General features: G+C 40.8%; 60 protein-coding genes (1 of these 60 running past the window's edge). 25 read left to right on the forward strand and 35 right to left on the reverse strand.

Annotation, left to right across the window (positions count from 1 at the left end):
• The first annotated feature begins 287 nt into the window (after positions 1 to 287).
• The 4 genes from CVD28_RS10935 (at position 288) to CVD28_RS10950 (ending at position 4,883) form a co-directional block, all read left to right on the forward strand.
• Positions 288 to 800: an antibiotic biosynthesis monooxygenase family protein gene (locus tag CVD28_RS10935; RefSeq protein ID WP_101592563.1), complete on the forward strand. Its 513-nt coding sequence runs from the start codon at positions 288 to 290 to the stop codon at positions 798 to 800.
• 265 nt (positions 801 to 1,065) lie between these two features.
• A complete protein-coding gene (locus CVD28_RS10940; RefSeq protein WP_101592419.1) occupies positions 1,066 to 2,460 on the forward strand; it encodes a hypothetical protein in 1,395 nt (464 codons plus the stop codon).
• A gap of 332 nt (positions 2,461 to 2,792) precedes the next feature.
• On the forward strand, positions 2,793 to 3,989 hold the full coding sequence (locus tag CVD28_RS10945; protein ID WP_101592420.1) for a M20 family metallopeptidase: 1,197 nt from the start codon (positions 2,793 to 2,795) through the stop codon (positions 3,987 to 3,989).
• Positions 3,990 to 4,085: 96 nt separating this feature from the next.
• Positions 4,086 to 4,883: a nucleotidyltransferase domain-containing protein gene (locus tag CVD28_RS10950; RefSeq protein WP_101592421.1), complete on the forward strand. Its 798-nt coding sequence runs from the start codon at positions 4,086 to 4,088 to the stop codon at positions 4,881 to 4,883.
• A 212-nt stretch (positions 4,884 to 5,095) separates the two neighbouring features.
• Here the strand turns inward: CVD28_RS10950 and CVD28_RS10955 are convergent, their stop codons facing one another.
• From CVD28_RS10955 to CVD28_RS10980, 6 genes are all read right to left on the reverse strand, one after another.
• Positions 5,096 to 5,806, reverse strand: a complete 711-nt coding sequence (locus tag CVD28_RS10955; RefSeq protein ID WP_101592422.1) for an EcsC family protein — start codon at positions 5,804 to 5,806, stop codon at positions 5,096 to 5,098.
• 431 nt (positions 5,807 to 6,237) lie between these two features.
• Positions 6,238 to 6,528 (reverse strand): hypothetical protein, encoded by a 291-nt coding sequence (locus tag CVD28_RS10960; protein ID WP_142384760.1) that lies wholly within the window; start codon positions 6,526 to 6,528, stop codon positions 6,238 to 6,240.
• Positions 6,518 to 6,685 (reverse strand): tripartite tricarboxylate transporter permease, encoded by a 168-nt coding sequence (locus CVD28_RS10965; protein ID WP_180954117.1) that lies wholly within the window; start codon positions 6,683 to 6,685, stop codon positions 6,518 to 6,520. Before CVD28_RS10965 ends, CVD28_RS10960 begins: the two co-directional genes overlap by 11 nt.
• A gap of 31 nt (positions 6,686 to 6,716) precedes the next feature.
• A complete protein-coding gene (locus CVD28_RS10970) occupies positions 6,717 to 7,391 on the reverse strand; it encodes an NAD(P)H-dependent oxidoreductase (RefSeq protein WP_101592425.1) in 675 nt (224 codons plus the stop codon).
• Positions 7,392 to 7,962: 571 nt separating this feature from the next.
• Complete coding sequence (locus CVD28_RS10975) at positions 7,963 to 9,171, reverse strand: ABC transporter permease (protein ID WP_101592426.1); 1,209 nt, start codon at positions 9,169 to 9,171, stop codon at positions 7,963 to 7,965.
• Positions 9,168 to 9,908, reverse strand: a complete 741-nt coding sequence (locus CVD28_RS10980; protein WP_101592427.1) for an ABC transporter ATP-binding protein — start codon at positions 9,906 to 9,908, stop codon at positions 9,168 to 9,170. The genes CVD28_RS10975 and CVD28_RS10980 overlap by 4 nt, the downstream gene beginning before the upstream one ends.
• A 629-nt stretch (positions 9,909 to 10,537) precedes the next feature.
• Between CVD28_RS10980 and CVD28_RS10985 the strand changes: the two genes are divergently transcribed.
• The 3 genes from CVD28_RS10985 (at position 10,538) to CVD28_RS10995 (ending at position 12,851) form a co-directional block, all read left to right on the forward strand.
• On the forward strand, positions 10,538 to 10,963 hold the full coding sequence (locus tag CVD28_RS10985) for an HIT family protein (RefSeq protein ID WP_101592428.1): 426 nt from the start codon (positions 10,538 to 10,540) through the stop codon (positions 10,961 to 10,963).
• A gap of 113 nt (positions 10,964 to 11,076) precedes the next feature.
• Positions 11,077 to 12,183: a 3-phosphoserine/phosphohydroxythreonine transaminase gene (serC, locus tag CVD28_RS10990; RefSeq protein ID WP_101592429.1), complete on the forward strand. Its 1,107-nt coding sequence runs from the start codon at positions 11,077 to 11,079 to the stop codon at positions 12,181 to 12,183.
• Positions 12,184 to 12,317: 134 nt separating this feature from the next.
• Complete coding sequence (locus CVD28_RS10995) at positions 12,318 to 12,851, forward strand: tryptophan transporter (RefSeq protein ID WP_101592430.1); 534 nt, start codon at positions 12,318 to 12,320, stop codon at positions 12,849 to 12,851.
• Between the two features lie 139 nt (positions 12,852 to 12,990).
• On the opposite strand, the gene CVD28_RS11000 is transcribed toward CVD28_RS10995, so the two are convergent.
• Positions 12,991 to 13,845: a pentapeptide repeat-containing protein gene (locus tag CVD28_RS11000; RefSeq protein ID WP_101592431.1), complete on the reverse strand. Its 855-nt coding sequence runs from the start codon at positions 13,843 to 13,845 to the stop codon at positions 12,991 to 12,993.
• Between the two features lie 707 nt (positions 13,846 to 14,552).
• Here CVD28_RS11000 and CVD28_RS11005 point away from each other — a divergent pair.
• From CVD28_RS11005 to CVD28_RS11015, 3 genes are all read left to right on the forward strand, one after another.
• Positions 14,553 to 14,951: a YtxH domain-containing protein gene (locus tag CVD28_RS11005; RefSeq protein ID WP_180954118.1), complete on the forward strand. Its 399-nt coding sequence runs from the start codon at positions 14,553 to 14,555 to the stop codon at positions 14,949 to 14,951.
• 179 nt (positions 14,952 to 15,130) lie between these two features.
• Positions 15,131 to 15,709, forward strand: a complete 579-nt coding sequence (locus CVD28_RS11010; RefSeq protein ID WP_101592433.1) for an HTH-type transcriptional regulator Hpr — start codon at positions 15,131 to 15,133, stop codon at positions 15,707 to 15,709.
• A 612-nt stretch (positions 15,710 to 16,321) separates the two neighbouring features.
• A complete protein-coding gene (locus CVD28_RS11015) occupies positions 16,322 to 16,501 on the forward strand; it encodes a hypothetical protein (protein ID WP_308315082.1) in 180 nt (59 codons plus the stop codon).
• Between the two features lie 161 nt (positions 16,502 to 16,662).
• Here the strand turns inward: CVD28_RS11015 and CVD28_RS11020 are convergent, their stop codons facing one another.
• Together CVD28_RS11020 and CVD28_RS11025 are read right to left on the reverse strand one after the other, a co-directional pair.
• On the reverse strand, positions 16,663 to 16,746 hold the full coding sequence (locus CVD28_RS11020) for a YjcZ family sporulation protein (protein ID WP_101592435.1): 84 nt from the start codon (positions 16,744 to 16,746) through the stop codon (positions 16,663 to 16,665).
• 209 nt (positions 16,747 to 16,955) lie between these two features.
• Positions 16,956 to 17,042, reverse strand: a complete 87-nt coding sequence (locus CVD28_RS11025) for a YjcZ family sporulation protein (RefSeq protein ID WP_101592436.1) — start codon at positions 17,040 to 17,042, stop codon at positions 16,956 to 16,958.
• 195 nt (positions 17,043 to 17,237) lie between these two features.
• On the opposite strand from CVD28_RS11025, the gene CVD28_RS11030 reads away from it, so the two are divergent.
• The gene (locus tag CVD28_RS11030) at positions 17,238 to 18,110 is read left to right on the forward strand and encodes a peptidylprolyl isomerase (protein ID WP_101592437.1); all 873 of its coding nucleotides are present in this window, start codon (positions 17,238 to 17,240) and stop codon (positions 18,108 to 18,110) included.
• Positions 18,111 to 18,197: 87 nt separating this feature from the next.
• On the opposite strand, the gene CVD28_RS28745 is transcribed toward CVD28_RS11030, so the two are convergent.
• The 8 genes from CVD28_RS28745 to CVD28_RS11070 form a co-directional block, all read right to left on the reverse strand.
• On the reverse strand, positions 18,198 to 18,377 hold the full coding sequence (locus tag CVD28_RS28745; RefSeq protein ID WP_308315080.1) for a sporulation YhaL family protein: 180 nt from the start codon (positions 18,375 to 18,377) through the stop codon (positions 18,198 to 18,200).
• Positions 18,378 to 18,556: 179 nt separating this feature from the next.
• Positions 18,557 to 19,501, reverse strand: a complete 945-nt coding sequence (gene yhaM, locus CVD28_RS11040) for a 3'-5' exoribonuclease YhaM (RefSeq protein WP_101592439.1) — start codon at positions 19,499 to 19,501, stop codon at positions 18,557 to 18,559.
• A gap of 72 nt (positions 19,502 to 19,573) precedes the next feature.
• On the reverse strand, positions 19,574 to 22,576 hold the full coding sequence (locus tag CVD28_RS11045; protein WP_101592440.1) for an AAA family ATPase: 3,003 nt from the start codon (positions 22,574 to 22,576) through the stop codon (positions 19,574 to 19,576).
• Between the two features lie 21 nt (positions 22,577 to 22,597).
• Entirely contained in the window at positions 22,598 to 23,812 is a 1,215-nt protein-coding gene (locus CVD28_RS11050; protein ID WP_101592441.1) for a metallophosphoesterase family protein, read from the reverse strand.
• The gene (locus CVD28_RS11055; RefSeq protein WP_101592442.1) at positions 23,809 to 24,033 is read right to left on the reverse strand and encodes a hypothetical protein; all 225 of its coding nucleotides are present in this window, start codon (positions 24,031 to 24,033) and stop codon (positions 23,809 to 23,811) included. Before CVD28_RS11055 ends, CVD28_RS11050 begins: the two co-directional genes overlap by 4 nt.
• Complete coding sequence (locus CVD28_RS11060) at positions 24,030 to 24,269, reverse strand: hypothetical protein (RefSeq protein WP_101592443.1); 240 nt, start codon at positions 24,267 to 24,269, stop codon at positions 24,030 to 24,032. Before CVD28_RS11060 ends, CVD28_RS11055 begins: the two co-directional genes overlap by 4 nt.
• A gap of 144 nt (positions 24,270 to 24,413) precedes the next feature.
• A complete protein-coding gene (locus CVD28_RS11065; RefSeq protein WP_101592444.1) occupies positions 24,414 to 25,661 on the reverse strand; it encodes an ABC transporter permease in 1,248 nt (415 codons plus the stop codon).
• A complete protein-coding gene (locus tag CVD28_RS11070; RefSeq protein ID WP_101592445.1) occupies positions 25,654 to 26,553 on the reverse strand; it encodes an ABC transporter ATP-binding protein in 900 nt (299 codons plus the stop codon). Before CVD28_RS11070 ends, CVD28_RS11065 begins: the two co-directional genes overlap by 8 nt.
• Before the next feature lie 321 nt (positions 26,554 to 26,874).
• Here CVD28_RS11070 and CVD28_RS11075 point away from each other — a divergent pair, with 321 nt between their 5' ends.
• A complete protein-coding gene (locus CVD28_RS11075) occupies positions 26,875 to 27,063 on the forward strand; it encodes a YhzD family protein (RefSeq protein ID WP_101592446.1) in 189 nt (62 codons plus the stop codon).
• A 97-nt stretch (positions 27,064 to 27,160) separates the two neighbouring features.
• Here the strand turns inward: CVD28_RS11075 and CVD28_RS11080 are convergent, their stop codons facing one another.
• Positions 27,161 to 27,937, reverse strand: a complete 777-nt coding sequence (locus CVD28_RS11080) for an enoyl-CoA hydratase (protein WP_101592564.1) — start codon at positions 27,935 to 27,937, stop codon at positions 27,161 to 27,163.
• Between the two features lie 339 nt (positions 27,938 to 28,276).
• Here CVD28_RS11080 and CVD28_RS11085 point away from each other — a divergent pair, with 339 nt between their 5' ends.
• From CVD28_RS11085 to CVD28_RS11120, 8 genes are all read left to right on the forward strand, one after another.
• Positions 28,277 to 28,873, forward strand: a complete 597-nt coding sequence (locus tag CVD28_RS11085; protein WP_101592447.1) for a biotin transporter BioY — start codon at positions 28,277 to 28,279, stop codon at positions 28,871 to 28,873.
• A gap of 20 nt (positions 28,874 to 28,893) precedes the next feature.
• Positions 28,894 to 29,895, forward strand: a complete 1,002-nt coding sequence (gene bioB, locus CVD28_RS11090) for a biotin synthase BioB (protein ID WP_101592448.1) — start codon at positions 28,894 to 28,896, stop codon at positions 29,893 to 29,895.
• A gap of 194 nt (positions 29,896 to 30,089) precedes the next feature.
• A complete protein-coding gene (locus CVD28_RS11095; RefSeq protein WP_101592449.1) occupies positions 30,090 to 30,686 on the forward strand; it encodes an AarF/UbiB family protein in 597 nt (198 codons plus the stop codon).
• Positions 30,683 to 30,883: a hypothetical protein gene (locus CVD28_RS11100; protein ID WP_101592450.1), complete on the forward strand. Its 201-nt coding sequence runs from the start codon at positions 30,683 to 30,685 to the stop codon at positions 30,881 to 30,883. Before CVD28_RS11095 ends, CVD28_RS11100 begins: the two co-directional genes overlap by 4 nt.
• 189 nt (positions 30,884 to 31,072) lie before the next feature.
• Positions 31,073 to 32,293, forward strand: coding sequence for a glycosyltransferase family 2 protein (locus tag CVD28_RS11105; RefSeq protein ID WP_101592451.1), 1,221 nt, complete (start codon positions 31,073 to 31,075; stop codon positions 32,291 to 32,293).
• A gap of 44 nt (positions 32,294 to 32,337) precedes the next feature.
• Positions 32,338 to 33,369, forward strand: coding sequence for a phosphotransferase (locus tag CVD28_RS11110; protein WP_101592452.1), 1,032 nt, complete (start codon positions 32,338 to 32,340; stop codon positions 33,367 to 33,369).
• 18 nt (positions 33,370 to 33,387) lie between these two features.
• Positions 33,388 to 34,566 (forward strand): glycosyltransferase family 2 protein, encoded by a 1,179-nt coding sequence (locus CVD28_RS11115; protein ID WP_101592453.1) that lies wholly within the window; start codon positions 33,388 to 33,390, stop codon positions 34,564 to 34,566.
• 35 nt (positions 34,567 to 34,601) lie between these two features.
• Positions 34,602 to 35,825, forward strand: coding sequence for a glycosyltransferase family 2 protein (locus CVD28_RS11120; RefSeq protein WP_101592454.1), 1,224 nt, complete (start codon positions 34,602 to 34,604; stop codon positions 35,823 to 35,825).
• Between the two features lie 33 nt (positions 35,826 to 35,858).
• Here CVD28_RS11120 and CVD28_RS11125 read toward each other — a convergent pair whose 3' ends face one another.
• The 4 genes from CVD28_RS11125 to CVD28_RS11140 all read right to left on the reverse strand — a co-directional run bounded on the left by CVD28_RS11125 (position 35,859) and on the right by CVD28_RS11140 (position 39,713).
• Complete coding sequence (locus CVD28_RS11125; protein WP_101592455.1) at positions 35,859 to 36,857, reverse strand: NADPH:quinone oxidoreductase family protein; 999 nt, start codon at positions 36,855 to 36,857, stop codon at positions 35,859 to 35,861.
• A 30-nt stretch (positions 36,858 to 36,887) separates the two neighbouring features.
• The gene (locus tag CVD28_RS11130) at positions 36,888 to 37,193 is read right to left on the reverse strand and encodes a heme biosynthesis protein HemY (protein WP_101592456.1); all 306 of its coding nucleotides are present in this window, start codon (positions 37,191 to 37,193) and stop codon (positions 36,888 to 36,890) included.
• Positions 37,194 to 37,228: 35 nt separating this feature from the next.
• Complete coding sequence (locus CVD28_RS11135; RefSeq protein WP_101592457.1) at positions 37,229 to 37,879, reverse strand: DsbA family oxidoreductase; 651 nt, start codon at positions 37,877 to 37,879, stop codon at positions 37,229 to 37,231.
• 220 nt (positions 37,880 to 38,099) lie between these two features.
• Positions 38,100 to 39,713: a long-chain fatty acid--CoA ligase gene (locus tag CVD28_RS11140; protein WP_101592458.1), complete on the reverse strand. Its 1,614-nt coding sequence runs from the start codon at positions 39,711 to 39,713 to the stop codon at positions 38,100 to 38,102.
• Positions 39,714 to 39,894: 181 nt separating this feature from the next.
• On the opposite strand from CVD28_RS11140, the gene CVD28_RS11145 reads away from it, so the two are divergent.
• Complete coding sequence (locus CVD28_RS11145; protein WP_101592459.1) at positions 39,895 to 40,758, forward strand: dimethylarginine dimethylaminohydrolase family protein; 864 nt, start codon at positions 39,895 to 39,897, stop codon at positions 40,756 to 40,758.
• A gap of 172 nt (positions 40,759 to 40,930) precedes the next feature.
• Here CVD28_RS11145 and CVD28_RS11150 read toward each other — a convergent pair whose 3' ends face one another.
• From CVD28_RS11150 to CVD28_RS11180, 7 genes are all read right to left on the reverse strand, one after another.
• Positions 40,931 to 41,731 carry an MBL fold metallo-hydrolase gene (locus CVD28_RS11150; protein WP_101592460.1) on the reverse strand — a complete coding sequence of 267 codons (801 nt, stop codon included), beginning with the start codon at positions 41,729 to 41,731 and terminating at the stop codon, positions 40,931 to 40,933.
• 66 nt (positions 41,732 to 41,797) lie between these two features.
• Positions 41,798 to 42,829: a CotS family spore coat protein gene (locus CVD28_RS11155; protein ID WP_180954119.1), complete on the reverse strand. Its 1,032-nt coding sequence runs from the start codon at positions 42,827 to 42,829 to the stop codon at positions 41,798 to 41,800.
• 226 nt (positions 42,830 to 43,055) lie between these two features.
• Positions 43,056 to 44,060 (reverse strand): ATP-grasp domain-containing protein, encoded by a 1,005-nt coding sequence (locus tag CVD28_RS11160; protein ID WP_101592462.1) that lies wholly within the window; start codon positions 44,058 to 44,060, stop codon positions 43,056 to 43,058.
• Positions 44,053 to 44,742 (reverse strand): WbqC family protein, encoded by a 690-nt coding sequence (locus CVD28_RS11165; protein WP_101592463.1) that lies wholly within the window; start codon positions 44,740 to 44,742, stop codon positions 44,053 to 44,055. The genes CVD28_RS11160 and CVD28_RS11165 overlap by 8 nt, the downstream gene beginning before the upstream one ends.
• The gene (locus CVD28_RS11170; protein WP_101592464.1) at positions 44,739 to 45,590 is read right to left on the reverse strand and encodes a UDP-3-O-acyl-N-acetylglucosamine deacetylase; all 852 of its coding nucleotides are present in this window, start codon (positions 45,588 to 45,590) and stop codon (positions 44,739 to 44,741) included. Before CVD28_RS11170 ends, CVD28_RS11165 begins: the two co-directional genes overlap by 4 nt.
• A gap of 13 nt (positions 45,591 to 45,603) precedes the next feature.
• Positions 45,604 to 46,569 (reverse strand): CgeB family protein, encoded by a 966-nt coding sequence (locus CVD28_RS11175; protein WP_101592465.1) that lies wholly within the window; start codon positions 46,567 to 46,569, stop codon positions 45,604 to 45,606.
• 16 nt (positions 46,570 to 46,585) lie between these two features.
• Complete coding sequence (locus CVD28_RS11180; RefSeq protein WP_101592466.1) at positions 46,586 to 47,554, reverse strand: GNAT family N-acetyltransferase; 969 nt, start codon at positions 47,552 to 47,554, stop codon at positions 46,586 to 46,588.
• Positions 47,555 to 47,949: 395 nt separating this feature from the next.
• On the opposite strand from CVD28_RS11180, the gene CVD28_RS11185 reads away from it, so the two are divergent.
• Together CVD28_RS11185 and CVD28_RS11190 are read left to right on the forward strand one after the other, a co-directional pair.
• Positions 47,950 to 49,053: a DegT/DnrJ/EryC1/StrS family aminotransferase gene (locus CVD28_RS11185; RefSeq protein ID WP_101592467.1), complete on the forward strand. Its 1,104-nt coding sequence runs from the start codon at positions 47,950 to 47,952 to the stop codon at positions 49,051 to 49,053.
• Positions 49,050 to 50,006, forward strand: coding sequence for a Gfo/Idh/MocA family protein (locus CVD28_RS11190; RefSeq protein WP_101592468.1), 957 nt, complete (start codon positions 49,050 to 49,052; stop codon positions 50,004 to 50,006). The genes CVD28_RS11185 and CVD28_RS11190 overlap by 4 nt, the downstream gene beginning before the upstream one ends.
• A gap of 162 nt (positions 50,007 to 50,168) precedes the next feature.
• On the opposite strand, the gene CVD28_RS11195 is transcribed toward CVD28_RS11190, so the two are convergent.
• The 6 genes from CVD28_RS11195 to CVD28_RS11220 form a co-directional block, all read right to left on the reverse strand.
• A complete protein-coding gene (locus CVD28_RS11195) occupies positions 50,169 to 51,341 on the reverse strand; it encodes a trans-sulfuration enzyme family protein (RefSeq protein ID WP_101592469.1) in 1,173 nt (390 codons plus the stop codon).
• Positions 51,342 to 51,565: 224 nt separating this feature from the next.
• Complete coding sequence (locus CVD28_RS11200) at positions 51,566 to 53,089, reverse strand: coproporphyrinogen III oxidase (RefSeq protein WP_101592470.1); 1,524 nt, start codon at positions 53,087 to 53,089, stop codon at positions 51,566 to 51,568.
• Positions 53,090 to 53,332: 243 nt separating this feature from the next.
• A complete protein-coding gene (locus CVD28_RS11205; RefSeq protein ID WP_101592471.1) occupies positions 53,333 to 53,920 on the reverse strand; it encodes a DedA family protein in 588 nt (195 codons plus the stop codon).
• Positions 53,921 to 54,647: 727 nt separating this feature from the next.
• Positions 54,648 to 54,893 (reverse strand): transcriptional regulator SplA domain-containing protein, encoded by a 246-nt coding sequence (locus tag CVD28_RS11210; protein ID WP_101592472.1) that lies wholly within the window; start codon positions 54,891 to 54,893, stop codon positions 54,648 to 54,650.
• Between the two features lie 105 nt (positions 54,894 to 54,998).
• Positions 54,999 to 55,865, reverse strand: a complete 867-nt coding sequence (locus CVD28_RS11215; protein WP_101592473.1) for a Cof-type HAD-IIB family hydrolase — start codon at positions 55,863 to 55,865, stop codon at positions 54,999 to 55,001.
• A gap of 313 nt (positions 55,866 to 56,178) precedes the next feature.
• Positions 56,179 to 56,535, reverse strand: coding sequence for a YlbF family regulator (locus CVD28_RS11220; RefSeq protein ID WP_101592474.1), 357 nt, complete (start codon positions 56,533 to 56,535; stop codon positions 56,179 to 56,181).
• Between the two features lie 153 nt (positions 56,536 to 56,688).
• Here CVD28_RS11220 and CVD28_RS11225 point away from each other — a divergent pair, with 153 nt between their 5' ends.
• Positions 56,689 to 56,904, forward strand: coding sequence for a YheE family protein (locus tag CVD28_RS11225; RefSeq protein WP_101592475.1), 216 nt, complete (start codon positions 56,689 to 56,691; stop codon positions 56,902 to 56,904).
• A gap of 460 nt (positions 56,905 to 57,364) precedes the next feature.
• On the forward strand, positions 57,365 to 57,671 hold the beginning of the coding sequence (locus CVD28_RS11230; RefSeq protein WP_101592476.1) for a PucR family transcriptional regulator. It continues 593 nt past the right edge of the window; 307 of the gene's 900 nt are visible here — the first part of the coding sequence; its start codon is at positions 57,365 to 57,367; its stop codon lies beyond the right edge, outside the window.

The raw sequence follows: 57,671 nt of genomic DNA on the forward strand, positions 1-57,671 counted from the left end.
CGACAAGCATAAGACAAGCGCTGACAGAAGGCGCTTTTTGCCTTCCGAAGTGATTGGCTTATGACCTCGAAGGGCTGGGCGCTGGAGCTGGACATTTGTATATGTTGAGAAAGTTATACTTTCTAATATCCTAAAATATAGCCTTTTTCTACTATGTATGTATAGATAACGTAGGCAATTGTCAAAAATTCGCCGTTTTTAGCGAATTGGTTTTTGATGATTAAAAGAGGGAAACATAAAAATGTGTCTAAATAATGTTGAAGAAAATAGAAAAATGGGGTGAGGGCATGTACATCTATATGACTAATGGGACCTATGAATTTATGAAAAATAGGAAGGAAAAGGCATCTGGCGAGAAAATGTACTTAATGCAGAACGCGGAAACAGCTCTACTGCTTCATGAAACAAGCGGAAAGACGATTTTTAGTTCTCCTCGTAAATTTGAAACAGTTGATTCCGCTGGCGAACTGAAACAAGGCGGCTTTATCGTCATGAATAATATACCGGTTACAGATGAAGGCAGACCGGTTTTTGAATACCGCTTTAAAAACCGGGCAGGGCTAATCGAAAAAGAGCCAGGATTTATTGCCATTCGTGTGCTCCGGCCGCTTAATTCAAATACGTATGTTATTTTGACTCAATGGGAGAACGAGCAGTACTTCAGAAACTGGCAAAACTCCAAGAGCTTTCAAAGTGCCCACGCAAACAAAGGAGCTGAAGGAGAGGCTGACTCTGCCACAAAGATTTTTTCCGGTTCCTCCTATGTCACCCAATACGTACTGGCAGAAGATGAGGATTAAAACAAACATTTTTTTATTAATGACCTTGTATCCTGACAAGGTCTTTTTTGATTTTATAAGACACTCTTCTGTTTATCCCCCTGTTCCTGGGCCGCTGCAGCCCGCGATTCCATTAAGGGCACCAACCATTCTTGGCTAAGAAATGAATTTTCGCAGGCTTCTTTCACAAACTTTTCTTATTTTCATATTGTGTAGTAGGGAATCATGCGGGCGTATGTCACGGCTTGCGCTCTTTGTTTCACCTACTAAACAAGGAGGAATGTTTATGGGCATAGAGCTTGTGGCTCTTCACTGGATATATATCCTGTTTATTGTTTTAATCATAGGTTTTATGATAGCGCGAAGAGATACCACTCTCGTCTGTATCGCAGGAATTTTTACGATAGCCCTGACCGCAACTGGAAATCTGCCAGCTTCTGTAAGCGGGATCTTCGGAAGCTTTATCTACGCCATAACGGAATTGCTGCCGACGATTGTTGTTATTTCCCTGATTGTGGCTATGAGCCGTGTGCTGACAAAAACCGGTATCAATGATGTTATGATTTCTCCTTTTTCCAAGCTGATCAGGACTCCGGGTCTTGCTTATTGGACGATCGGAATAGTAATGATGCTGATTTCCTGGTTTTTCTGGCCATCCCCTGCAGTGGCATTACTTGGGGCTGTATTGCTTCCAGTTGCTGTCCGGGTGGGACTCCCTGCTATTGGCGTAGCTATTGCGATGAACCTGTTTGGCCATGGAATCGCCCTTTCAGGTGACTTCATTATCCAGGCCGCACCCAAACTGACTGCAGACGCTGCTTCTCTTCCTGTCGGAGAAGTTATCAGTGCGAGCGTGCCGCTTGTATTCACAATGGGTCTGGTCACAACAGTAACCGCTTTCTTTCTATTAAAAAGAGATATGAAGCTGGGCCGGCTTTCATCAAAAGTGGTGGAAACCGCAAAGGACGAGAATACTCAGGTTGACCTCTCATTACTTTCAAGCGGACAAAAGAAGTTTTTCGCATTGTTTATTCCTGTAGCTTTTATTCTAGATGTCGCGGCGATGTCTATTCTAAAACTCCAGGGTGGGGATGCCACTGCACTAGTTGGCGGCACTTCTATCTTCATATTAATTCTTCTATCTCTTGCTGCTCACAACCATCATGGCCTTGAAAAAACTACTGGTTATTTAATTGATGGTTTTCAATTCGGCTTCAAAGTATTTGGGCCGGTTATACCTATTGCAGCATTCTTCTATCTTGGAGATTCCGGTTTTATAAAGATTCTTGGAGAACATCTTCCAGCGGCCTCGCAAGGTATTGTTAATGACCTGGGTATTGCGCTTGCCCATACCGTTCCTTTGTCAAAAGAAATTGCTGCGATCACTCTCACATCAATCGGTGCGATTACAGGATTGGACGGATCTGGCTTCTCAGGAATTTCGCTGGCAGGTTCCGTTGCCCACCTCTTCTCTGAAGCCATTGGATCCGGTGCTGCAACACTGACCGCTCTCGGCCAGATTGCGGCCATTTGGGTAGGAGGCGGCACCATCGTTCCATGGGCACTGATACCTGCCGCAGCAATTTGTAACGTCGACCCTTTTGAACTTGCACGAAAGAATCTGCTGCCAGTCGCAATAGGGCTTGTGGTTACCACCATTGTTGCTATGTTTTTAATGTAATAAATTTAAGCTGTATCCAGGAAGAATCAAGGGTTAAAGTAATAGCCCTCTGTATAACCTGGTGCAGCTTTTTTCTATTACCAATGCAGCTGAAGTGCTCAATTATTACTGAGGTAAAAAACAGCATCTTTAGTATTTTTCAATCCTTTGTTATGAACGATGTAACAGGATGTCCTGTCAGAAACATATTAAAATTCTTTTTTCGAAGTGATTTTTCAGTGAAGCTTTTTTACCACTTTTGTTAATCATTGTGTTTCGGTCCCTCCTTTTTCTTTTATCGTGCTATAATTGTCATAATATTCTCAATCACAAACATTAAAGGAGGCAATACCATGAATAGCAAACTTGAATCTCTTTTAGAAAATTCTTTGGAAGAAATGATATCTATCCGCCGATACTTACATAAACATCCTGAATTATCATTTCAGGAAACGCAAACGGCGGCTTATATTTCTGATTACTACCAGAATTTAGGCATTGAGCATCGGACTGGAGTAGGCGGGAATGGCGTTGTGGCAAGAGTGACAGGGGCAAAGCCGGGAAAAACAATCGCACTTCGGGCTGACTTCGATGCGCTGCCAATCCAGGATCAAAAAGAAGTTGAATACAAGTCCACCGTTCCTGGCGTTATGCATGCATGCGGCCACGATGGCCATACAGCTACATTGCTTGTCCTTGCTAAAGTAATGAATGGTATGAAAGATGAACTCGAAGGTACTTATCTATTCATCCATCAGCATGCTGAGGAGTATGCTCCAGGAGGGGCAAAGCCGATGATCGAGGATGGCTGCCTGGATGGTGTTGATGCCATATTTGGTACCCACCTATGGGCTACAGTTCCAACCGGGACAATTCAATACCGTGTCGGTCCAATCATGGCGGCAGCTGATCGTTTTGAAATTGAGATTCAGGGACAAGGCGGCCATGGGGCGCAGCCGCATACAACCAAGGATTCTATCGTAATCGCTTCCCAACTGGTATTGGCACTTCAGCAAATCGTAAGCAGACGCGTAAATCCGATTGACTCTGCTGTTGTTACTGTAGGCTCTTTTACAGCGGAAAATGCGTTCAACGTAATTGCGGATAATGCGAAACTCGTTGGGACAGTTAGAACGTTTAATGAAGAAGTCCGCGATTTCATTGAATCGGAAATTGAAAAAATAACACGGGGAATTTGTCTGGCATCCGATAGTGAGTATAAGTATACATACTTCCGCGGCTATCCGCCTGTTGTGAATCATGAGACTGAGACACTCCATTTAGCCGAAATCTCAAAAGGAATTAACGAAATTAATACTGTGGAGGAAAAGGATCCGGAGATGGGCAGCGAAGATTTTGCTTTCTATTTGCAAAACGTGAAGGGAACCTTCTTTTTTACCGGCGCAAGGGCAGAAGGTGTCGAAATCGCCTATCCGCATCATCACCCTAAATTCGATTTTGATGAACGCGCAATGTTAATAGCAGCTAAAACTCTCGGACTTGCAGCAATAACTTATCAGGTAAAAGAAGCTCAAAAAGCATTGGTATAATAAAATAATTAGGCAATACTTGTTAATAAGTTTGTCTTTCTTGTCTTAGAACGAGAACACCTGGGCGGCTATTCCTGCGAAACGAGGGCAGAGTTGATGAAAGAACATATTCTGGAAACCATCATGCAAATCGAAAAAGAGCATGAGGTAAAAATTCTTTATGCATGCGAATCCGGGAGCAGGGCCTGGGGGTTTCCATCCAGGGGCAGTGATTATGATGTTAGATTTATCTATATTCATAAAACAAATTGGTACCTATCAATCGATGAAAAAAGAAATGTAATTGAAATTCCAAACCGGGATTCGCTTTCTATCCCGGTGCACAACCTTTTAGATATCAGCGGCTGGGAATTGACAAAAACCTTAAGATTGTTTCGGAAATCCAACCCCACTTTACTGGAATGGCTTCATTCAAGCATAGTTTATTACTCGTCCTGCTCAACAGTAGAAAGGATGAAATCTTTAGCTTTAGATATTTTTTCACCCGCTCCATGCTTGCATCATTACTTGAATATGGGAAAAAAGAATTTACGGGACTTTATGCAAGGTAATGATGTAAAGATAAAAAAATATTTCTATATGCTATATCCTGTACTGGCAGCGGGTTGGGTTGAAAAATACAATTCTATGCCACCGCTTAAATTTATCAGTCTTTTAGACGATGCTCTTCCGGAAGGAAAACTTAAAGAAGAAATAAAGAGCATAATAAAGCGGAAAATCGAAGGCGAAGAGTTGGATTCAAACCCAAGGAATGAAGTTATTCTTCACTTTTTACATGCAGAAATAAGCCGGCTAGAAGCATATACAAAGAGCTTGCATAACGAAATGCCCGACCCAACCAGCCAGCTTGATGCATTATTCAGAGACAGTTTGAAAGAAGTTTGGAATGATTAAGCTCTCGTCAGCTATGACAATAATTTTTCGGCAGACCCTTGTAATAAGTCAATCGGAGTCTGTAAAATTATCAAAAAATCACCTCCTGTGCTAAAGCTTCAGGAGGTGAACCATTTTTTTATTTAAGCTGCGGACTTACTATAAAATATGCAGCCGAAGGACGAGCGTATAGACGCATGTCCTAAGATTGATAAAAATTTCTTCCTTGCCCCCTATTCTGCTAACATCCTCATCCGATAACAGTTCATAGCTGTATTACCCAGGAGCTGCACTAAATTGTAGTTGGCATATGCCCCAACAATAGCTCCAATCCCGGGAACCAGCTGGAACATTTTTACCAAATCAATATGATCCCGATATTCCTGCTGAAACACCCTCCAATCAACCTCCAAATATTGTTCTTTTTCATGATCCCAATTTTCCAAAATGCGGTATGTCTCTATCCGTTTTTCATCGCTTGAGAAAGCAAGCTGGAACACATAAAGCAGATATACACGTTCCTCATAGTCTTTTATATTAAAGCCATATAAAGCTGCAATTTCAAATAACATCTTCATTTTTATGCTTATAAGCAGCGGAAAATCAGCCAGTCCCAGCAATAGTCCCCCCGCTCCGGTACCTGCCCCTTCAATGGTTGCGGTCTTCTGGTAGGCTTCAATCTTCTTCAATACTTCCCTTTCCTTTTGCTCGAACGTTAAACCGCTAACATCCTTAGCTTTTGTAGTTAGGTTGCTTCCTGCTAATGTTGTTTTAACCATGCTTTTTATACTATCGGTGATAACCTCATGTATCTTTTCTGGTATAACGCTATTAATTTTATTTTGAGTAGTCTTTGAAAACCTTGAAAGCATCCCTGACCGTTTCATCAGCTTTTTTTTCCATGCTGCTACTTCCTGATAAGCATTTATTTCATATACTTCCATTTAACTATCCCCTTTAATTTTCCTTTCATTATTTACGTTTATATTAATAAATAAGTTTCATTATGATCGTTTAAAACTAAAAAAAGACCGGGGAAGCAGTCTGTAGAATGTGGACGCAATTAAATTAATCAATTTATCTTAACAGTACTTCCCACCAATAACTCACTGTATGTCGTATAAACACCTACATTTTTTTAAAAGCATCATAAATATTCACCTAATATATGGTAGTATTCCAATATTACACAAGAATATATCAATCTGTCTTCACTAATTAATCTAAGAAAAAGAAAAAGGACATTACAGTAAATGAATAAAACACTTCATTAAATAACAAAAGGTCACAGGATTACCTATGACCGATTAAACCTTAATTTATCAAGATTTATGAAGAGAAATTTAATAATCTGTACCCTTCAATAGTTATTAACTTACCCTGTTTTATTAATAGACGAATTATTCGCTTCTTTTTTCTTTTTAATAACGTTGGCAATCATCGGATAAACAACAGAGAGAATGGATACCGACAAAATGAGGGCCGAAATGGGTTGGGTAAAGAATGTCATATAATCATTGGTCAACATTAATTGACGTCGGAAAGATTCTTCCATCATTTTGCCTAAGACCAATCCCAAGATCATGGCCGAAGGAGAAAAATCATATTTAATCATAAAATGGCCAATCACCCCAAATAATAGCGCAATCCATAATTCATCCTCCAACAAAAGCCGCGACACTGGCAATCAGCATCGAGAAGAAAATCACATACAACAATAAAGGTTGCTCAGTCATCATCTGCGGACCAGGCTGCAACCCTTGAAGCGATAAAGAAGCCAAAATAACCGCTGTTGTTTGACTTCCCGGAATCCCCAATGTCACGGTTAATATCCTCGTCCTAAGTTTTATTTAGTTAAACCCACAGAACTATATCATCCCTGTCCTTTCTAGTTTTAGGACGGGGTTCATTTTTCCGGTAACCGAATGCTGCCATTACGGAGACAGCTAAATGCCCATCTTCAAGCAAACCTTCCTCTGTTAAAATCTTTTGGACCTTGTTAAAATGAAATCCTTCAATCGGACAAGAGTCTATTCCAATTAGAGCGGCAGCTGTCATCATATTCGCCAAGGCAAGATACGTCTGTTTACTTGCCCAGTCGAATGCCGTTCGTTCATTTTCAAGAATATTGAGATCCTCTTCCTGAAACTCCCTGTATCGGATTTTCATTTGCTCAAAAACATCTTCAGGAATCTGTTTTACGCTTAGCATCTGGTTTTTTACATATTCACTATCATATTTAGTGTCTTTAATCGTTCTTGCAAGAATAACGATGAAATGGCTTGCTGTTGGAAGCTGTCCACGTGCTCCCCATGAAACTTCCCGCAGCTTATCCCGCAATTCTTTGTTTTGAATAATTAAAAATTTCCATGGTTCATAACCGACTGAGCTAGGCGACAGCCTGGCTGCTTCTAAAATAAAATTAAAGTCATCTTCAGAGATTTTTTTATTTGGGTCAAATTCTTTTGTTGCATGCCTGAATTGAAATGCTTCAAGTATTTCCTGCTTTTTATCCTCACGACTTCCCATCATGCATTCTCCTTTTTGTCTAAGATTGATCTTAGATAAATGAATGTGAACCGATATATTTTACAGATTACAATAATGCTCAAGTGCGTCTTCACATGATGAGTTAATATTGCCTTCAACTCCTCTGCACTGAATTCAAGGGATATTATTGTCAATTTTGAATCTAACTATTACCTGGTCGATTATAAAGAAAGCAAAAGAAAAGACAATTTATATGCCTACGTTCTGTGAGATGTTCTTCAGAAAGGGGTAGACGAAGGAAAAAAGAAGTAAAAGGTTAAAACATACCCTTATGAAGCCATATAAAAGTTTTATGTCTGTTATTTTGGAGAGCCTTTAAAGACTTTTCTAAATTTATCGGCATCTTCGAATTTTTATCTCACAACTTCCGAATTTTATCGTCAACTTTTACAATATATTGATTTCTCAACACACATCGGCCATTTTTGCAGTATACTGAGCAGATTCTCTAAAAGAATAAATATAATTTCAACTCCCAATAAATAAATAACCTGCGAGGAGACGGTCTCCTGGCAGGCAATCCGCTCATTATTCAACTAGATTTTGCACCTTAAAAAGCAGTCATCTTTTTTGCAGCATACGATCTGAAAAACACCATAAACACAAATCCTGCTGCCAGTATGGCGAAAGACGTAACCCATGCCCCGGTAAATAAAATCACCGCAGCAAAGGTAACTGTTTCAATGAGCAGCATGATCATCAATAATTTCACTATCGATTGAAGCCGCTTTTCCTTTGGCAATGGATACAAATTAATCCAAATTTTCATTTCATGGTTCCGCCCTATTGCCATTAGCTGCAGCCCTGTCATATACAAAAACAATACGGCTGTGAACAGTACAGCAAATATGGATGAAAATGCCAGCATCACAAATGAACCAAGAACTGTCAGCCGGAGCAAGAGCCCAAAGTAATCGTCAGCCCGAAGCAGCGTTCGTGCATAAAGAAAGGTATAGGAAGAAGATTGCCGATACGGAATAAATGACAGCAGCCAATCAAGCCATCTGCGGCGGGAAACCTTCTCCTTAAACTTCGGAACATCGGTGAACATATTCGCGACCCTGTAAAATGACATCATGCGCTTTCCTTCTAAATCGATCAGACGCTCCCATTTAAGCCCTTTGGCTTTTGCTGCCTGGCGGTAAAAAAGCAGTAAACCAATCAGCAAGAATGAAGTTATCAAAGTCAAAATTATATTTGCCCGTGAAAGTAAAAAATACAGTAACACAATATTAATCGCAAGGCGCAAACCGCTATCGAACAATAGGGTGGAGTTCTCCTGGAATTTCAAAACATGCCAGCGGATCAGCAGATTTATATATTTAATGGCCAGCATTAGCAGGAAGATAAGCAAAAAATCCCGCAATGTTGCCCTAGTAACCTTGGAATGCATCGGGAAACCGGCAGCAAGCACCATTAACAGCAAATATCCCTGAAGCACAAGGCTCAGGATAAGAGAGCGCTTGAAATAATCGTCCAGGCGCTTTTCAAGCGGCAAAAGAAAAATCATATCTGCTTCTCTTAAAAATGTATTCACCGGGCTGCTTGTAACCATTAGTCCAAGTAAGACAGCCAGAATGAGGGCTGATGGAAAACCGCTATCAAGCGTTTTAATCCATTCGCTGTAATAATAAGCAAGGCCGCCCAATGCAAATATTAGTACAAACAAAAGATGCCCGTTAAATATGTAACGTAAATATTTCTGGATCTCCTTATTGAAGGTTTGAAACCTTTCCTTCCAAAAATTTACGCTATTCATGATTCATTCTCTTCCTTTGTCAGCTGGATATATAAATCATCAAGAGTTGCACCCGGCATCAAAAACTGCGACCTTAATTCCTCTAAATCACCTTTTGCACGGATTTCGCCATTATGCAAAATGATAAATGAATCACAATAACGTTCAGCAGTTGCAAGAATATGGGTCGACATCAGGATGCCCGCACCATTTTCCTTCATCTTGTTCATTAAATCAAGAAGCGACTGAATTCCAAGCGGATCAAGGCCGACAAAAGGCTCGTCAACGATATAAAGTGACGGCTGTACAAGAAACGCGCACATGATCATTACCTTTTGTTTCATCCCTTTAGAAAAATGGGCCGGAAACCACCCAAGCCGCTTCTCCATCCGAAACTCTTTTAACAGGACAGCCATCCGTTCCTGAAAAACGGTTTCCTCCAGGCCGTACGCCATCGCGGTAAGCTTTAAATGCTCTTCAAGGGTTAGCTCATCATACAGGATTGGCGTTTCAGGGACATACGTAAATTCTCTTCGATAATCTTCAGGCTGTTCCATAAAGGTCTTGCCATTAATGATAATGCTGCCGTTTTTTGGTTCCATTAAACCGATAATATGTTTAATGGTTGTACTTTTTCCAGCCCCATTTAACCCAATCAGGCCAACCAGCTCGTTTGGCTTTACGTCAAAGCTGATACCTTTTAGAACTGGCGTTTTCGTGTAGCCTCCGGACAAATTTTGTATTTGCAATAAGGACATATCAAGGTTCCTTCCTTTAATTCATCTTTTTTTTATATTAACAAAAATTCCACCCGCGATATAGTAATCGTTATCGGGAATTCCATCTTTAACCAGGTAAGTTTTCCTGACTATATGCTAATTATAAAAAAGAAGCAGGGAGCTTCCTACAAAGCAATTGATTTAAAATCAAATTGTGAATGGGGTGCCAGTTAAAGACCTATAACTGAAATATAAGCAGCTTCATTATTTAACGTCTCTATGCAAGGGGATGGTCATCTTGCGCTTAAAGGTTGAATTAGACATTCAAATATAAAATCCCTTTTATAAACGGGGTGTTTGTAAAAGACCAATCAGATGCTTTATACGTTGTGAAACGATATAGAAGAGGAGATGGTCGCCTTGAATGTAATTTCTCCAGAAGTGTCTCACCTGTATACACTCTAATGTGAATGAGGTGTTTGCTAAAGAGGAGAAACAGCCTGAAATAGAACGATGAAATTGAAGCCTCCCTCTTCCCTCAGCAGGATGCAACGATCGGTTGCATCCTGCTTTTTTGTTGCTGTTGCCCTGTTCCCATTATGACTAAATTTCCATGCTATGGTAATATAAAGCTAATAAATTAATTTATGGAAAGGTGCTGTTTATTAATGACAGATTGTATTTTCTGTAAGATTATTAATGGTGAAATTCCGGGTTCAAAGGTGTATGAAAATGAGCATGTGCTGGCTTTTCTCGATATCAGCCAGGTCACAAAAGGGCACACCCTTGTTATTCCAAAAATACATAAAGAAAATATTTATGAGCTTTCTCCTGAAATCGCAGGCCGTCTATTCGAAGCGGTTCCAAAAATTGCGAAGGCAATCCAAAAGGAATTCAAACCGGCTGGCCTGAATATTGTCAACAATAACGGCGAAGCTGCCGGACAAACCGTATTCCATTATCATATGCATCTATTGCCCCGCTATGGCGCAGGAGATGGATTCGGCGCCGTTTGGGAGACGCATACCAGCGACTACACACCCGAAACTTTTCAAAAAATGGCCGCTTCAATTTCCAGCCATATCGAGGAATAGTTCAAAAATAAATAAAATTTCAAAAATAACTCCCCAATATTAAAGCGTTTCTGTTAAGATAGAAACAATTATTTTTACACTTTAATGCAGTACCGTATAGGGAGGGAATTTTTTTGAAACGAGCATACAATTTTAACGCTGGCCCTGCGGCATTGCCTGAGGCAGTATTGGCTAAAGCCCATGAGGAATGGCTCAATATCAATGGATCAGGTATGTCTGTAATGGAAATAAGCCACCGAAGCAAGGATTTTGAAACAATCATTAATCGATCTAAAAGCCTGCTAATTGAATTGATGGAAATTCCTGAGGATTATGAGGTGTTATTTTTGCAGGGAGGTGCAAGCCTGCAATTTTCCATGATCCCAATGAATTTACTCAAAAAGGGAAAGACAGCAAGCTATGTGTTAACCGGTTCCTGGTCTGAGAAAGCATTAAAAGAAGCACAAAAAATCGGTAGCTGCGAGGTTTCCGCTTCCGCTAAGGAAACCAATTACTCAACAATCCCAGCCGTCGGTGAGATTAAGGCTGCTAAGGATGCCGCCTACCTGCATATTACAAGCAATAATACAATATTCGGCACCCAGTGGAAAAACTATCCTGAAGCAACAGAGATTCCTGTTATTGCTGACATGTCCAGTGACATACTTAGCAAAAAGGTTGATGTGAGCAAGTTCGGGCTAATTTACGCCGGAGCTCAAAAGAACCTGGGCCCATCAGGTGTGACAGTGGTAATCATCCGAAAAGATTTAATCCATAAGGATCCTTCCCTGCCAACCATGCTTTCTTACCAGACACATGCTGACAACAATTCCTTATATAATACACCGCCTACTATGTCTATTTATCTGTTGTCTCTTGTTCTTCAGTGGGTTAAGGACCTAGGCGGTGTAGAAGCGATTGAAAGGCTGAATGAGCAAAAAGCAGCTCTCCTGTATAAGACCATTGAAGAGAGTGACGGGTTCTACAAGGGCCACGCCCGTAAAGACAGCCGTTCCCTTATGAATGTAACCTTCACTCTAGAGAATGATGAGCTCACCAAGCAATTCCTCTCCCAAGCGAAGGAAGCAGGCTTTGTCGGATTGAACGGCCACCGTTCTGTCGGCGGGTGCCGGGCATCCATTTATAACGCTGTCCCGCTTGACCATTGTGAGCAGCTTGCTTCGTTCATGAAGAAATTCCAGGCTGCATATGCACATGAAGCATCCGGACAAACAGTATAATCGCTATAAAAATAAATGCTTCAAAATATACAGCAGCCATGATATACTAATAAAAAGCTTTTCGCGGCAGGCAATTAGTGCACTGTCGGAGGGGCTTTCAGATTTAGCTGAGCATAGAAGAGGAGAGATGAGAAATGAATACGAAAACACTGGTATCTTTATCACTTTTAATTGGGATAGGTGCAGCGCTTCACATGTTTGTTCCCGGGTTCTTTATGGGGATGAAGCCTGATATGATGCTGATCATGACCTTTTTAGGTGTGATACTGTTTCCAGAAAAAAAGAATGTACTGTTATTAGGGCTGGCGAGCGGTATTATTTCCGCATTGACCACATCGTTCCCTGGAGGGTTTCTGCCGAATATTATTGATAAATTCTTTACAGCGTTTATCTTTTTCTTCCTTTTACTGGCAGTTAATAAGTTCAAACACTCCCTTATCAGTGTGGGCGCATTAACAGCAATTGGCACTATTATTTCAGGCATTATCTTTTTAGGCTCTGCCTACTATCTCGTTGGGCTTCCAGGTCCGTTCGTAGGATTATTTGCGGCGGTTGTCCTTCCGGCAGCGGCGTTTAACACAGTCGCGATGGTTATTATTTACCCAATCGCCGGGGGAATTGTAAAAAAATCAAACCTTGCATCCAACGTTTCGCATCAACATAGCTGACGCTTTGCCGATACTGGCAAGCTGATTAAAATATCATAGAAAATTCATTACAAAAAGGGATAGAAAAAGCGGTGAAAACTGCTCTTCTATCTTTTTTTTGATCTCTAATATCCTAAGTCACAGAAACTTTTTTTAATATTTATCGTGGATCTATAACCCAACGATCGGGAATCTTCAGGGAAGCCGGTAATTTAGTTTTTATATCTCCCTTAGCCGAGTTAACTTGGGCTTGAGTAAGAAAGATACTGCCGGTGAGATCCGCCCCGCTTAAATTAGCGTCCCGAAGGTCCGCACCGATAAGATCAGCAGCTCTCATGTCAGCTTCTCTTAGGTCGGAGGCTATTAGCAACGCTCCTCTTAAGTTAGATCCTCTTAGGTCAGCTCCCCTTAAATTTGCACCGATAAGGTCACTTCCTCTTCCTGCTTTTGTCTGTTTATTTTTCTGCCGAACAGCCTTTCCTCTTACCAGCTCACTTGTACGTAAAAGCAATTCATTTACAATCGTTCTGTGAGCCGGTACATTAAGGTTTAAGATACCCTCCGGACTTAGATTAGTGAGATATTCCGTTTCTTTTATTGCAGCTTGCAGATCTTTATATATAGGTTGAGCATCCTTTAGAGTCAGTGCTTCATTTAGGTAGCACAGCATTTCCTGCAGCTGCTGGACAATGGGAAATACCTCAAACATTTCCTTAGCCGACGATGGGTTATCCCGCCAGTTGTTTCCACCATAGATTACTTGAGATACCTTTTGGCCTGCCCCAAAGCATTCATATACAGTACAGCCTCGAAACCCTTTATTTCTTAGATCTTTATGTATGCCGCAGCGATAATCTGATTGCAGGTTCGGACAGGGAGTTCCCCCATCCTTATCGAATGCAAAATCAGCAGATTTTAAATAAGGTAAAGACACACAGCACAATCCAAAACATTTTTCACAATCTGCGCTTAAATGTTTAAGAGCATTCCCGTTAATCGTTATCTGACTAGACAATACTTACACTTCCTCTAAGTTTACTGAACGTTCTGTTACCAGCTGGCAGACAATACTCCCTTATATGTTCTATTTTTACTGTTACGTATGAATTTGTAAATATATAATTGAGTTTAGTAATCATAGCTTATGAGAATAAAAAAAAGAGATCGCCAGGCCAAATAGTGATCCCCTTCAGGTTAAAAAATATGGGTTAGAATGAATGCAATGGTCTTATCTGATTATTTAGAGAAATGGATCAATAAAGCTATGATCAGCAGGAGTATCCCTCCTGTTCCGAGAAAACCTGCTCTTTTTCTTTGCAGCTTTTTGGGCGGATATATGCCTGGCCTCCCCGCTGATAATAAATAATGAATCATTCCTGCAAAAAGGAGAAAACATAAACTTAATAATACATATTCTACTGAAGCCAGAGCAGCACCCTCCTTTTCATTTTAGACAAGTATATGCCGGCAGGCTGACTTGTATACCGGAACCCCGCTTTTTGGACACTGGAGGTGTTCAAGCTATTTTTATATATTAAAAAAGGATGAATTCATGTTTGAGAAAAAATTTTTGTGATATAAAAACTAAAGAGTAATGAATTTTACTTATCTTCATTTTTGATGATTACCTCAGCACCACCTTTTTTACATCAGATATAAAAGGATTTTTTAATTATTTGTAGAAAGACTAAACAAATGACTTTGAATGAGGTGACCAAATTTATGAAAACAAGATCTTTATTATTCGGTTTTGTCGCTGGTACATTAGTTGCAGGTGCCGCTGTCCTTCTTTCCGCACCATCCTCCGGAAGAGAACTGCGCGACCGGATTAAATTTAGCAAAGATGAAGCCCTCGACATCCTGCTTGAAATCAAGGCTCGTGCCGCAGAGCTTAAGAATGATACCGTTTACGCAACAAAGGCAAGCAAAGAAACAATTAATCAATTCATAACTGAGGTAAAAGCCCGCATTGAATATTGGAGACTTGAAATTGAGCCTCACAAAAACGAAATTTCCAGCCAAATTCAAGAAATTGAGTCTGCGGTTGGAGAACTGGAGGGAATTGTAGCAAGCTCTCCCATTACTCAAAAAATGGAAAATAAGGACCAGAATAACCAGTAATTTTTTGGATGCGCAGCCAGGCTAGCTGAATCAGCCTCTGCGCATATTTTTTTCATTTTTTTCAAATAGAACAGAGGATAAAAAAATTTCTAAAAATTTTGCAAATTTTTATCTTTATTAATTTTTATTTTATTGTCATAATAAATGTATTAGAATTTTTTTAGGTAGGTGAGACTTGTATGCAAGAAAAAAACTATACTATGAAAGAAGCTATGCTTTTCAGCCAAAGGGTGGCTCAACTGAGCAAAGCTTTATGGAAATCTGTTGAGAAAGATTGGCAGCAATGGATTAAGCCATATGACCTGAATATAAATGAGCATCATATTTTATGGATCGCTTATCATTTGAACGGCGCTTCCATTTCTGATGTAGCAAAATTCGGTGTTATGCATGTTTCTACGGCGTTTAATTTCTCAAAAAAGCTGGAAGAAAGAAAATTGCTCAATTTTTCAAAAAAGGAAGATGACAAACGGAATACGTATATCAAAATTACCGATGAGGGTGAGAAAATTTTACTTTCCCTAATGGAAACCTATGATCCTGGCAAAAATGCTGCATTTACTGGTGCCCTTCCACTTAGGGAGCTATATGGTAAATTTCCTGATATGATTGAAATGATGGCAGTCATCAGAAATATATATGGCGAGGATTTTATGGAGATTTTTGAACGATCCTTTTCCAACATAGATAGTGAATTTACTGTAGAGGAAGGCCGCCTTTCCAAAAAGAAAGCTTCTAAAGAGGCAGAGCCTGTATAAATTCACTTTTAACCATCAAGGACACATCCGATAGACAGTTCTCCAGATAATCAAGCTTTCCTTACCAACATCAAGAAGCGGAAAAGTGAAGTGCGCCCTCCGCTTTTTGCTTTTCATTCGTCTATGTTCAAATCTTCACAGAAGTCCATACTCCCAAACCATTGCATGAAAATAAGAATAAGCTGTTAGCACATGCTATCAAAAATAAGGGTGGTGAAAGCAAAACTTAGCGATACAACTTCCTAAGTAATTTTACATTTAAATATCAATTAGTTTTTCTTTACAAAACAATCGGCACAGATCCGCTCCTTTTCCATAGAAAAAAACCTCATTAATTTTCTGAAACCTATTTCCGTCCCATTCCAGGGCCACACTAATTTATAGGATCTGCACCCAGCATATTGGAAGGGTAAGTTCCTTACAGTACCTGTTTAAATTCCTGATCTCTCTAAAAATACAAAAAGCAGCAAAGCAGAACTGCCTGGGTAATATTAAAGGTCGAAAGGTTCAGATAAGCTTGCAATTCAATAACCTAAGTACTATCTTTTTTTTCGATAATTTGGTATCGTAAATGAATACAAGATTGGTTTAGATAAGGAGGGATTCAGGGTGATCTCACTATTTTTTATTCTTTTTTCAGGTGCGATTCTTTACAACATTAATAAAATGACAAATATATTATGCATCCAAAAAGAGATTCCTGAAGACCGGCAGCCAAAGGTTTTTCGTACAATAAATATCTTGATTACCATTTTATTATTATCCTCTTATGTTGAAATATCATTCTCATAATCTTACATCCTTATTGTACGTGTGCAAAAGCGCAATCGCCCGGCAGCTTATTCCGCAAGAGATTTAAGTTGCTGGTCTGATTGCATTACAAAGCCGTTCATGTTCTTCAAATATTAAAAAAGGTGAAGCCTGTGCTTCACCTTTTTGATTATAAGTGGCTTTTATAGCCAGGCAGCTCCAATGATAACTAATAGGATGAATAGAACCACAATTAAGGCAAAGCCACCGCCGTGTCCTCCAGACATAAATTCCCCCCCCTATCTCGATGAACCTGCCAGCTGTGTCAGCCGCCGGGTTCTTTCCTAATATATACCTGCCATTCTTCGCAAGTGTTTTGATTTCAGGCATTACCTTTTTTGCAGTTCCAAAAAAAGCTGTTCCTTATTAAAAAGAACCCTGCTCCTATTGACTACATGCGGGAATAAAAGGAATCGGCCTTCAAAGTTTTAGTTTTTTACCAGCAGAATGCCGCACCTACGATAACTAACAAGATGAACAGTACTACCAATAACGCAAAACCATTGTTATGACCATCACTCATTGTTCATTCCTCCTTTAGTAACTTCGATTTATCATATGTTGCAGATTGAAAATTGGGTAGGTCATTCACCTATTTTTTCGAATAATCCAAAAAGAATTTGCCAACATATTTTTTGCCTATTATCCTTTTTATGTTATAGTAGGACTTGTGGATTTAAAGAAGCCCCACGAATTTACTAAACAGGAGTTGTTTGGCATGAAAAAATGGTTATTATCCCTTGCCGTAACAGCCGGCGTTCTTGGTTTGACCGCATGTACGGATAGCGGTGACTCTGAAGCAGTTGTTGAAACAAAAGCTGGCGACATTACGAAAGATGAACTTTATAACACTTTAAAAGACCGGTTCGGTGACCAGGTGCTTCAAGAGCTTGTATATGAAAAAGTACTTGAGGACAAATATAAAGTGACAGATAAAGAGCTTGATGAAAGAGTAAATCAGTTTAAAGCTGATTTGGGCGAGAATTTTGAAATGGCCTTATCTCAATATGGTTATGAGAATGAAAAACAATTTAAGGAATCATTAAAAATTGGCATGCTCCAGGAAAAGGCAGCTCTTAAAGACGTTAAAGCTTCCGAAAAGGAAATGAAGGCGCACTATGAAGAGATCCGCCCTGAAATCCGTGCCCGCCATATCCTTGTTGCTGACCTGAAAACAGCCCAGGAAGTAAAGAAGAAGCTTGATGCTGGCGCTAAATTTGAAGACTTAGTTAAGCAATATTCAACAGATGAAGGCTCTAAAGCAAAAGGCGGAGACTTGGACTGGTTCGGACCTGGAGCAATGGTTCCAGAGTTTGAAAATGCCGCTTATGCGCTGGAAAAGAATGAAATCAGTGAACCTGTTCAATCTGAACACGGCTTCCATATCATTCAGCTAACTGATAAGAAAGAAAAGAAACCGTATAATGAAATGAAGAAGCAGCTTGAGTATGAAGTTAAAACTTCAAAAATCGACCAGGAAAAAGTAAATAAAGCAGTCGATAAGGAATTAAAAGATGCTAAGGTTGAAATCAAAGATAAAGACCTGGAAAAGGCCCTTGAGAGACCTGAACAGCCTGCTCCACAACAATAAGGAAAACACCTATCAGGGTATCCTAAATGGCAAAGAAGGCCCGTACCAAAATGGTACAGGCCTTCTTTGTTTTATTCACACGTGACTTTATGCCCCTGGCTGGAATTGATTTTTCTTTTCTTTGTCTTCATTAATACGGTCGATATACTTTTGGCCTTCCTGCTCAATCCATTCCTGTTCCTGAACTCTTTCCAGCCTCGCTGTACGGACTGCCATCACAGCACTTACAATGATTCCCGCCACAACGAACCATATCCAAATAGGCAATATTCTCTCTCCTTTCAGGCTCACTTGTCCATCCTGTAATAGAGAATATGCTCCAATGAATTTAATTATGCTCTCCCTCAAAAAGCGGCTAATAAAGTTTTTTGTAAAGGTGCAGTAAAAAACCTCCAAAACTAGCATTTTAGCTGTTTAAGAGGCTTGAGAAGTTGGGTGTCTTAATTTTATTTTTGGAACAAGGGCTTATAAAATGAACGGTTTTCGAGCGCGAATACTCGTTCCGTGAATTCGCCAGGCTTCACTTTATCCAGGGATCGATCCATCATATTGATTTTTGCATCGAGGTTATCGATATAATGAAGAACTTCAGCTTCCCTTACCATAGGCGGTTTAGGACTTCCCCATTCAGCCTTGCCATGGTGGCTCAGCACTAAATGCTGGAGTATCATGATTTCTTCACCGCTGATACCCAGTTCATCTGCAGCTTTGCCGATTTCATTGACCATAATCGTAATATGCCCGAGCAAATTGCCTTCCACAGTATAAACAGTGGAAGCTGGCCCTGATAACTCCATTACCTTTCCAAGATCATGGAGAATAACACCGGCGTACAGGAGATCTTTATCCAGCTTTGGATACAGCCCGGCGATCGCCTTTGCCAGGTCTAGCATCGAGACAACGTGATACGCAAGGCCTGATAAGAATTCATGATGATTCTTTGTTGCTGCCGGGTATGTAATGAACTCAGCCTGGTGTTTTTTCAGTAAATGCCGCGTAATCCGCTGGATGTTAGGATTCCTCATTTCAAAGATATACTGCGTGATCGTATTCATCATTTCTTCCTGGCTGATAGGCGCCGTTTGGATCAGATCAGCAAGATTGACAGCGTCCGCTTCCGTCGTAAGCCTGATAGTCCGAATCTTGAGCTGGTTTCTGCCCCTATAATTCTGAATTTCTCCTAAAATGCGTACTGCTTTTTCCGCAGCATACTGACGTTCATCATTTTCTGATATATCCCAAAGCTTTGCTTCAATTTCTCCAGTTTTGTCTGAGAGTACCAGTGACAGAAACGGCTTTCCATTGCTTGCAATTCCTTTTGTACTCGATTTTATGTACATAAATGCGTCTATAGCGTCACCGACTCCATACTGATAAATGCCATTTTCCATTTGAATCCCCCGTTCCGGTATCGTAACAACAGTATACCATATCAGTCTTCAAGCTGCTTTTTCCATTTTTTCTTACTTTTGTTTCAGCACCCGTTTTTCTTCTTTGCTTAATTCAATAAGTTTCGCCTTCTTAAAGCTGGCAAGCAAATGGCTATGGCAGGTAAAGAAAATGATTTGCCGGGTTTCCGAAAGCTTTTCCAGAAGAGAGATCATTCGCTCGGTTCTTTTAAAATCAAAATTTACAAAGCTATCATCAATAATTAATGGAAATGAATCTTCCTCGAAGGAGTTGCTTGCCAGTGCCAATCTCATTGCTGCATATACTTGTTCTGCGGTTCCCCTGCTGACTTCACTTGCTCCAAAATAGATTCCATCGTATCTTTCCAGCAAAATTTGCTGGTCTTTCCCCAGAACAATTTTGCTGTACCTTCCGTCTGTTAAAAATGATACAAATTCCTCTGCCCTCTCCAGCACCATCGGTAACCGTTCTTCGGTAAATTTATAAATTGTTTGCTGGAGCAAAGCTTTTGCGATCGCATATTTTGCCCAATCCTTTGATTCTTCCCGGAAGGCAGACTTTTTCTCATGAAAAAGATGGGATAATTCATCAAAGTCCCCACCCTCTTCTAATTTGCTAATCTCCAGCTTTAATAAAGCAAGCTCATCCTGCTTTGCGGACTGATCATCCACTAATTCCATCCGGCTGCGATTCAGTTCTTCGACGGTATATTCATTAATGCCTTTTTCAAATAACTCTTGTCTCTGCTGCTCAGTCAATGAAGCATGCTGAAGCTGAATGGCGATTAAGACTGCCCTCTCTTCCAGGCGATCCCTTTCAGTTGCCAGCCGCGCCTTTTCCCTAAACTCTTCTTCATCTTCGGCATTTGCCATTATAAATAGCCTTTGCATTTCACCTTCGATTTGTTCACGGGAAGCAGATAATGTGAGTATCTCCGCCTCAAGCCGTTCTATTTCTTCCCTCACTTGCTTCCGCTTTAAATCATTTTCCTGTGAAATGTTCATTCCTCTTCGAAGCTCGGTGATCGCCTCTTTCCATGAAAGCTCAGCAAAGCCGCTATGCGAGGATAAAACCTGCAATTCTTTCACCCGGGAAGAGAATTCCTTATAAGCATGCTGGTATTCTTCCTCGGTTGCATTCACATTTTCAATCATGGTTTTAAGCAAAACAATTTTTTCGCACGCGGTCCCTGCAATAGAAACTTCAAATTGGGCTGGAACACCCCATCCCTTTAAAATGGCAGCAAGATCCTCTTCATTTTCCTTTACTTGTTTCTCCCACTCTGTATATGCATCTATCGACATGTTAAAAGCTTCTTCAATTTCACTATATTTAAGATTTTCTGAAGCAAGCTGGCGTTCAGTCTCGGAGTTTCGTTCAAGCAGCTCCTTAACAGCATGACCCTCACTTTCCCCCGCCGTCCTGCTGTGATCAACTTGTTCTTTTTTCCGTTCCGCTTCCTTCAGCTGAGCCATAAGTTCATTTTGCTGGCCTCCTTGTCTGACAAAGAAGGAGAATGCTCCCAGTAGCAGAGCTGCGATTACCGCTGCCACTGCAAATATAGGCTGCTGCTGTACAGCCGCGTAAACAGCTAATATAGCGAATAATAAGAGGAAGGAAAAGAATACTGTTTTTTCCTTTTTCTTTTTTACCTGCAGTTTCTCATTATGGCTTTTTATGCGGCTTTTTAATTCTGTAATTTGTTCCTCAAGCAGCTGCTTTCGTATATGGGACTGATTGCTCGCCTCCATGGAAGCTATTGATTTTTCCAGCTCACTTTTCTTCTCTGGAGTCAGCAGGCGCTTCGATAGTTCCTTTATCCGATCCTCGCTGCGGTCAAGAAGTGTCTTTTGCCTTTTATATGTTTCATCCAAGTGAAACTTGTCTGTCTGCAGCTTATTCCTTTGCTTCTCCAGCAGGCCGACCCGTTCCTTCAAGAATGAGCTTGTATCAAGCAAAAGAATGTCTTCCTCATCCAGCTGAATTCCAATATCACCTTTTAGCCGGGCAATATCTTTCCTGGCAGATTCCAGGCCATTCAGCAGCTTCCTCTGTTCGTAATCCATTTTTTCAATCAAAGCGCCGCCCTCGATTGCACCTTGGATTTGCTCTTTATTTTCTAGTATAAAAAAGTTAAGCTCCAATTCTTTTTCAATGCCCTCCAGCTCTTCTTTTCTTTGAAGCATGGAGACAAATCGGGATTTTACGGACAAGGAAGCCTGTTCAGCGGCCTCAAGCCTTTTCAGTCCGTTCTCCGGAAAGGACCAGTCTCCGATTTCGGCTATTCTGGCCTGCAACACCTTATATTCGTCGTCCAGTGGTTTAATACGGAGGAATTCCTTGTATAGAACCAGCTGTCTTTCGATTTCATTAATTTGCTGCTTTAACTCTGTAAGCTGCTTTTCTGCGTGCAGGCGCCTTTTCTGCAAAGAATCATATCCTTTTTGATTTTCATCAGCATTCTTTAAAAGCTGTTGTGCATGCTGCAATTCCTTGGCCATAATATTAAGCTGAGGCTTCTGGCCTGATGGCTTAAACCGTAAATCAAGCTCCTTTTGAAGCCGGGACTCTGCTTCCATTAACTTATCACTGCCAATCATTCCAGCAGACAGGAGATATTTGCTGATGGATTTCTCGTCAAGACCTTCCAAGCCTTGAAGACCCTGCAGGTCAAATGAAAAAACAGACTGGAAATAGGATTTATCCATGCCTTGTACAATAGACTTTAGGGCATCCTCACCCCCTGTTTTTCCATCAGAGAATGTAACTGTAACATCTCCGGCCGCCTTGCCTTTGACTCTCTCAACAGTAATGATGCCATACCTTGCTGATTCCAGGGTCAGCTTCCCTCCGTATTTAGCATGATTCTTCGGTTCATATCGCTGTTCGGAATGCGCCTTTGTAGGGAATCCAAATAATACGCTATGAATAAACGACATAATCGTAGATTTTCCGGATTCATTTTCCCCGCAGAAAACAAGAACATCGTTAGCAGTGTCAAACTTTATATCTTCAAGCTTGCCGTAACCATATATATGCACTTCTCTTATTATCATGCTAGTCCTCCTTTCTGCCTTCTATTTAAGCAGCTGGCAAAGTAATAATGTTGCGTCATTGAGCAGATCATCGAATTCCTCTTTCGTTAGCTGCTCTATATATCTTCTTGTCTTCGGATGGGAAAATAATGGCTGCACCGCCTCCGAAGAACCATCAAAAGAATCTGCAATCTGTAACATCTCATTAATAAAAGGAGTAGCAGGCTTGTCGATATCGCTGTCATGCACGGAAGAAACAAGCTTCATTCTATATATCCAAACAAAATCCTCTCTTTCTTCCTCGCCGTCCTGCAATATTTCCAGAAGCTGATCAATAAAAACAGGGGTAAAAACACCTGCTTCATCACCAGAAGAAATTGTTAATGTTAATTCAAGCAGCACTCCCTTGTTTCTGAACCGGAGTTCTTCCAGCTTGTTCCTGCACAAGTAAAGAATATCATCAAACGGAAGCCCTGCAGGAATCTGCAAATGTGCAGCCTCCCACAAAATATCTGCCGCATCTACAAAGGTATAATCCGCTGACATCTTATCCAGCTTTACCAGATAGCTCCCTTTCCGGCCGCTTTCTTTCCTGTGCCGGCCTTGCAGATTGCCCGGGTACACAGATAGAGGCTGAGTTAGTACAACTTGTGCTTTATGTATATGGCCAAGAGCCCAATAATCCATCCCTTTTTCGGTTAAATCCTTAATTGAAAAAGGGGCGTAGGGACTATGCCCGCTGCTGCCTTCCAAATTTCCGTGCAAAAGGCCGATATGGTAATCCGCATCCCCTTGAATGGCATAAGAGTCAATCAGCCGATCAGCTACATGACGTATTGAATAACTGCTGCCATACAGGTTAACAATTGTTCCATCATGTTTTTGGTATGTTTTCACTTCCATAGTCGCATTAAATATATGGACATTACCCGGGAACTCCATCGTAACCCAGGTGCCATCCAAATGATCATGGTTGCCATGAATAATATAAACCGGAATATTATGCTGATTCAGCCTTGCCATTTCTTTTTTAAACCGGGACTGTGTCCGAAGGCTCCTGTTTTCGCCATCATATAAATCCCCTGACAAAAGCAGAAAGTCAACTTTGTGCTGAATGCAGGAATCAATCATATTTTGAAATGCTTTAAACGTACCTTCCCTGAGCCGTTCAACCATTGAAATCGGAAGTTCCTTCAGGCCGGAAAACGGACTGTCCAAATGGATATCAGCAGCATGCATAAAAACAATCTCACTCATATCTCCACCTCACTTACATTCATTTTATCATAAAGAGAACATACTTTCTCATCGATATAGAATGATAGCTTTGCAAATTTTTTAGTTATAAGTTTATCTATTGTAAACCTGCCGCCCAATTTTGATATTAGAATCTTACCCGCTGACCAGCAAAAACGCCCTATCAGCATAATGCAATGACAGGGCGTTTCTTCACTATTATTTTTCCAGTCAACCTTCAATCTCCTCCTCCTCCGCCATCGCCGCTGCTGGATCCTCCGCTGTCACAATCATTGCTTGAATCTGCAAAGAAGCCGGAGAAGGTCAGGTTGCTTTCATTCGAGGTGCTGAAGCTTTTTTTTCTTTTTGTTTCCTGCTTTCTTTTAGGTTTAATAACTGCCCATTTTTTCCGTTTAAGTTCAAGAACAAATGGAACAATGATCCATAAAAACAATATTCCCAATACATAAGGCCACATAGTATCCCTCCCCTTTACAAACGATTTAAAATAACATTTACTGCCTAATTAATTTATGGGACTGAACATGCTAAAGTTTCACTAATGGCGCAAAGCTCCTTCAGAAAAGCCAGCTATCCGATAGGATACACTGGCTTGCGATGTTTAGGAATTTTTTGTAATCTGAAGAGCTTTTTTAATATCCTTAAACGAATTCGATTTTCCATACATCAGGACTCCGCCGCGATATATGCGCGCTCCAAAAATTCCAAGAAGGACAATAGTTGCAATAAGAAGCCCAATGCTTAGGGCTACTTCCCAGCCGGGCACCTCAAGCATCCCTACACGAAGGAACATAATCATAGGCGCGAAAAAAGGGATAAAGGAAGTAACTGTAATAAAACTGGCTTCAGGATTACTGAGGCCGAACATGGCAAGCATGAATCCAAGGACTACGACCATAGTCATTGGGGAAATCATTTGCTGTAAATCTTCGATCCTGCTGACCATCGATCCCAGGCAGGCAGCAAGCGTTGCGTACAGAAGATAACCCAATAGCGAAAAAATGATGGCATATATAATTGTAGACAAGCTTGTGCTTTCAAAACCGAACACCGAGAAAAAACCTTCATTCATCTCTGAAAGATTCCGTTTAATAAAGATATATCCCACTCCAAAAAACAGCAGCATCTGGGTTATGCTAACTAACGCAATCCCAAATATTTTGGCAAACATCTGCTTGACTGGTGAGACACTTGAAATCAGAATTTCCATAACCCTAGAAGTCTTTTCCGTTGCCACTTCCATAGCTATCATATTTGCATATAACAGTACGCCAAAATAAATGACAAACAGCAGAACATAAACAAGTCCTCTAGCGGAGTCCAGTTCTTCAGCGGTTTTAGCATTTGCTACAAGCGCCTCATTTTCAAATGCTGCTGGAGTGTTTAACGCAGCAATACCTTCAGCATCCAGCTTTAATTTTTCAGCGACGATTCCGCTTTTCGCCTGAGAGAGCGCCATTGACAATTCACTGTTAAGTGATGTATCAGATATCGAGTTAGCCTTATAGGTTCCTGAGGGCATTCCTTTACTATCAAAACTTAAAACAAGATATCCTTTGATTTTCTCTGAATTAACCCATTTCCTTGCTGTTTCTTCATTTTCGGCTTGTTTTAGTTCCAGATCCTGATTAATCGCTTTTACCTGGGCGATAAACGGCTGATAAAGCTCTCCAGTCTCATCCAGCACAGCGACAGTATCATTCTCATTTTTATTAAACGTGTCAATAATAGAAGAAAGATTCGTCAAACCAATAATCAATAAAAGCATGATACCAGTTGAAATGATAAATGACTTTGTCTTTATTTTTGATAGGTATGTATGAAACAGCACAATCCAAAATTTACTCATATGCCGCCCCCACCTTTTCTATAAAAATATCATTCAAGGAAGGCTCCTCCAGCTCAAACTTCCTGATAAATCCTCTTGGGACAATGCTTTTCAATATTTCTTCTGCAGTTTCCTCCCCCGTTACCTGCAGCACGATTCCCTGGGCGGTTTTTCTGGATCGGATAACCCCAGGAAAGTTTTCTAAAAATCCCAAATCAAAGTCCGCATGGACGACAACATTTTTTTTGCCAAACGAACGTTTTATTTCTTTTAGGCTGCCATAAACGACAGGGCGCCCTTTATGCAAGATGCATAGGTTTTCGCATAGCTCTTCTACATGCTCCATACGATGGCTGGAGAATACAATCGTAGTTCCTTTTTCTCTTAAATCATGGACCGCACTCTTAAGTATTTCAACATTTAGCGGATCCAAGCCGCTGAAAGGCTCATCAAGAATTAAAAGTTTGGGGTTATGGATAACTGAGGCAATAAATTGAATTTTTTGCTGATTACCCTTTGAAAGTTCCTCTACTTTCTTATCATAATATTCGGGAACCTTTAGCCGTTCAAGCCAGGTTTTCAATTCTGATTGTGCTGAAGCTTTATCCATCCCCCGCAACCTTGCCAGATAGACAATTTGTTCACGCACTTTCAATTTCGGATACAGACCCCGTTCCTCCGGCAAATACCCAATTAACGAACTCGTTGAATAGTCAATGGCCTTTCCATTCCATAAAATTTGCCCGTCACTCGGATCAAGCAATCCAAGAATCATCCGGAATGTCGTCGTTTTCCCTGCACCATTCGCTCCCAGAAAGCCGAACATCTCCCTTTCGGGTATACTGAAATTCAGCTGGTCAACTGCGGTAAAGCCGCCAAATCTCTTCGTAACCTGTTCGATTGTCAATGCCACGTTCATCACTCCTTCCACTTATATACGGCCGCAAAAGGAAAAAGGATTCATTTTCAATAGAATTCATCTAAATTAATACCGAATATTTTTCAATCATATACTCCAATTTTCTTTAATAAATTATTTCTTAATATAATTAGAAAATATTTTTTCATCCAGAGTATCCCTTCGTTTTAAAGTAAAGCCAATTCTTGACGTTTCCCGTTTAGCGGTGAGATTCCATATCCATCATTAGGAGTGAGATTAATACTTTACAAACAGCAAAATGATATGCAAAAATAATGGTATAAATCAGAATTTTTAATTAAAGGGGTTACAGTCATGGCAAGAACATATAAATTAACCGCATTTGAACAGGACGGAGAAAAGCTGCTTGATGAATCATTCCAGGCTGAAACTGATGAGCAGGCAAAAGAAATGGGAGAAAACCTATTACGTGAAAAAGATCTTCATGAAAAAACACACCGCTGTACCTCTCCAACTGGTAAACTGGTGCTGTTTCACAGGTAAACAAATCTCATTGGCGTCCCCCTAGTCAAGATGACAGTGGTACAATTACTGCACAGATGAAAACCCCGAGTCATATTCGACCGGGGTTATTTTTTGATTACTTTCCAGTAAAATTCGGTTTTCTTTTTTCAACAAATGCTGTAATTCCTTCTTTATGGTCTTCAGTTGTTCTCATTTTGTCCTGGCCGTACTTTTCTAGCTCAAGAATTTTCAGCAGCAGCGGCCGATTTCTTTCAGCCAGTATTTTCTTGGTTTTTACCATCGCTTGTACAGGTTTGCTTAGCCATTCTTGTACCTTCCTCTCTACAGATAGCTCCAGATCCTCAGCGATCTCATTAATTAGGTTCTTTTCCATGGCTTCAGCAGGGCTCATAACTTTTCCATCCCAGATCAGTTCCTTTGCCTTTGTTTCCCCAAGCCTTCTTTCAAGGAAAAAGTGCGCTCCGCCATCAGGGATGAGTCCAATTCCAATGAAATTCATTGCAATCTTGCTTTCCTCTTTTGCTACAGTATAATCGGTTGCGAGCGCAAGGCTCAGTCCAAGTCCGGCGGCTGCCCCGTGGATAGCAGCAATTGTCAGCTTTGGCATGCAATACAGGGTCGTTACAAGGTCGCTGATGCAATCCATAATACTCTTAAAGTCTCCCGTGCCGTTCAACATCCACTTAATATCCCCGCCTGATGAAAACGCTTTACCATTTCCTTTTAAAATAACAATGTCAATGTTATCGTCGTTAGTCAGTTCTTTCAGCTTAATAGTCATTTCACGCAGCATATCACCGTTCATCGCATTCATGGACTCCGGCCGGTTTAACTCCACAGTCGCTACTCTTCCCGCGTATGTAACAATTACTGGCTGTATCATTGAAGTCATTTCTGTACTCACTTATTTCCCTCCTGATTAACTATTAGTAAATGCCGCTAAAGCCTGACTTTAAACAACTGCCTGCATACCGAACATCATAAAAGGAAATTTCCCATAAACGTTTCAGTGATTCAATTTTGGCAGTCAGCCAGGATAGTAAAATTCTTCATTTAAATTATACAGCGCTTTCATTAATATTAAAAAGGATAAATTCTAAATGTTCCAACTTTTTAATACAAAATCGAATTTTAGCACCAAATAAATGTTAACCACATTTTTATTTTGGTTGACATTAAATAATTGTTTAAATTATTCTCAATATATAACTAAATTCCAAAGGAGATCACAATGAACAAAAAACTTAGGACAATTGACATTACACTTATCAGTATGTTTGTTGCATTGATGGCCATTGGAGCTAATATAACGACTATTGCTCCATTTCTGGTAGTTGGAGGTGTCCCGATTACCTTGCAGACTTTCTTTGCTATATTGGCAGGAGCAGTTCTTGGCAGCCGGCTCGGTGCTGTTGCTATGATTGTTTACACATTAGTTGGCCTGGTGGGTGCGCCTGTTTTTTCAAAATTTAGCGGCGGCGTCTCTTCCATCGTCAGCCCGACATTCGGCTTTATTGTTTCATTTATTTTCACAGCTTATATTACTGGAAAAATCATCGAGAAAAAGCGTACCATCACTGTTTATGTTTCCGCTGCGCTAGTTGGCATGGCAGTTAATTATTTATTCGGTACAAACTGGATGTATTTCGCCTACAAATTCTGGGCAGCTGCCCCAGAAGGTTTTACTTATAAATTAGCTTGGCTGTGGATGATTGCTCCGCTGCCAAAGGATATTATCTTAGCTGTATGCGCAGGCTTTATGGCATTGAGGCTGGAAAAAACGGTGTTGGCTAGAAGCCAGTTCAGAAAATTGAACCGGGCTGCTTAATATAATTGGAGGTAGAGATGATGGGTGATTGGAATCAACTTTCAAAAAAGGCTTTAGAGGGACATGATATAACAAATGAGGAAGCCATATCTGTCCTAGACTGTCCAGACGAGGAGCTTCTTGAACTTCTGCAGGCCGCTTATACGGTCCGAAGCCATTACTACGGAAATAAAGTAAAGCTCAATATGATTATTAACACAAAATCCGGTCTGTGTCCGGAAAACTGCGGTTATTGTTCACAGTCCAGTGTCTCAACCGCTCCAATTGAGAAATATAGAATGGTTGACAAAGATGCTATTTTACAAGGTGCCGAACAAGCATACAACTTGAATGTAGGTACATATTGCATAGTTGCAAGCGGACGCGGGCCAAGCAGCAGAGATATGGACAATGTCGTATCAGCAGTAGAGGAAATTAAGGAGAAATACAATCTTAAAGTTTGTGCCTGCCTTGGACTGTTAAAGCCCGAGCAAGCAGCGAGATTAAAAGAAGCAGGCGTGGATCGATACAATCATAATATCAATACATCTGAGAGGCATCATGAGTCCATTACAACTTCCCATACATACCAAAATCGAGTCGATACCGTAGAGCTGGTTAAAGAAGCAGGAATCTCCCCTTGCTCTGGGGTCATCATTGGGATGAGAGAGACAAAGCAGGACGTAGTCGATATGGCCAGAAGCTTAAAAGTATTGGACGCAGATTCAATCCCTGTTAATTTCCTTCATGCCATTGACGGTACACCATTGGAAGGAACCGATGAACTGAATCCTAGATATTGCCTTAAAGTTCTCTGCCTGATGCGGTTTATCAATCCAACAAAAGAAATACGGATATCCGGCGGACGGGAAGTCAATTTAAGAAGCCTCCAGCCTCTTGGTCTTTATCCGGCAAATTCTATCTTTGTAGGCGATTATTTAACAACAGCCGGACAGGAAAGCACCGCCGATCACCAGATGCTAAAGGATTTGGGTTTTGAAATTGATTTTGTCAAAAGTGATGGCGAAGCAATTTTAAGCTAAAGCTAATGCTTGCCATGAGGATAGTGAATAAAAATTTGCGGTGTCAGCCACCATCCAGCTATGGATCGCGGCTGACACCTTTTTGCATTCTGTACAACATCTCTTCATGCTCCCTCCCATTCTCTTTCCTTTAGTCCAAGCGCCGTTACGGAATACAGTTTGCACAATATTCTAGTACAAGAGGAGATGATGTAGTGAAAGATTTCCGATTAATTACTGTTAATGTAAAGAAGAAAGGTGTAGACATTCATAATCCTACCAGTTACACCCTGATTGGAAAAGGATATCAGGGAGCTGTTTTCAGGGTTTCTGATGAAAGCTGTGTAAAGGTGTATGCAAAGAAAAGGCATTGTGTAAGGGAAAGCAAGGCACTTCTGGCGGCACAGGACTCAAACTTTGTTCCAAAGGTATATGAGGTCGGTTCAAACTATATCTTAATGGAATTCATAGAAGGAGAGTCTCTGAATGATTACCTAAAATCAAAAGAGAAATTTCCAGCTGCCGTTGCCGAACAGCTTGTCGGTATTTTCAAGAAAATGAAAAAGGTTGGATTCACCCGGATTGATGGCTCCATTCGTCATTTCTTAGTAGCCGATGATGGTACCATTAAAGTCATTGACCATGTGAACTCAATGAGATCAGTAAGTTCAAGGCCCGATCAGTTTTTTAGGGATCTCCGCAAATTAAAACTATTAAATGATTTTATGATGCAGCTCAAAAGTTTGGATCCAGAGCTTTATGAGGCATGGACAGAGAGGAAACATATTATGAAGAAGAGACCCCATAAGTGAATCTCACCTGTATCAAAAACTTAGTGGTCTCCGCTCTAAAAGTAAGACAAGCATTGGGAGAAACAGCATTGGAAGATTTTGATCAATTTATGGTAAAAAGACTAAGGCAGCTGAGGCTTCCGAAAATCCAGCTTCCCCATTCATCAATTAAAAGGACTGCGGAGCAGTTACTCTTATTTGACGATAAAAATATTTAATGACCCTCACTGGCTTTGAACTGGTACACTAACTAATCCCTGTTTCAAAGTGCTGTTTCTCCGCATTTACCCCTATCATGATTGCATTTTTAAACATATAAATGTAGGAAAACTGTTTATAAAAAGCGATTTAACCTGGATCAGTAAAGGTTGAAGGCTCTATTCTTTCGAAAGGAGCATCATATAAAGATGGTTGAAGTAAGCATTATTATTCCTTCGAGAAACCGTTATCCCCTAAATCTTCTTACCCTATTTTCGTTAGAAAAGCAGACCTTTGATTTATCCAAAATGGAGGTTATTTTGATTGATGACGGATCTGCGGACGATACACCGCTTTTAAAACATTATCATCCTCCTTTTCCTTTCCGGTATGTTCGTAATGAAAAAAATATCGGCCTTTCCGCTACAAGAAATAAGGGTTTAATGATGGCGAAAGCAAATATTATTATTTTTCTGGACGCAGAAATGATTGTCGATCCAAGCTATGTAAAAAACCAGTATCAATATCATTTAACTGAAGAACAGTTAGTGGTAGTCGGCAGAAATATCCCCAGGATCATTACTTATCTATTTCCTGAGTTTAATAGCTCTCAGATCGATATAATTTGCAGAATGGCTGAAGAAAAGCCTGCTGTAAAACAATTAATCAGCCAAAAGCTGCCGCAATATAAAAACAGCTTTGACCTTCCAAATTTAATTAAGAATTTACAAGAACCTCTGCAATTGCTTAATCAAAGTGATATAAACAATAGTCCGCTGGTCCAGTCTTTTTCATATCCCTACAACTATTATGAGGATTTATACAGGCAACTGGAAGTTCTTGATACGCAGTATTTATCCTGGTGGGCGCTTTTCGGTTCCAATCATTCACTTAATAAGAAACTAATTGAAATGGTTGGCGGATATGAGGAAGGTTTTAAAGGATGGGGGATAGAAGATGTGGAGTTTGCCTATCGGTTATATAAGGCTGGCGCCAAATTCGTTTTTGACCCGGATTCGTTCTTGTACCACCAAGAGCATCCAATCCATTCAGGCAAAGTGCAGGAAGGATCGAGAAATCGAGTCCTTTTTCAGCGGAAGCATCCGGTTATCGAAGTATGTATCAGATCTTTAAGATATGTCGGGAAGCTGGATTTACAATTTGTGGATAGCGTCTTAAGGGAACATGAGTTGCTATGCAATTCATTCCCTGGACTGTTTGCAGATTTTAAGAATACGGTTGTTTTATTGCTCCAGCAAATTCAATTTTTGAAGCTGCAGGAACAACCCGTTTGCAATTTCCTCAAAAATGCCGGCATTGAGAATGACACCCGTCTTAAACAGGCCATTTATCAAGAAAGAGATATAATCGCGGCATATGGGAAGTTCGGGAGCCTGGTCCAATTATTCGACCTGCTGGCCAATAACTAACTCAAACTGGCCCGGATACAGGAGAAAATGAGGAATGGTTAAAGATGAGAGAAAAATATACTATCGAGGATTCAAAACTTGCTGCCCTATTAAGTCATGCTTATGAAATAGCAGTTCAAAAGATAGATTTTATCCCCTTGGGCACCACCGCTTATTCTTACAAGGTGCATTGCGTGAACGGGGAAATCTACTATCTTAAACTATTTGATACCACTAACCGCAAACAAAAGAAGGCGGTCAAACGTCTGGATTTGTCTCTCGCAGTTACATGGAATCTATATCATAAGGAGATTTTTCAAAATCTCACTTATCCGATTAAAACAAAGGATGGCCTATATAAATTGACGAACGGCCATGTGGTCCTGGTTCTGTTTAATTTTATAGAGGGAACAACCTTGAATGAGATAGCATCAAAAGAGAACATTGAAAAAACCGCAAATATGGTTGCAGCGCTCCATCGAGCAACACCAAAAATAAACAAGAAAGAACTAAAGGAAGAAACCTTCGATATTAAGACTCAAAAACATTTAATGGAAAAGCTGCTTGTTCTGGAATCAACAGCTGCATTTGCTGACCCGTATCGGACTAGGTTACAGAGCTTAATATTGTCAAATAAGGACAAAATCCTGGATTATTTGAACCTATTAAACAATCTGAGAACATCGGCCGTCAAGAGCTGCCAAGACAAAGTTATCTGCCATGGTGATTTGTGGGGAGGCAACATCGTGGTTAGCGGTGATGAGTTATTTTTGTTAGATTGGGAATACGCCTTGTTTGCACCTCCGGAATTTGATTTATCCTATTTCCTCAATGAAGACTTTGTGAAGTTCTTCAAACACTATGAAAATCATTTTGGAAAAAAAGTCCTGCTCGATGGTGATCTGTTACGTTTTTACGCTTACCGGAGAAAATTTCATTATTTAAACTATTTGCTCAGCAATATTCTGAATCGAAATACAGATAAATCCCACCAGGAACATGATTTAGCTGAGGCCGTTAATTGTTTGAAAGATATGGACAGTTTAGGCTCGGACATCAATGAAATTAGGAGCAGGCTAAGTGAAAATATTAAGTGAAAAAAGGAGGTTAGAAGTTTGAGCATAGAAGTAACTGTTATCCTTCCCTCTTTCAACCGATATCCGCTGAACCAGCTTTCGCTTTATGCCCTGGAAAATCAGACATTTGATCTGTCAAAAATGGAAGTTATTTTCGTTGATGATGCTTCAACTGACGAAACACCTTCATTAAAAAACTACAAAGCGCCCTTTGCCTTTCGGTACATCAGAAATAATGAAAATTATGGCCGGTCAAAAACCAGGAATACAGGAATAAAAGAGGCGAAGGGGCAAATACTTATTTTCCTGGATGCGGAAGTTATCGTTGGTCCAGAATTTGTAAAAAACCATTATCAGCGGCATCTCACTCAAGAACCATTAGTGGTTACAGGAAAATATGTTAATAAGTTATATTCCTATTTATTTCCTGGATTTGACAAATACCAATTGAGAGACGTAAGAAAGCTCTCCAAAAACTCTGATTTTGCCAAGAGCCGGATCAAACCTGCAATGGAAACCGAAACCGGCCAGCCGGTCCAATTATTGTTTAAGCAAGATATCCTCTCTCTTCCGACAATAAAACAATTCTCAAAGCCTAAAACATATGAAGAAAAAATTGTCAGTGCCTTTAACGATAAGTTTCGCTTACCATGGATATCCTGCACGACATTAAATCATTCCGTAAGAAAATCACTGGTTGACTCAATCGGCGGTTTTGATGAAAGTTTTATAGGGCATGGGCTGGAGGACTATGAATACGGGTTTCGGCTTTACCAGGCAGGCGCCAGATTTTCCTATGATCCAAACATTTCTGTATACCATCAGGAGCATGCAAAGGAAGGAAATTGGTCTAAAAACAATATTAGAAATTTAATACTGTTTCAGCAAAAGCACCCCTTTATCGATGTTTATTTGCTTTCATTAGAGAAAATAGGAGTCCATGATTATACATTCATGGATAATATCATGTCAGATTATCAAACTATTATGCATAAATATCCGGATTTATATACCGGTTTTATAAAAGCACTTCAGGCTTTGCTAAGGCAAATTCCTTTGCTGAAATCTGACGATAAGCCGGTTACCAATTTGTTCACGGAATCAGGCATAGAAGATAACCTTGATTGGAAAAGCCGCATCGAGCTGGAATACCAATCTTTAAAGCACGAGGGCTTTGAACATGTAACAAAGCTCTATGATTTGCTGACTGGCCTATAAGTACAAGGAATTTTAACGAAGGGAGGTCCAATTTTATGTGTGAAGTCAGTATCATTATTCCATCTTATAACCGCTATCCCCTAAATCTCCTCACCCTCCGTTCCCTGGAAAAACAGACGTTTGATATGGACAAAATGGAAGTTATTCTGCTGGATGATGCGTCTACAGACAGCACGCCGCTGCTTAAAAGTTACCCAGCTCCCTTTCCCTATCATTACGTTCGAAATAAAACGAATATGGGACTCTCCCGAACTAGGAATATAGGTTATAAAATGGCGAAAGGAAATGTCATCATTTTTTTGGATGCAGAGGTTATTGTGGACAATGATTATGTAAAAAATCAATATGATTTACATTTAAAAAATCCTCAGTCCGTGATTGTTGCTAGAAATATATACAATCTTTATAGCTTCCTTTTTCCGAACTATGACTCCTCTCAGCTTAATGAAATGTCACAGCTGGCAAAGAACAGTACCTATTTAAATAAAAGGCTAAAAGAGATGCTGAAGCTAAGCAACGATGAACTCAACCTCCAAACAGCCATTGAAAAGATTACAGAGCCTCTTCAATTAATTCATGAGGAAGAGGTACTGAATTTGGCCAGCTTGAATCCATTTTGCATCCCTAGCCGATTTTTCAATGATTTTTATACGGAATTGGGAGACAATCTGGATAACTCCCATATTGCCTGGTGGGCCTTATTCGGGCTCAATCATTCTCTTAACAAAAATTTACTTGCCAAAGTAAACGGTTATGATGAAGATTTCCAGGGCTGGGGAATGGAAGACGTTGATTTCGCTTACCGATTATATAAGATAGGAGCAAAATTTGTCTTTGATCATAAATCTGCCCTATATCATCAAGAACATCCAGTAACGCCAAATAAAAAACAGGATGCTCAAAGGAATGGGCTTCTTTTTCAGCAAAAGCATCCAGCTTTTGAGGTCTATGTTCGTTCGTTAAAATTCTCCTTAAACCTGGATGCACAGTTCATTGGGCTGGTCTTTATGGAATATGAAGCCCTTAACCTAGATTATCCGGGACAGCATGAGGTATTTAAGGAGTCTATCTATTTATTGCTTCAGCAAAGGTATATTTTAAAAACAAATGGCAAAAAAGCCCGCAAACTGCTGAAAAACTCAGGCATTGCCGACTCCCCCGAAAAGAAAGACCGCCTTTTTTCAGACCGGGATACTGTAGAAGCTTATGGAAAATATCCTAATTTAGTTAAGCTGTTCGATCTAGTTGTCAGCAAATAATAGAAACGCGAAGGATTATCCTTCGCGCTTTCATTATTCTTTACCAATTTTCACAATCATTCTGCCGCGTGCTTGCCCTTTCAAAATTGTCTCAAGTGCTTCAGGCAGTTCTTCAAGGGTGATTTCCTTTTGAATATCCTCAAGCAGGTTTTCCGGTTTAAGGTCGGTTGCCATCCGGGTCCATAAGGGTTTGCGGACTTCCATTGGGCAATTGACTGAATCGATGCCCAGCAGGTTAACTGCACGAAGAATAAACGGGAAAACAGCCGTTGGCACTGCTGTACCGCCGGTTAAGCCGCTCACAGCAACAGAACCTCCGTAGCTGATCTTGCTTAAGATAGCCGCTAGTGATTCACCGCCGACCGGGTCTACTGCTGCTGCCCATAACTGTTTATCAAGAGCTTTTATTTTTCCGTTATATACTTCTTCACGTGATAAAATCTCTTTTGCCCCAATGTTACGCAGAAACTCATGTTCTGACTCTTTTCCTGTACTTGCTGCAATATGGTAACCTCTTTTGGCAAGCATAGCAACAGCAAGGCTGCCTACTCCTCCTGTTGCCCCAGTAACCAATACTGTACCCTTTTCAGGTGTTAAGCCGGCGTTTTCCAGCTGCTGAATCGATAAAGCCGCTGTAAATCCTGCAGTACCATAGACCATTGCTTCCTTTAATGTTATTCCATCTGGAAGCGGAACAATCCAGTCTGCGGGAATACGGGCAAACTCACTGTAGCCTCCAAAGTGGGAGACGCCAATTTCATAGCTTGTGGCAATGACTTTATCTCCTTCAGTGAATCGGGAGTCTGCTGAAGATACGACAACTCCAGCGAGATCAATGCCTGGCACAAATGGATAAGATCTGACAATGTTGCCGTTTGGTATGGATGCGAGGCCATCCTTATAATTGATGCTGGAATAAACAACCTTGACCACAACTTCACCCTCAGGCAAGTCGTCTAAGGTAATGTCCTTAAGATTAAGGGTAAAATCTTTTTCCGTTTTATCGACTACCAATGCTTTAAATTGCTGCACCAGGCTTCATCCTCCCCTGAAAAAAATAAATTAATGCTGATGATTATGCCAGCCCTTTGAACTGTTTGTTATTTCAAACCCCTCTTGAGGCATATAGAAATATTTGATCCAGACGCCATCAAGGAATTCTTCACGTTTATCAAGCAGGATATCAATGTCTTTGTCCGTTTTTACAATCTCATCATTTTCTGTCGGTTTATCAAGCACCACATCGTAGTGAGCATGGTCGCCGTGCATTTGGGAAATGATAACACGAATCATTTTCCCCTCCGCCTCTTCACTGGCCAGCATTTTCTTTAATTCCTTCGCTGCATTACGGTTAATTTTTACATTCATGTTGATTTCCTCCATTAATTACAATTTACTTTTTATTAGCAAAAGCCGTCAATACCACATGACAATCCTTCGGGAAAGTCATCGTTCTTTTGTTTTTCAATCTCTTCATCAATGATGGCAGTTAATCTTTCTTTTGAAAGAATTCCGGCAATTTTTGTTTCTCCGATGATAAAGGTCGGAACTGCCTGGATATCGGCCTCATTATATGCATGTTCGAGCGCACTTTCGTGCGCTTCCTTATATTTCCTGTGAATCAGAGCATCGTTGAATTCACCTTTATCCAGACCAATTTCTCCAGCGAGCTCAGTAAGTACCGTTAAATCACCAATATCCTGTTCCTCCTGAAAAAACGCCCTTAGCATCCGGTCGTTGTATTCATTGCCTTTACCTTTTTCCTTGGCATATTGAAAGCCTTCAAATGCCAAGTGAGTGTAAGGCTGCGGTGAAACTTTCGGCAAAACAATGTCAATACCCATCCGTTCAGCCATTGGATAAACAGACTGTTTCCAAGTTGTTTGCAGATAATCCTCTTCTGGACGCAAGGTTTTATTCGGGTAAGGCCTCAATTCGAATGGCATCCAATCAATCTCGACATCCTTGCCCATCACGGCCTCTTCCAGCGGTTTTTCTGCCAGAAAACAGAACGGACATACATAATCCGAGTAAACCTTAATTTTTACTGTCATAGTGCAACCCTTCCATCTTTTTAAGAATAGATACTTCTCTTATACTCCTTTAACCATAGGATGTCTAACAAACTGCCTAATATGAAAAGAAGGGGCATGTCCCAGGCTCAGCTTGACAAAAGAGGCTAGTTTCAGACATTCAGAGCTAATGTAATAAAAAACAGCACCCCGGAGAGTGCTGTCATAAGAAGCAAAGTTTGGTTTTGGATAAATATACTCTCTAGGATTTTGCGTAAATTTCCTTCACCTGCTCACGCAGCTGGCGTTTCAGGAATTTACCGACTGATGTTTTCGGTATTTCATTCAAGAAAAGAACATCATCAGGAAGCCACCATTTTGCGAATTGAGGCGTTAAGAAATCCATAATGTCGTCCTTGGTTACTGAGTCCTTGTATTGTTCCTTCAGTACAATACAGGCAACCGGCCTTTCTGCCCACTTTTCATGCGGTACAGCAATTACGGCTGCTTCAAAAACGGCCTCATGCGCCATTAATGTATTTTCAAGATCAACTGATGAAATCCACTCGCCTCCGCTCTTGATCAGGTCTTTTGTCCGGTCGACAATTTTCACAAAACCTTCGTTATCAATGGTTACGACATCACCGGTATAAAGCCAGCCGTCCTGAAATGCTTCATCTGTCCTGTCATCCTTATAGTATTCAGAAGCGATCCATGGTCCTCTGATCAGGAGCTCTCCCATTTCCTTTCCGTCCGGCTTGACTTCTCCATCCTTTCCGACAACCTTGATTTCAATTCCCGGAACGACAACTCCCTGCTTTGCCTTTACATCATACTTTTCCTCATCGGATAACTCTTCCTGATAGCTTTTTAATGATGACGCAATAACGAGCGGACTTGTTTCGGTCATGCCATAAGCGTGCATGAAAGGAATCCCATGCTTCATCTCAAATGTTTTAATCATACCCTTTGGAGCAGCCGATCCTCCACAGATAACTGCCCTTAAGCTGCTTGTATCATACGAATTTTCTTCCAGCTCCTTCAGGAGGCCCAGCCAAATCGTGGGAACGCCTGCTGAGAGGGTTACTTTATGGTTTTCAATCAGCTCTGCCAGAATTTTCGGGGTAAAGTAAGGGCCTGGCAGCACCTGGTCAGTACCAAACCATACACCTGCAAATGGAAGGCCCCAGGCATTGACGTGAAACATAGGTACAACCGGCATTGAAACATCCTTTTCAGATAGTGCAGCCATATCTGCCAGTCCAAGCGCCATGCTATGAAGTACAATTCCGCGGTGGGAATAGACAACCCCTTTGGGATTCCCGGTAGTTGCAGATGTGTAGCACATTCCTGCCGGAGCATTTTCATCCAGGTCAGACACAAGTTCGAAGTCCGGATTCCCTTTTGAAATCAGATCTTCATAGTGAAAAACCGGTGACAAAGTTGTTTCCGGAAGTTCTCCGTCAGTCATAATGATATAACCCTTAACAGTAGTCAGGTTATCCTTAATCGCTTCCAGCAGCGGCACAATATCTGCATCCACGAGCAGCAATTTATCTTCTGCATGGTTAATAATATAGGCAATATGCTGCGGAGACAGTCTTATATTAATCGTATGGAGAACAGCACCTGAACACGGTATAGCAAAATACGCTTCTAAATGCCGATGATGGTTCCACGCTAGCGTGCCTATACGGTCTCCTGTTTGAATACCGAATTGTTCAAAGCAGCTGGCCAGTTTCCTGGTCCTTTCTGCTATTTGCTTATAGGTCAGAGTATGAATGCCCCCGTCTGTTCTTGATATAACCCTCTTCTTTTGAAAATATTTTTCAGCCCGCTCAATCATTTGTGTCATCAGCAATGGAGTGTTCATCATATTAAAGCCCTCCTTTTTGTAAGCGTTTACAAAATATATATGATTCTTTTATACTACATGATTCGATACTTCTGTAAAAAAACCTTTTTTATTATTAAATTTTCTAAAAATTGAATGTTTGCTTATTTAGCTGGGAAAAGGGAATAGTATTGTTTGAAGACTGACCTTTAGGAGGACCAGTATGAGTTTAATTCCCCAAAACATTACATCCTGTTTCAGCGAATACGACGAACTGAAACAAGTTATTTTATGCCCGCCAGAATTCATGACGATCAGGGATGTTATCAATGAAACCCAAAAGCATTTTAAGAATGAAGGCATCCATATTGAGACGGCCTTAAAGCAGCATAATAACTTTGTTGAAACGCTTAAGGCTCATGGAGTTGAAACCATCCTGCTGCCGGCGCACAGTAAATATCCGGAACAGGTTTTCACCAGGGATATCGGCTTTACACTAGGGAATGTCATTTATGTTGCGGATATGGCAGCGCCTATCCGTCAGGGTGAAGAGGCTGAATTAAAAAATTGGCTTGAGAGAAATTCCATTTCGTATTTCAAATTGTTAGAAGATGTTATTGAAGGCGGAGACGTCATGATTGATGGAAATACCATTTTTATAGGTATCAGCAACCGCACTAATGAAGATGCAATCCGCCATCTTCAGACTTTGCTTGTTGAGCATGAAGTAATCCCCATTCCATTCACAGCAACTTATCTTCATTTGGACTGTGTTTTTAACATCATATCTCCGACAGAGGCACTGATATTTCCGGGAGTAATTCGAAAGGAAGAAGCGGACTTGCTTGCCTTCCGCTATGACTTGATTGAAGTAACGGAAGAAGAGCAATTTACACTCGGCACCAATGTACTTTCAATCGGAAACAAGAAAATAATCAGTTTGCCTGTAAACAAAGGCGTCAATAAGCAGCTGCGGGAGCGCGGATATGAAGTAATTGAGGTTGACATTACTGAAATTATTAAATCAGGGGGCTCTTTCCGCTGTTGTACTTTGCCGATTTTCCGAAAAAGGCCCGATGAAGATTAACATTTCTAAACACAAGATCCCAAGTGAGTTGCTCACTTGGGATTTTACGCGAAGCATTGTAAAGGTTTTAAGAACGAGCTTCCGAAACATTCGAAACCCTTTCGAAGCCAGCGAAGAAAAGGACTTCCGAAACGCTCGGAACCTTTTTCATACCCATTAAAACCCTGCAATACTATTCAGTTTTACCCGCAACCTGTTTCTTATTATGCTCATGAACATTTTTCAGACCTTCATAAAACCTGTATTTGTTTTTCAATACCTCCTCGATATCTTGTCCCTCTTGAGTCAGTGACTGAAGATATTGAATCGAAAATTCTACCCTATCCCTTATTTCATTCTTGGTGTCAGCAGTATTACCGTGTCCCGGAACCAAAATCAATATATTATCCTTCTCAAGAATGGTTATTGTTTTTTTCATAGTATCCATGTAAGCTTCCCAGCTATCATAGATAAACGGAAATTCAACATCTGATAAATAGTCGCCAGCAAGCAGAATACCGTATTGACTGATCACTGTATAGATTCCGTCAGCAGTATGGCCTGGTGCTTTGTAAAAAGTTAGCGAGACACCGTCCAATTCAATCGCTTCTCCATCAGCTGCAACTGTAATATCCACGTCAGGATAATCGTGATCATAAGATCTCGTCAGGTACCTGCCTTGATCAAATTTAATTACTTGTTCTATTACTTGCTGCTTATCTTCAAGGTTAGCAAACTCCTCAGAAGCAATCACTTTTGCATCCGGAAAGGCACCATAACCGATGATGTGGTCGAAATCACTGTGGGTAAAGATCAGATACAGATTCCTTCCATTTCTCCTAGCCTCAACGTATTGCCGGATTTCTTCCACCTCAGAGGGCAGCCAGTTAGGGTCTGTTAAAAACATTGCCGCTTCTGTTTCTACCAGGGCAGACGTAGTCATGTACAGTTCGCTTTGAAATACAGTCAGTATATTATTCTGGTATTGAATCATCTTTATCCCCCATTTTTCTTCCCAATACTATCATCCTACCTGACCGTTGATTATAAAACATCATAATTATAGTTTTCTTGGGAATTCATTAAGGAATTTAATGCGCTTACTAAGCTTAGCTGCTTCCTTTTCCATTTGTTTGATGGTATCACTATTTCTGAACTGTTCCAGCTCAAGCCCCTGTTTTACATACTTGTAATAGCGTTTTGGGAGATGCAGCATTGCTTTTAAAATCTGCAATTCATCTTCAGTAATTGGATTAATTTTATGGTATTCTTCCAGGATGGTATAGGTGAGATTAATATCCCATTTAGCACGATCCATGACTTTTCGGATAAAATAAGCCAAATCCAAGATCCTCAAATTTTGGGCACAGAGGTCAAAGTCGATAACGTACAAGTCTCCGTCCGTTGCTTTAATAAAGTTATGGTATGCAAAATCCCCGTGAACAAGGCCCTTTTCAGCCATTGCCCGATTCATGGCTTTTTCATATGATGATTGTTTTAACAGTGCCAAGCCCTCTTCTGCCATATTTGTCATTGGTTCTGCCGTTTGAAAGAAAGCAGATTCAAATTTCGATAACGGCTGTTGCTTTATATCTGCATAAAATGATTTCAACTCTTTCACTATAAATTCATAATCCTTGATTCCCTGCTCCCACATTGCAGGCACCTTCGCTTTTGAAGAAGGTGTGAAACCAAGTGAGGAAAGGTGAAAGTTTGCCTGCATTTCCATCATGGTTTTTAGCTGTTCCGAATCCTTTACATCACTTTCCTTTCCATTAATCCATTGATTTATATAATAATAGCTTCCGTCGGCTGATTTTACATATGGCTGACCGTTTGAAGCAGGCAGCCACCGCGATTGATGCTGATACCCTTTTTCCCATAGGTATTCTTGTGCTTCATATATAAAATTTAGTTTTTCAGGAGTAAAGTTCACTTTCTTAAGCGCATAAGTACCTTTGCTTGTCTCAATTTTGACAACAGCACGAACTTGCTTTGCGTTCAAAACGTTCAGTCCCCAGTTTTTCTGGAGCTGTGCCGCAGATATAAAATCTTCTAGGCTGTTATCAATATCTTTTTCGCCGTTCGCCACTTTTATCTCAACCCCTTTATCATTCATTACTATCATATGTAATGGCTAAAAGAGTTTCGTGAGGCAAATGACGAGGGCAAGTACACATATTACGAACAAAACGGAAGTCCAAATATCTTCAATATTATAGGTATATTTAACTCGATGATCTGCCACAGAAAAAAGAACGATGCAAAGAAAAACATCGCTCTGAACTATCAAAGCTTTCTAATTTTCCAGAACAGTGTCATTGTTCCTCCAACTTCTCTATTTGTTCTACAGGTACCAAATAATCCGCATATTGCCGGATTACATATGATTTTAATATTTTTAGGTTTGGGATTTTTTCTCCTAGCAGATCAGCTTTTAATAGAATTTCAGGTTCATTAATTCCAAGTAAGGTACGCATCCCTGTCGTGCTGCTGAATCTTGGATTAATTTCAAAAATAACCGGCTTACCTTTCAAAAGGCGAAGCTGAAAGTTGCATGGGCCAGTCAGATGTAGAGATTTGGCGACTTGCTTGCACAATTCCGTAATTTCCGGATAGTAATCCGACTTGGCAGCGATTGTGATGCCATCCTGCAGCCTTCTGTTTAATGCAATAGCTGATAAAATCTCCCCATTGGTTCCGCAGCAAATTCCCACCGTAAATTCGTTTTGGTCATCCGGCAAATACTGCTGAATAATCATATCATTCTTACCTGGAAGGAGCTGATGCAAATTACTTAAATCGGGTGCCACATGAACATCTTCCGATCCCTTGCCGCGCCTTGGCTTCAAAATAACCGGAAAGCCAACATTATTAAGAAATGATTCAATCTGGTCCTTATCTTCCGGATAACGGATCGTTTTTGGGTATTGAAAATATCGTTCTTTAAGAAAATTCACCGTTTTCCATTTATCGCTGCAAATGGAGTAAACTTCTGCCGTGTGGGTAAATACTTTGGCCCCGGTTTCACTTTCAATGGCCGATTTATACTGGCTGTAAAAAGGAAGCTCCTGTGAGGAGGCGATAAAAATCGCATGAATGTTTTCTTTATGGATGATTTGAAACAATCTTTTCAAATAAGACTGCTCCTCCTTAACCGGCGGTACAAGATAGCCGCGATGTGCTAGATGGAGCCCCAGAGTATGGGCATGGATATCAATTGCCACCAGATGGAGAGATAATGTGGATTTGAGCAACGATTGAATAATGGCTGAACCATAAAGCGAACCCGACCCAGTTATCAATACATTTAATTTATTCATAAATCACCTGTTTAGGTAAAAGTTCCTTACTTTTTGGGCCGCAGTTAAAAAGTAAATCAATAGCGGTTAGATTGGGGATAAAATCTCCCCATAGCTGCCTGTAAACTGGGTGTTCAAATTCCTGGTATACCAGACGGATTTGATTTCTCTCGAATTTCATCTCATCATTATAAGCTTTGGCCCCAACTCCCGATAAATAAACTGTTGCCTCTAAGGCTTTGCAGATGCTGATAATCCTGTCTCCTTTTTTCCCTTCAATCCCTCGAATTTCTGAAGAACGCAGCATTGGAGTATGGATTTCAAATACTGTGCGGATAGCCTCGATGAGCTGCAGATTAAAATCTGCCAGGCTGAGCTTCGGACTTTCGTATATGGAAAGAAATAAATCGTGATATTGTTTCCAAAAAGGAGCTCTTGCATAGCTCCTTTGGAGGGATTTCCAGTGTTTTTGCGGCCATTTTTCTTCGTGAAAGATGGTTACATCTTTAATGGGAGCTTTTTTCTGAGCTAATGGAACCGTTAGCATTAGTGGTCCGTCCGGCCCTTTTATTTTGTTCTTATTCGTAATGGCTGTTTTGGAAAGTGGAACATCATCCAGGATCACAAATAAATCACAGGAGAACATTTTGTGGAAATACCCACACCATGGCAAGTAGTTTGGCTGATGAACGGCAACAATCACCCGCCATCACCCCCGAATGTTTCTTGAATTTTTTTTGCCATCCTAATGTTCGTCTTATGCCCCGTCCGTATTCCGATAAAATGCCCTTTTACAGACATGCCAATAGTGGCTAGGTCTCCCAGAAGGTCGACGAGTTTATGCCTGGCTGGCTCATTTTCCCACCGTAGCTTTTCAGCAGTGCCACCCGATAGCACAAGGCATTGGTCCATCGCATTTCCAATTAATTTCGCAACCTGGCTATATTCAAAATCCATGATATACGATCTGGCTGCGGAAAGCTCAGAAACAAAGTCTAAACCGCCAGTCAAGCGGTAATGCGCCAACTGGGTTGGCAGCTGTCTGCCTGGATAATCAAGTAAATAAGTAAAAACCGGCTGCTGGGAGGGTAAGGCGATCAATATGCTTTCGTAGCGTTCTCCTTCATAGATAAAGGAGTCAAAAACCCATTGAGGTTCGGTTATTTTCAGGGTGCTTTTCGGCAGGCTTTGATTGACCGGTTCCGCCTGAATGAGGGCGTTGACAAAAGCCTCGCTGCTGAATTGGCTAACAACCGGGATATGCGGGCTATCCATATGCACTTTAACATTATCAATGCCTAACCCCGCGACTGCAGCCAATAGATGTTCCGTATGTTCTATTCGAATAGTATCTTTCACCAGGGAGGTCCACCTGGAATCTGTGCGTGCGTATTCAGACCGGCATTCCACCTCAGGGTGTCCCGGAAGGTCATCTCGGATAAAAACGACACCTGAATTCGGTGGAGCTGGAGAAAAGGTTACTTTTGTCTGATATTCTCCCGTAATGGACATACCACTGCATTGCACTTTATGATTTATCGTTTTTTGCATGGCGATCACAACCTTAGACAGAGGAATTTCTTACAACCTTCAATATTTCTTCAGCACGATGCCTGTAAGTGTGATGTTTGTAGACTTCCTGTTGGCCCGCTAGTGCGATCATTTTTCTTTCCTCTTCATGTGCGAGATAATAATCAACCAATTCCAGCGTTTCTTCAGGGGAACCGGAACAAGCCAAATGTTTTCCTGGAATAAATGTTTCTTTTATAGCAGCAGTGAAGGGCCCCAATAAGAATCCCCGGGCACCGAGCACTTCAAATGTCCGGGAATTTAATTCGGTAAATGTATTTTGAAATCCAAGCACGATTTTAGCGGAGCTATAAACATCGTTTGTATCTAGATATGGCAGTTTACTTCTCAGTAATTCCGATGGTACATTAAAACCTATGATTTGAGGATCAACCTTTCCCCAGCGTTCTCCCCAAATTGCAACATTATATCCCTTTTCTATTAAGGGTTTCAAAAGAATCTGCACACTTTTTTTTCGGAATGATTTCCACTTGACTCCTGCTGTTGCGACAACGGCAATGTCACAGGAAAATTGCTCCTTATGTTCTCCAGGCTTATGGAATTCAGGGTTGCATGCCCAGGTCAGGTGGTGGGCTGAATACCCTAAGTCTTGATAATAAGAAACCGAAGCGCGGTCAATCGTAAAGATATAATCAGGCCGGGTAGACTCAATATAATAAAGGGACCATTCTTCCCTCCAGCGGGGGTCTTCTGTCGCCCAATAGGCATGCTTTATCTTATATTTTTTCAATAGACTGTGAAGAATTCCAAGCTTCCTGCCACTATGGATTTTTGTCCATCCTGTCGTCACCGCCAGATCGGGTTGAAATTCAGTTAATGTTTTTTCGAGTTCTGCTTCATTTATATCGTTCAAAACTTTGACCTGGCAGCCTGCCTTTTCAAAGCCTGAGGGCAGTCCCAAAACATACTGTTTAGCAGCTTCCAGAAATAATATTTTCATGCGAATCACCCACTAATTATAAATTTAACCTGTAGGCTTCTCGTAAAATTCCACGTCCACCAAACCCTTCTTTAAATCTGAACAAGCCACTATTAACAATTGTTCCTTTGCTTTCAGTGGAAATGCCCCAATCTACATAATGAAATCCTTCCTGCATTCCAAACTTAACAAGCTCAAAAAACACCAAATTTAACGGCCGCAAGTGCTGGTATTCATTGTCATGGCAGATATAAAAACAATTAATTACCCTGCTGTTAAGCAAAAAAACAACCACACCTGCAATCATTCTTCCATCATAAAAAGCGGCAAACAGTTTGATTTTATTCGGAAACCTCTCAATTAAATCAAGCACCTCTGTATAAGTATGCGTCGGCTGGGCTTGATGCTTCTCTTTTAAGTTTTTCTCAAGGATCTCCCAATAACTTAAGAAGTCCTTTGACTCGTGAATTGTAACACCCTTGCTTAAAGCTTTGTTTTTATTTCTGATCGTTTTTTTATCCATGTTTTGTTCTGCAATGCTTATATCCTTCAGCGGTAGCGCCGTAGCCAGTTCTGAAATCGTAGAAGCAAAGCCGTTGTACCGCAGGGAAAAATCAATCTCGTCACAATTCCAGGAATGGTAGATGCGCGGAACCATCTTCAGTTCAATCGCATTAAAACCAAGAGAACGACAGTGTTCCATCAACATCGGAATTAACTCCAAGGCGTCTGAGGTATCAAATATGTGATTAACGATGATCCCACCGTGAGACGCACCTGGATAAGAACAAAATACGGGATTATCACCTTCGTTTTTGACCGCGGCTGGAATAACAGCGATAAGCCGTTCCTGGCCATCATAAACCATTGTAGAACAATCCTCGAATTTTCCGGCAGGGTGATAGTTTAAAAATGTCCGCTGCTGCATAAAGGTGCCGTTCCTAGAGTTCTGGACAAAGTCCTCCCAAATCGTATGAAGATCATCGGAATAAGTTATTAGTTTCACTTTTTATCACCCTCCAATAACATTCATAGTTCAAAAAGGTAAGATACTCTATTCAAAAAGACCCTCTAGAGTGACAATTTTAGAAATTATAAATCAAACATTAATCAAGGCTAATTGCTCACCCGAACCCAATCCGATTCATAGCTTATGGTGTAGGCTTTTCGGTAATAAAACAATTAAAAGAAAGGATGGAAAAAATGCCTCCAAAAAAACCAAAACCTCCAAAACCACCAATACCGCATCATTCAAAGCCAAAACCGCATCATTCAAAGCCAAAGCCTAACCACCGAAAGCGGCCGCCAGGTCCACCCCCTTCTAACGCGGATTAGTAACAGGGAGACACAATAATTTGTACTAGTACTGATGAGAATGAAACTATAAAGAGGGGCGAGAGAATGATTCCTCTTGTTGATTTAAAAACCGAATATGAAGAGTTGAAACTCGAAATTAACCAGGTAATTAAGGAAGTGCTTGAAAGCAGCCAATTTATTTTAGGAGCGAAGGGAAAGGAACTTGAGGATAATATCTCCAGCTATGTCGGTACAGCGTATGGAATTGGAGTGGCCAATGGAACTGATGCATTGCTATTAAGCTTGGAAGCTTTAAAAATTGGACCCGGGGACGAAGTGATTACAACTCCCTTTACCTTTTTTGCTACTGCAGAGGTCATTTCTAGAGTGGGTGCAACTCCTGTTTTCGTGGATATTGATCCTCTGACCTATAATATTGATGCTGCCTTGATTGAACCCGTTATTACAGGAAGAACCAAGGCCATAATCGTAGTTCATTTATTCGGCCAGGCTGCGGACATGGACGCTATTTTGAAAATCTCCCGCAAGCATAATCTCCGGGTGATTGAGGATGCATGCCAAGCAATTGGGGCTGGTTATAAAGGCAAAAAAGTGGGATCATTCGGCGACACTGGATGTTTTTCTTTTTTTCCCTCAAAAAATTTAGGTGCTTATGGTGATGGGGGAATGATCGTAACCAAAAGCCAAAATTTACGCCTGGAAATTGAAACATTGCGGAACCATGGAAGTGCCAAACGATATGTCCATACCAAAATCGGCTTAAACAGCCGTCTGGATGAAATTCAGGCTGCCATCCTGAGCGTCAAATTCAAAAGAATAGATGAATGGAATAATAAACGAATAAAAAAGGCAGCGGAATACAGCAGGAAATTATCTAAATTCGTTCATGTTCCTTTTGTGGCTGAAAAGAGACAGCATGTTTTTCATCAATATTGTATCGAGACAACACAGAGAGAGAAATTGGCCGATTTTCTCCAACAAAAAGAAATTGCTACCGGCATTTATTACCCTGTCCCGCTGCATCTTCAGCAAGTCTTTAATCAACTGGGATATAACAAAGGAGACTTTCCTGTTTCGGAAAGTGCGTCTAAGTCCATTCTGGCCCTGCCAATGAATCCTATGATGACAGATGCACAGCAGAGCCAAGTCATATCGGCAATCGAAGAATTCTTCGGTGATCAAGTATGAGCACTTTAAAAATAGGAATAGCTGGCGTAGGCAGTATGGGCTTTAACCATTGCAAGGTTGTTCAGAAGATGAAAAACATACAATTTATCGGCGTTTATGATATTGACCGGAATAGAAGCTTGCAAATTTCCAAAACATTTTCGGTCCCATTTTTTTTATCATATGATGATCTCATTAATGCGGCCGATGCTGTAATTATTGCAGTTCCAACATCCTTGCATTATTCATTAACCAGAAGGGCTATTGAAAAAGGAAAGCATGTATTGGTTGAAAAACCATTTGTCTCCTCCATGGATGAAGCCAAGCAAATAGTCAAAATGGCAGAAGAAGCGTCAGTCATTGTACAGGTTGGCCATATCGAACGCTTTAATCCAGCTTTTATATGGCTATCAGATAACATTAATCCTCAAGATATGATATCAATTGAGGCACGAAGGCTGGGAGTTCCAAACCGGTATATTGATACAGATGTGATTCTCGATGTCATGATCCATGATATTGATATCATGATGCAATTAATGAACAGCCCTCTTTCCTCAGTATCTGGCGTCGGTTACTACAAGGAAAACAATAAGCAACTAGAAGCTGCCTCTGCATTGCTTTCGTTTCAAAACGGTTGTTTTGCATCTCTGCTGTCCAGCCGCCTCGCATTGGAAAAAAAGAGAAGCATTTATGTAACAGAAAAAACTAGGTTCCTTAAATCTAATTTATTAACAAAAGAAATAACTATTCACCACAAAACCCTACCTACACAGGATAATATTCTTCCCCCACAACATTCACATATCATTGAAAATGTTTCCATTTCTAATACAGAACCTTTATACGAGGAAATTAAACATTTTCTACATTCCATCCAATCGATGCAGTCCCCTATGGCAGGCGTGCAAGAAGCAGCTAAAGTTCTGGAAGTAGCCTTGAAAATTAAGGAACAAATTGAAAATAACCAATAGTAATCAGGATTGGCAATCTAAATGCTTTTTTATTGGATACGGGGTGTCAGGCTTCTTCGCTCCCCCGTATTTTTTATAATATGGTATTGCGCCTGCTACTCTCTAATAAAGAACTCCCTATAACAGCGTTCTCCTAAAAAAATCTTTGTATAACTGAGGCTCCTAACCTAATGCCTGTTCCAAATCTCTAATCAAAGCCGCGGCATCCTCCAGCCCAACTGCAATCCGAATTGATCCCGGACTGACATGTTCCTTCTTAAGTTGGTTAGCATTATTCCCTAGGTTCGGCGACCAAATCAAGCTTTCAAAAGAACCCCAGGACACACCAATCTTAAATACCTTCATTTTGTTAATTACATTTCTCACTGCTTCGTACGTTTCTTGCTTTAATTGAAAGCTCATCAATCCTGTATACCCTGTCATTTGTTTACACCCAAGTTGATAGTCTGGATGGGAAGCCAATCCAGGATAATTTACCTTTTCAACCGCGGGGTGGGATTCCAAGAAGCTCGCAACCTTTAAGCCATTTTGCTGATGTTCCTTCATCCGGACGGGCAGCGTCCGCAATCCCCTGATCAGGAGGGAGGCCTCATGCGGTCCCAAAACCGCTCCCATCATAATAAGTTCCTTGGAAAATAACTCGGTGATAATCTCTTTACTGGCGATTACGGCCCCTCCAAGTAAATCGCTATGGCCACCAAGATATTTTGAAGCAGAATGGACAACAACATCAATTCCCATGGTAAGCGGTTTTTGAAAAAGCGGGGTTGCCCATGAATTATCTATGATTGTTCTGATATTACCCGCTTTGGCTGTCTTGGCGACGGCTCTCAAATCAATTAGCCGGAAATTCATATCTGTTGGAGATTCGATATAGATTACTCTCGTATTTGGCCGAATCTCCTTTTCGATATCATCCGGGCTGGGCGAATAAACTACCGAATGTTCCACCCCGAATTTAGCCATATAATTCAAAAAATCAATTGTGGAAAAATAGATATTGCTTATACAAAGGACATGGTCTCCGCTTTTCAGGCTGCTTATTAAAATGGCGGTTATCGCAGCCATCCCCGAAGAAAAGCATCTGCACGCCTCCCCTCTTTCAAGCGCGGCCAGTTTCTTCTCAGCAATTTCAACGGTAGGATTAACACCCCTTGAATAAAGATAATGATTGGGTAAATCGTTTTCAGATTGTGCAATACTCTCATGTGATTTATGTATGAAAACACTGTTCTGATAAATCGGAGGCACAACTGCCCCTTGATGGTGTTCCCGATCCTCTGCCAAGTGAAAGCAAATTTCCTTATCCAAGGAAAACGATTCAGTATGCTCCATCGCAACGTTCCTCCATCTATTAATTTTTCATCTGCTTTCTATTATTCTTCATTCCGAGTTTACCCATCCGCAAAACACAAAAAAACCCCGGAGTGACTCCGAGGGATACACAGCTATTATTTTTGAATACATTACTTCTGTCCAAGTTCATAATTGCTCAGAAACAATTTTTAAACAGCCCTACTTAGTATGTTGACTAATAAAATTGGTGTAATTCGAATAGGCTAGCGGGATAATTTTGACCTCGATTCCGTGTCCCCAGCAAATAATTGCTCCAGGATTGCTATTTTCTGGTTTGTATAGCTTTCGAAATTCTCATTATATGTTTTTGGATCCTTAGGATTGGCGAAATGCGTGATCTTCCCGGTATCCGGATCCAGGAACTTGCTTGCCGCACCACAGCCAAGACCGATAATTGACTGTACTTCTTCCATGATCATGATGTTGTAAATACTTTCCTGACCCGGGAAGGAATACCCTACATTTTCTAAATTGCCAAGAATATTTTTTTGGCGATAAAGATAATACGGGGCATATCCGTGGCTGGCCGTCCAGGCTTCTGCGGCGTCCATCATTCGTTCTACTTCATCTCTAGGAGCAACCTTATATTTTTGCTTATTTCTTGTCATTTCTGATGCCCGTTTAAAGGACAAAGTATGAACTGTCAGCGATTCAGGCATCAGCTTTTCGGTTTCATTCAACGTAACATTGAATTCAGGAAGCCCTTCTCCAGGCAGGCCGATAATTAAATCCATATTAATATTATTCATTTCCATTTCCCGCGAAAGGTGAAACTTTTCAATTGTTTCTTCCACGGTGTGATGGCGGCCGATTGCCTTTAAGGTTTCCGGGATATATGATTGAGGATTCACGCTAATTCGGTCGATTTTCCATTTCTTCAATACAGTCAGCTTTTCAGGTGTAATCGTGTCCGGCCTTCCTGCTTCAACGGTAATTTCCCGTATATTCTCCACATCAGGAAATGAAGTGTACATTTCTTCATAAAGCATATCCATTTCTTCCGCTGTAATGCTGGTTGGAGTTCCTCCGCCATAATACAGCGTTGTAATTTTAATATCCCTATTCTTCAGCCATTTTCCGATCTCCCGCATTTCGTAATGGAGTCCTCCGAGAAAGGAATTGACAGATCCCTGCCTGCCGTTGATTGCATAGGCAGGAAAGGTGCAATATGCACATTTTGTCGGGCAAAAAGGAATTCCTATATAAATGCTAACTTCATTTTTTACTGAATATAGGTCAGGCACAGCTGCCAGCTGGCGTTCCACAATATTTTGCATAAGCGCAATTTTCTCATCAGAAATCATGTAGCCGTCCCGCAGCTCGGAATGCGCCTCTTCCTGCGACTTACCTTCCTGAAGTTTTTTATGAAGCAGCTTAGTTGGTCTTATCCCTGTCAAAATGCCCCACTTCTGGACAATGCCCGTGAGCTGCTGCAATACATCAACAAACACATAGGACACACACTTCTTAATTTCTTTAAACTGTTCTTTTTCGGAGACTAAAGGAAGTACCGCCTCAAAGGAAGACTCCGCCTGTTCCAGCTTGACTGTCTGCAGCGTAGCTGAAACAAAGATTGAATTGCTAAGGCGGAGCTTAAAATCTACATTAATACCGGCCTCAGGTAACCCTTTCAGCAAAACCTCAGACTCTTCGAAAAATAAGTTTGCAATATTCTGCAGCGGCCTTCCGAAACGCTCATCGTCTAGTCCATTTATGGCTATTCGCAAAACATATCACCCATCTATCATAAAGTATTATCATTCATTTCTATCATTTTAGTTTACAAAAACATAATAACCCGGGTCAACACTGCTAATTATGGAATTTCACCTCGATTTTGCTGGCTGATCCGTTTTAGGCAACGCTGTAATTCGTATGGGAATTATGATGAACTGAATGCATGCTTATCCCTTATTTGAAAATAAAAAACCTGTCTGCAGCTTTTGTACAGACAGGGTTAAACAGACGAGTTAAACTGTCCGTTTCCGTTTAATGATAATGTAAAGAATTAGTATGCTCAGTACTGCAGCTCCAATCGGCAAAGAATATGGCTTTATAATCTCGGCCATTTCCTTCCATCTCGGGCCCAGTTTAAACCCTAGAAAAACATAAATCGCTGTCATTGGAAGAACACCAATAAAAGTATAAATACTAAAGGTCCAGACATTCATTTTTGCCATCCCGCACGGCAGAGAAATGGCTGTTCTCACACCTGGAATAAATCGTCCAAACAATGCGACACCTGCACCGTATTTTTCGAAAAATGCTTCAGCCGCATTAATCTCTCTTTCCCTTATCAAAAAATACTTTCCAAACCGTTCAACTAGCGGGCGCCCGCCATACCTGCCGAGTGCATAAAGTGTGAGTGGGCCAAGGGTGCCGCCGACTGTACCGGCAAGGATAGCCAGCCACATGATCATATCTCCTTGATATACCCAATACCCAACCAGGGGAAGAACGAGTTCCGCGGGAACGAACTCAAACGTTAGTGCCAAGACAATTCCGCCATAAGATAACTGCTTTAAATATTCGATCATTGCTAAAATTAAGGATTCCATTTAATATACTCCTATTTTCTTGTACAGTTCTTCATTGGCTGTAATTCATAAATAACAAAGGGTGTTTCCCAGTCCACAGCTAAATCAATAGAATTTGAAGGTTCTCCTTTAATCCTTTTAAATCCTAACAAACACATGAAGGGAAATCAAGAAAAGTATTGCAGTTGATTAGAAAAGCGCAAGCACCCTGGTCAAGAGGAAGAACGGCTAAGTTCCTGTGGCAACGCCATTCTGACCCCGTTCTGACAAAGGAACGTCGACTAAGTTCTGGCACGTCCTTTGCCAAACGTCCACGTAAGTACATCCTCACAAGGCTGCCGCTTTGTTTCGTGCGATGGGTCGCTGCCGTAGCGTTCCTTGTCCTGTGCAAGTCCGACTAGCATAAGACAAGCGCTGATAGAAGGCGCTTTTTGCCTTCCGAAGGGATTGGCTTATGCAAGGTTGTAACGGCACTTGGTTACAACACTCGAGGCCGGCTTAGAACGGCAATGTTGTAACTTAAACCGTGTTACAACCTTCGTCCTGTGGCGTCGCCGGCACTAGCACGTCCTCACAAAGCTGATGCTTTGTTTCGTGCGATGTATCGCTGCCGTAGCGTTCCTTGTCCTGTGCGTGGGGGCTAGGCGCTGCAGCTAGACATCAACATAGTAGCAAACTCAACAATGAGCTTTAACATAACCTATCTTTTTAAAAAAAGCAGTTCCCGTTCTAAGGGGAACTGCACTAATCAATACTCTGTATTAAATAATTCGTTGTAAGCCTTTTCAGCGGATTCGTGAGATGTAAAAAGTGCATCATCGTCCTCGATTACATGAAAAGTTTCATGAATAAATAGGGCAACTGCATTAGGATCTTTTGGATGCTGCACGATTTCAGCCGGCTTTATGCTGGCTACTGTAGGGGTATGAGGATTATGATAAATCACAAATACCTCCTGGCCGGCCTTCACTTCCCTCGGATCAAGTGTATCCATAGATTGTGCCTCCTTAATAACTGATGCCTTTAGTGTTTGATACTTGCGTTAATTTATTAGCAATTAGTAAATAAAACCCCTGTTAAATTCAACAGGGGTCCAAACTTATTTCAGCATATTCAATTTTTCCAGAAATTCAATCGGATGCTGTTTCCTGAAAAATTCTTTTAGCATGTAAGAGACACCATGCTCGTCATTCGTGCGCGTGATCCATTTTGCCGCACGTTTAACGTTAGGATCCGCATTTGACATCGCGACACCCACTCCACAGTTTTCAATCATCTCTATATCATCTTGGCCATCGCCGATTGCTACAATTTCTTCCTTCCTCACTCCGAGATGCTCCGCCAGATTGAGGACGCCGTTCCACTTCGACACTCCTCTTGGCACTATGGATACCTTTCTGTTCGGAAGCTGGATCGCTTGAATTTCAGGATACAGTTCAGTTAAAAGCTTGCAAATATCATGCTGCTCCTTTTCGGACTCAAAAATGGCATCAATTTTTGGCGGAGAAACCGGATTATCCTCCAAGGCCTCACTTACTGTATCAACATACTGGCTTGAGTAAAAATTCCCTTCATTCATATACATAACCGCCTTGCCCAGAATATTTTCCGGCAGATTAACACGGTTTCCTATTATGAATTTTTCATGGACGACCTTGATCTGGCAATTCGCTTTTTCGAGAAATTGAACAATTTCCAGAGTATGCTCCTCGGAAATTCTTTTAATAAAAATCGGTTTTTCTGCCGGATAGCCTATATATGCCCCCTGATGGGCAACAATCATCGGATTAACCTTTAAAGCTTTAGCCACTTTTTTTGCTGAGAGAAAGTTTCTGGAGGTGACCAATGCAATATGAACCCCTTTTTGGTGAACAAACTCCATTGCTTCTTTTGTGGATTTATCTAATCGGCCATTAGACTGAAGCAATGTACCGTCAATATTGACCGCCAGCAGACGAAATACCATGGTGATCTCCCCTTCTATAATGTCCTTTTAAATATTTATGTACAAAGGAAAGAACATAGAACCCATGAAATCCAGCCTATAACACAACTCCAATTTATTCCGGTGCAATGTTAATATTAACTAATATAAATTAACTTTCATATCGAATATTCTTCTATTCCGCTAATTCCCCTATGTGTAAATTGGTTTTGCATTCGGCGAAGAAAAGATGTGCCTCCGAAAATTACCCTGCTGTACGATTGCAGATCTTCCTCGATAACGAAGAAACCCTGCTAAGAATACAAAGCAGGGTCAAGATTCATTATGAAGGCATTTACTGCTGTCCAGGCACACCATATAAGTCTTCAAGGGGCTTCATAATGATTTTATTAAGGTCGGCAATGACCATGCTCATCCTCTGTTCGGCTTCCATCAGCCTTGAAATGCTTGGATGCTGCTGGACAAGCGCAACAGTTTTTTGAGCCTGTTCTACTTCTTCAGGCGAAATCTCCTCGCCCATCATTTGTTTTTGCTGAAGCGTCATTTGAATATTACGGAAATTTTCGAACATCGATCTTGCCGACGGATCTGCATTAACTTCATCATATAGACTCTTTAACTGCGTGTATTCCGCACTTGACCGGATTTCTTTTTCCATATCATATGCCACATCGTACATGTTCCCACTCATATTACGTACCTCCTAGATTTCACTATTCTCCATCCTATCCACTATACCAAAACAACAATCAAATTACACACGCGGCCAAAATATTGGTATGATAAAAAAAACGCCAACCTGCTAATTGTACGTTTTAAAAATCCGAAAGGAAGAATTTCAACGATGCTAACACACTTTCAGTGGAAAAATCTTTATAGTGAAAAAAGTTTGCCTGGATGGGCCGTTTCTTTTTATTTTAAAAGGCAGTTCTACAGGGCAAACTACCATTCTGACGGGAATATTGAATGGGCCGGCAGCAAGCCCCCTGCAAATGATGAAGCTTCAGTGAAAGCCTCCATACATGAGCTTATGCTATTTCATGTGTATGATGACAAATAATATTCACACAATCTCCTTACTTCTCTAGTATGATATCCTCCATTCGCCCAACACTATTAGTAAAGCCGGATGCAACTTCTTTCGCAAGCTCTCGAAACATTTTCTAACAGGAATGGTAATGGAGGAGATACATGAAGCAGCATAACTGCAGTGGAACGTGTTAGAAGTGCCAAAGTACGGAAACCATAGAGGCTAACTAACAGTTAAATGATGCATTTGCCGGCGGGGATAAATATGTCAGTTCATCTGAAACCGGCGATGAAAATATTAATCAAAATACCTCTTACTTTGCCAGCCCAGATACCCCGTGATTAATAAGATTTTTGGTTCAAAACTTTTCACTTACCCTGTCAACTCTATCCTTGACAGGTTTTTTTTATATCACCGATGGCCCTTTTCTTTTATCCCATTAACCATCAAGGGTATAATAGTAGCAAATAAAATGTAAGGGTTTGTGAATATGCTTGAAAAATTAATAAATAAATATAGCGGGGCAATTACAGAGAAATCAGCAATGGTGCCCGAAACCGCTTATTTATGGATCCAGGATGAAACTGGTCAATTACTTGGTATTCCGGAGAACCTATTGACTGCAGAAGAGGTCCGTCTCCTGCTCACCCTTTTCAGCGTTCCCAATGAAAAGGGCTTAAATAAATCGAAGCCCCAGCAGAACTGGCATTCCTATTTGACAGGAAATTTATTGGAATTGCCTCTGACCTCATGGGATAATGTGCGTTTTATCCATTTTCAGGTTTCTAATTCCGACT

Origin of the sequence: Bacillus sp. M6-12 (assembly GCF_002860285.1) — a bacterium.
Lineage (GTDB): Bacteria > Bacillota > Bacilli > Bacillales > DSM-1321 > Peribacillus.

Excerpts from the sequence above, each read along its gene's own strand:
- CVD28_RS10935 (WP_101592563.1), top strand. The coding sequence starts at position 288 with ATGTACATCTATATGACTAATGGGACCTATGAATTTATGAAAAATAGG.
- CVD28_RS10940 (WP_101592419.1), top strand. The coding sequence starts at position 1,066 with ATGGGCATAGAGCTTGTGGCTCTTCACTGGATATATATCCTGTTTATT.
- CVD28_RS10945 (WP_101592420.1), top strand. The coding sequence starts at position 2,793 with ATGAATAGCAAACTTGAATCTCTTTTAGAAAATTCTTTGGAAGAAATG.
- CVD28_RS10950 (WP_101592421.1), top strand. The coding sequence starts at position 4,086 with ATGAAAGAACATATTCTGGAAACCATCATGCAAATCGAAAAAGAGCAT.
- CVD28_RS10955 (WP_101592422.1), bottom strand. The coding sequence starts at position 5,806 with ATGGAAGTATATGAAATAAATGCTTATCAGGAAGTAGCAGCATGGAAA.
- CVD28_RS10970 (WP_101592425.1), bottom strand. The coding sequence starts at position 7,391 with ATGGGAAGTCGTGAGGATAAAAAGCAGGAAATACTTGAAGCATTTCAA.
- CVD28_RS10975 (WP_101592426.1), bottom strand. The coding sequence starts at position 9,171 with ATGAATAGCGTAAATTTTTGGAAGGAAAGGTTTCAAACCTTCAATAAG.
- CVD28_RS10980 (WP_101592427.1), bottom strand. The coding sequence starts at position 9,908 with ATGTCCTTATTGCAAATACAAAATTTGTCCGGAGGCTACACGAAAACG.
- CVD28_RS10985 (WP_101592428.1), top strand. The coding sequence starts at position 10,538 with ATGACAGATTGTATTTTCTGTAAGATTATTAATGGTGAAATTCCGGGT.
- CVD28_RS10995 (WP_101592430.1), top strand. The coding sequence starts at position 12,318 with ATGAATACGAAAACACTGGTATCTTTATCACTTTTAATTGGGATAGGT.
- CVD28_RS11005 (WP_180954118.1), top strand. The coding sequence starts at position 14,553 with ATGAAAACAAGATCTTTATTATTCGGTTTTGTCGCTGGTACATTAGTT.
- CVD28_RS11010 (WP_101592433.1), top strand. The coding sequence starts at position 15,131 with ATGCAAGAAAAAAACTATACTATGAAAGAAGCTATGCTTTTCAGCCAA.
- CVD28_RS11020 (WP_101592435.1), bottom strand. The coding sequence starts at position 16,746 with ATGTCTGGAGGACACGGCGGTGGCTTTGCCTTAATTGTGGTTCTATTC.
- CVD28_RS11025 (WP_101592436.1), bottom strand. The coding sequence starts at position 17,042 with ATGAGTGATGGTCATAACAATGGTTTTGCGTTATTGGTAGTACTGTTC.
- CVD28_RS11030 (WP_101592437.1), top strand. The coding sequence starts at position 17,238 with ATGAAAAAATGGTTATTATCCCTTGCCGTAACAGCCGGCGTTCTTGGT.
- yhaM (WP_101592439.1), bottom strand. The coding sequence starts at position 19,501 with ATGGAAAATGGCATTTATCAGTATGGAGTCGGTGACGCTATAGACGCA.
- CVD28_RS11045 (WP_101592440.1), bottom strand. The coding sequence starts at position 22,576 with ATGATAATAAGAGAAGTGCATATATATGGTTACGGCAAGCTTGAAGAT.
- CVD28_RS11050 (WP_101592441.1), bottom strand. The coding sequence starts at position 23,812 with ATGAGTGAGATTGTTTTTATGCATGCTGCTGATATCCATTTGGACAGT.
- CVD28_RS11060 (WP_101592443.1), bottom strand. The coding sequence starts at position 24,269 with ATGTGGCCTTATGTATTGGGAATATTGTTTTTATGGATCATTGTTCCA.
- CVD28_RS11065 (WP_101592444.1), bottom strand. The coding sequence starts at position 25,661 with ATGAGTAAATTTTGGATTGTGCTGTTTCATACATACCTATCAAAAATA.
- CVD28_RS11075 (WP_101592446.1), top strand. The coding sequence starts at position 26,875 with ATGGCAAGAACATATAAATTAACCGCATTTGAACAGGACGGAGAAAAG.
- CVD28_RS11080 (WP_101592564.1), bottom strand. The coding sequence starts at position 27,937 with ATGACTTCAATGATACAGCCAGTAATTGTTACATACGCGGGAAGAGTA.
- CVD28_RS11085 (WP_101592447.1), top strand. The coding sequence starts at position 28,277 with ATGAACAAAAAACTTAGGACAATTGACATTACACTTATCAGTATGTTT.
- bioB (WP_101592448.1), top strand. The coding sequence starts at position 28,894 with ATGGGTGATTGGAATCAACTTTCAAAAAAGGCTTTAGAGGGACATGAT.
- CVD28_RS11105 (WP_101592451.1), top strand. The coding sequence starts at position 31,073 with ATGGTTGAAGTAAGCATTATTATTCCTTCGAGAAACCGTTATCCCCTA.
- CVD28_RS11110 (WP_101592452.1), top strand. The coding sequence starts at position 32,338 with ATGAGAGAAAAATATACTATCGAGGATTCAAAACTTGCTGCCCTATTA.
- CVD28_RS11120 (WP_101592454.1), top strand. The coding sequence starts at position 34,602 with ATGTGTGAAGTCAGTATCATTATTCCATCTTATAACCGCTATCCCCTA.
- CVD28_RS11130 (WP_101592456.1), bottom strand. The coding sequence starts at position 37,193 with ATGAATGTAAAAATTAACCGTAATGCAGCGAAGGAATTAAAGAAAATG.
- CVD28_RS11135 (WP_101592457.1), bottom strand. The coding sequence starts at position 37,879 with ATGACAGTAAAAATTAAGGTTTACTCGGATTATGTATGTCCGTTCTGT.
- CVD28_RS11140 (WP_101592458.1), bottom strand. The coding sequence starts at position 39,713 with ATGATGAACACTCCATTGCTGATGACACAAATGATTGAGCGGGCTGAA.
- CVD28_RS11145 (WP_101592459.1), top strand. The coding sequence starts at position 39,895 with ATGAGTTTAATTCCCCAAAACATTACATCCTGTTTCAGCGAATACGAC.
- CVD28_RS11150 (WP_101592460.1), bottom strand. The coding sequence starts at position 41,731 with ATGATTCAATACCAGAATAATATACTGACTGTATTTCAAAGCGAACTG.
- CVD28_RS11160 (WP_101592462.1), bottom strand. The coding sequence starts at position 44,060 with ATGAATAAATTAAATGTATTGATAACTGGGTCGGGTTCGCTTTATGGT.
- CVD28_RS11170 (WP_101592464.1), bottom strand. The coding sequence starts at position 45,590 with ATGCAAAAAACGATAAATCATAAAGTGCAATGCAGTGGTATGTCCATT.
- CVD28_RS11175 (WP_101592465.1), bottom strand. The coding sequence starts at position 46,569 with ATGAAAATATTATTTCTGGAAGCTGCTAAACAGTATGTTTTGGGACTG.
- CVD28_RS11185 (WP_101592467.1), top strand. The coding sequence starts at position 47,950 with ATGATTCCTCTTGTTGATTTAAAAACCGAATATGAAGAGTTGAAACTC.
- CVD28_RS11190 (WP_101592468.1), top strand. The coding sequence starts at position 49,050 with ATGAGCACTTTAAAAATAGGAATAGCTGGCGTAGGCAGTATGGGCTTT.
- CVD28_RS11195 (WP_101592469.1), bottom strand. The coding sequence starts at position 51,341 with ATGGAGCATACTGAATCGTTTTCCTTGGATAAGGAAATTTGCTTTCAC.
- CVD28_RS11205 (WP_101592471.1), bottom strand. The coding sequence starts at position 53,920 with ATGGAATCCTTAATTTTAGCAATGATCGAATATTTAAAGCAGTTATCT.
- CVD28_RS11210 (WP_101592472.1), bottom strand. The coding sequence starts at position 54,893 with ATGGATACACTTGATCCGAGGGAAGTGAAGGCCGGCCAGGAGGTATTT.
- CVD28_RS11215 (WP_101592473.1), bottom strand. The coding sequence starts at position 55,865 with ATGGTATTTCGTCTGCTGGCGGTCAATATTGACGGTACATTGCTTCAG.
- CVD28_RS11220 (WP_101592474.1), bottom strand. The coding sequence starts at position 56,535 with ATGAGTGGGAACATGTACGATGTGGCATATGATATGGAAAAAGAAATC.
- CVD28_RS11225 (WP_101592475.1), top strand. The coding sequence starts at position 56,689 with ATGCTAACACACTTTCAGTGGAAAAATCTTTATAGTGAAAAAAGTTTG.